The organism is Clostridium acidisoli DSM 12555 (genome assembly GCF_900176305.1).
In the GTDB taxonomy this organism is placed as follows: Bacteria; Bacillota; Clostridia; order Clostridiales; family Clostridiaceae; genus Clostridium_I; species Clostridium_I acidisoli.
This window is the reverse complement of record NZ_FWXH01000009.1, coordinates 57,672-110,044: the sequence shown is the minus strand read 5'-3', so window position 1 is coordinate 110,044 and position 52,373 is coordinate 57,672. Positions and strand designations below refer to the sequence as shown.

The window sequence follows — 52,373 nt, the reverse complement described above, 5'->3', positions numbered from 1 at the left end:
GAAAAATCTTTGAACTTAAATTTATAAATCTAAAGTATTTTGTACTTCATTTTTTTGACCGAAGGTCGTAGTGTTTATAACATATTAACTTAATAATATGAATAAGGCTACGCCTAAAAGCAAAACCTACGGTTAAAACATATTGTAGAGCTATCTTTATATACTAAGATATATAAATTTAAATTCACTATTTTTCTGACGTGGGAAGAAAATTTTCCTTTACTTGTTACGTAAGTAACTTCTCTCACCTTTGACGGCTTTAGCCTCTTCAATTCTTCAATCTAGCCGAAGGATTTCTTTAATCTTTTCATCTAGCTTTAGCTATGAAGAAAATCTTTAACGGCCTTGCTTCGTAATATCTCACTATTATGAATATAGATTACTTATTATTAGTATAACCTTATAATGTGTTTTAAAATGTACTGGAGACAATCCAAGGTATTTTAAAATACATTATTTTTTAGGTATATTATAAATTTAGAAGGTGAATTAAATGAAATATTTAGCTATGGCAGGAATTGACTATGAAAACAGTGCCTTAGAGGTAAGAGAAAAAGTTAGTTTTACTAAGAGTGCCATAAAAAGAGCTTTTGAAAAAATAAAAGTTGAAGGTATTTTAGAAGAAGTTATAATAATTTCAACTTGTAATAGAAGTGAGATTTATTGCATTTCAGAAGAAGCCAGTGAAGAAGAATACCTTAGAAATTTCTACTCTTCTTTTTTTAAAATAGACAAAAAAGAGGCTGAGGATAATATTGTCTGTAGAAAGGGGTTTGATGCCATTTATCACTTGTTTCAAGTAGCGAATGGTTTCAAGTCAATGGTTCTTGGAGAAGACCAGATATTAGGTCAAGTAAAGGATGCTTACAGTGAGGCACTTTTAAACAAGGGTAGTGGAAAGATATTAAATAGGCTTTTTTTAAATGCAATTACAGATGCAAAAAAAGTTAAAACAACAACTTCTTTAACTAATACATCAATATCCGTAAGTGCTATAGGAATAAAACTTATTCATGAATGCATAAAGTCATTTAAAGGAAAAAAGGCTTTAGTAGTAGGTCTAGGGAAAATGAGTAAACTTTCACTTCAGTATCTTTTGTCTGAAGGAATCGAAAAAATATACGTTACAAATAGAACAAAAACAAAGATATTGGATGCTGAGAGTATTGCAGATAATATAGAGGGTATAGATTTTAAAGATAAACATAAGGTATTTAAAGATGTTGATATAATAATAAGTTGTACTAGTGCTCCACATTTTGTAATTCATAAAGGTGAATTTCAGAAGAATTGTAATGAAAAAAAATTATGTATGTTGGATCTAGCATTGCCAAGAGACATAGAACCGGAGATAGGCAAAATTAAAGGTGTTACACTTTATGTAATAGATGATATAAAGAAAATAGCCCAAAAAAATGAGCAGAGACGTCTTGTAGAATATAACAAAGGAATGGAACTTGTTAAAGAAGACGTAATAAAATATATAGACTGGATAAACCATGAGGGTATTGAGCTTAATGGATGTAACAATATAACAAAAGATATATTTAAAGAAGAGGTAAGCATATGAGATCAAAAATTGTAGTCGGAAGTCGCGGAAGTAAATTAGCACTTCTACAAACTAATATGGTAATAGACAAATTAAAAAGTATTTATACTTCTCTAGAATTTGAGATTAGAGTAATTAAGACAAAGGGCGATAAAATATTAGATAAAAGCCTTAGTAAAATTGGTGGTAAGGGACTATTTATAGAAGAAATTGAAAATAAACTAAGAAGTAATGAAATAGATATTGCTGTTCACAGTATGAAAGACGTACAAAATTCTGTTTCAGAAGAGTTCAGTATTTTATCGGCACTTAAAAGAGAGGATCCGCGTGATGCGATTATAAGTAGAGATAATATTAAATTTTCCAATCTTCCTAAAGGATCAGTTATAGGAACAAGTAGTTTAAGAAGAATTGTTCAGCTTAAAAATCTTCGTAAGGATTTAGAATTTAAACCTCTAAGAGGCAATGTGGATACGAGAATAAAAAAGCTAGAAGATAGAGAAGTTGATGCTATAATTCTTGCAGCAGCAGGACTAAACAGAATGGGGCTTCAAAGTAAGATAACCGAATATCTTGACGTTAGTGAGTGTATTCCATCAGTTGGTCAGGGAGCTTTGTGTATTGAGATAAGAAAAAATGATGAAGAGATTTTTAATATGGTAAATAAGCTTACAAACACTAGTGAACTTAGATGTGTATTAGCAGAAAGGGCTTTTTTAAAGGAAATGGATGGTGGTTGCACTATTGCTATTGGAGCTCATGCTGCTGAGGAAGAAGGAAAAATCAAATTAGAAGGTTTTGTATGCAGTGATGATAATAAAGTTATTTTTAGAGATTTTGTATTTGGAGAAGCAGGGAAATATAAAGACATAGGAATAAAGCTTGGAAGAAAACTAAAGAAGCAAAAGGCTGGTGAATAAACTTGAAGGGAAAAGTATACATAGCAGGAGTAGGATCTGGTGATGAAAAGTTAATAACTCTTAGGGCAATGGAGTGTATAAAAGATGTTGATGTCATAGTTTATGATAGGCTCGCTAACGCAAAATTTTTATCCTATGCTAAAGAAAATACGGAAAAAATAGACGTAGGCAAAAGAGCTAATAATCATACAATGCCTCAATGGAAAATAAATGAACTTCTATGTGAGAAAGCAAAGGAAGGCAAAAATGTGCTACGTCTAAAAGGTGGAGATCCTTTCGTTTTTGGAAGGGGCGGTGAAGAAGCACTAGAACTTTTAAAACATGGCATAGATTTTGAAATTATACCAGGAGTTTCAGCTGCTAATGCAGTTACAGCTTTTGCAGGAATCCCGCTTACACATAGAGGTATAAGTAGTTCTTTTCATGTAATAACAGGACATGAAGACCCAACAAAAAATGATAAGGCAATAGATTATTCTGTAATTGCAAAATTAACGGGAACACTAGTATTTTTTATGGGATTAAACAATTTAGATAGTATATGTGAGAATCTAATAAAATACGGTAAAGAAAAAAATACACCTGTGGCAGTGATTTCAAATGGAACTTTAAAAAATCAAAAGACTGTATGCGGAACTTTAGAGAATATTGTTAATTTAAAAGATGAAATGGAAGCACCTGCATTAATTGTTGTTGGAAATGTAGTTTCACTTAAAAACTCTTTAAATTGGTTTGAGGGTAGAAAAGCAAAAAATGTACTTGTAACAAGATCAAAAGGGCAAGCAGAAAAACTGGAACTTGCAATAGAAAAGGTTGGTGCTAAGCCTATTTCTATGGCAATGATAGAAATAAGTGATAATCTCTTAAAAACAGAAATTAAAGATATGTATAAAAATATACATAAATATAATTGGCTTGTATTCACTAGTGAAAATGCAGTAAATATATTTATGAAAGGTTTAATGGACAATCTTTTAGATATAAGAGTTTTAACTGGATTAAAAATAGCTGTAGTGGGAAGTGCCACGAAAGTAGCTCTTAATAAATATTATTTAAAGGCGGACATAACACCTAAAGAATTTGAATCTGAAAAACTTGCTGAAGAACTGAGGAGTAAGGTTAAAGCAGGAGATATGGTTTTGTTCCCAACGTCAAACATTGCTCATAACTCCATTGCAAAAACAATAGAACAAATAGGCGCACATATTGATGTTAAATTGATATATGATGTGACAACTCCAAGGTACCATAAGGGTGAACTTTTAGATGTGTTAGATAATATTGATGTAATTACATTTACAAGTCCTTCTTGCATTAACGGTTTTGTAAACACATTGAAGGCTGAAGGAGAAGATATATCAATATTAGAAGCTAAGGAAATAATATGCATTGGACCAATAACGGGAAACGCTTTAAGAAAGTTAGGAATAAATAACTTTAAACTTGCAAAGGTGCATAATGTAGAGGGGATAGCTACAAGTATAAGTTAGGCTTGAAATTTTTGGTTTGAGAGGACTGTGATAATGGAAAAGGAAAAATTAAAAGAAAACATTATGCATGGTACAGTTAGTTTCCCTTTAGCTAATTATAGATGGGATAAGGATACACAATTTTTTGTTAAATTACATTGGCACAATGAAACGGAATTAGTATTTTTCAAAACAGGATTATTTAGTGTAAACATTAATATGAGAGAATATAAGATAAGTGCTCCTGCTTTTATGTTTATAAATTCTGGAGATATTCATTCAATTGTTAGTGAAGAAGGGTGTAGAGAATCTGCTATTGTATTTGATTTAAAAATGCTTAGCTTTGAATACTTTGATGGTATACAATATAAGATTATTAGGCCACTACTTGAAAGTAAGATGCAATTTCCTCAATTTGTGTTTGAGAAAGATAAGATATGGCAAGATGTTAAAAAGCTATATGAGAGTATAATAGGTGAAGCTAATAACAAAGAATTAGCTTCTTACATGAAAGTAAAGTCATATTTATATCAACTGATTGCGTGCTTATATGAAAACAATAGTTTTATAAATGCAGATAATATTGAGGAAAATGATATTTATAAAATTAAAAATGTGAAGAAGGTTCTTACTTTTATCCATAATAATTATAGTGAGAAAATTTCACTAAATAAAATGTCAGACCTAGTTGGAATGAATACACAATATTTTTGTAGGTATTTTAAAAAGCTTATAGGTAAAACACTTACGGAATATATAAATGAGATTCGTATTGAGAAGGCTGCCGAATGCTTAATTGAAACTGGAGATAAAATTATAGATATTGCAATATCCTGTGGGTATGAAAATATAGGATATTTTATAAAACGCTTTAAAGAACAAAAACATATGTCTCCATCAGAATATCGAAGACAAACAAAGTCAAAATAGTGCAATGTTTTATCAAAATTATAGAAGAAACCTCTATTCAAAGTATATATAATATAATTAAACACACTTTGAATGGAGGTTTCTTATGAAAAAACAGTGGTGGCATAATAAAATAGCTTATCAGATTTATCCTAAAAGTTTTAATGATACAAATGGTGATGGTATTGGAGATATTCGTGGTATCATCGAAAAATTAGACTATTTAAAGGAATTAGGAATTGATATTATATGGATTTCTCCTATTTATAAATCACCTTTCGTGGACCAAGGTTATGATATCTCAGACTATTATAGTATAGCCAAAGCGTTTGGTACAATGGAGGAGTTTGAAGAATTACTTGCAAAAGCGAAAAAAAGAAACATGTATATTGTAATGGATTTAGTAATTAATCATTGCTCTAATGAGCATGAATGGTTTCAAAAAGCATTATCTGAGCCAGATGGTGAATATGCAGGGTATTTCTATTTTGAAAAAGGTAAAAATGGAAATCCACCAAGTAATTATCGTTCATATTTTGGTGGTAGTGTATGGGAACCAATAGAAGGAACGGATAAATATTATTTACATTCATTTGCTAAAGAGCAGCCAGATCTTAACTGGAACAATCCTAAGTTAAAAAAAGAACTATTTAAAATGATAAATTGGTGGCTTGATAAAGGACTTGCAGGCTTTAGAATTGATGCTATTATGAACATTAAAAAGAATTTGGACTTCCCTGACTACCAAGTGGATGGAAATGATGGACTTACAAGTATAACTAAAATGATAGAAGAATCAAGTGGCATTGGAGATATGCTACAAGAAATGAAACATGAAACGTTTGAAAAATATGATGCTTTTACAGTGGCAGAGGTTTTCAATATGAGAGAAGACGAAGTAGAAGATTTTATTGGTGATGATGGGCATTTTTCAACTATGTTTGATTTTTCAGCACATTCACTTACTTTTGGAGAACATGGTTGGTATGATTCCAAACCTATTGAATTTAATTCATGGAGAAGCGCTATATTTGAATCACAAACAAGATGTCAAGGAATAGGATTTCTAGCTAATATTATTGAAAATCATGATGAGCCTCGAGGAATATGTCGTTATCTTCCAGAATACGCATTGAATGATGCTGGTGTAAAGATGCTTGGAACTACAAGTGTTTTGCTTCGTGGTATTCCATTTATCTACCAAGGACAGGAAATTGGTATGAGAAATTGCCACATGCAAAATATAGAAGAATATAATGATATTGATACAAAAAACCAGTATTATAGTGCACTGAAGGCTGGATTAAGTAATGAAGAGGCACTAGATGTCTGTTATGTAAACAGTAGGGACAATGCAAGAACTCCAATGCAATGGAGCATGGAGAAAAATGCTGGATTTTCTGAAGGAAATCCGTGGCTGAAAGTTAATCCTAATTATTTACAAATCAATGTGGAAGCACAAATAAATGATGAGAATTCCATATTGAAATATTATCAAAAATTGATTTCGCTTAGAAAATCTGAAGAATATGGTGAAGTATTTATTTATGGTGATTTTTGTCCTGCCTATTTAGATAAGGATAAAGTATACGCTTTTTACAGAAAGCTAAATGATAAAAAAATATTGGTAGCAGCTAATTTTGGACAGGATGATGTTGCTTTAGAATTAGAAAAAGAGAATAAGGAAGTTTTATTATCTAATATGGGAAGAAAATCATTGCCCTTCGGAACAACACTTACATTGAAATCTTGTGAGGTAGTAGTTGTTTTGTATCTAAAATAATATATCACTTTTATGAAAATGTTTATGAGAAAAAGTATTAATAGTGTAATTCTTAAATTCTTGTGCGGCAGGGGGAAGATATCTATTTTTAACAAAAGCAAGATAAACGTATCGCTTATAGGGCAAAGACGTTAAAGGTAATATCTTTAAATCAAAGTTTCTAATTGTTGGATTGTCGGTTACTACGGCAATTCCCATGTTTGCGGCAACTAAACCAGCAATAGAATTATCTTCCTCTACTTCGCTCGATATTTTTGGATTAGCTCCAATTGAGGTAAACAGATCATCAACAATAGATCTAAGTCCACTTTCTTTTGTATAATAGACAAGATTATAAGGAAGTGTATCTTTTAGACTAATATAATCATTATTAGCTAGCGGATGATTTTTGGGTACAATGACAACTAATTTTTGTTCACAGATTGGTACAAATTCTATATGTGGTTCATTATGTACATGTGAACAAAAAACAAGGTCATATTTTTCTTTTTTTAATCCAGTAATAAGCTTTGTAGTGCTACCTTCATTGCACAAAAAGCGTATATTCTTGTATTGTTTGTTTTTTAAAAATGAAGACATTAAGTTAGGAATAAAATATGCTCCAATAGAAGAAATATATGCTAAATCAATATGTCCCTCAGAAATGCTAGTTAGTTTCTTAATTTGATTTTTACCCAATTTCAATTCATTTAATGCATTTTTTACATATGACAAATAAATCCTTCCATGTTTAGTTAGTCTAACATTCCTACCTTGCTTTTCAAATAAGAATATCCCTAGCTCGTCTTCCAGTGAGGAAATTGCATGACTTAGGGAAGGCTGAGAAATAGATAGCTGTTCTGCTGCCTTTGTATAATGTTCTAATTCAGCAAGTTTTTCAAAATAATAAAGTTGATTTAAATTCATCTAAAGTTCTCCTTAAAGTAATGATAAAAATATTTTATCATAATTTATAGATATAAACTATGAATAATACCAAGAATATTTATTTTTAATAGAAATAATAAGTGATAAAATGTAAGTTGTTATTATTTCTATAAATAAAGTGAAATTTGCACTCAGGTGGGGTTTTGGTTTTGACCACACCTGAGTGTTAGTTGAACTAATACAGCGCGTAGCAGCCGTTAACTCTACACTTGAAAAACTAGAGAACCCAAATCTTGATTTGTTGTGAATCACTTTATCCTTTAGGTCGAAGTGGGAGTCTTACGGATGGTAGCGAATGGATAAAATTGTAGTTAATCGTATTAAGGAGTTGTTTCATTATATGAACACATGTACAGTAGATAAAAATGAATTGAAAGTAAAGTCACTCAACGATATGACTGTGGGTTCACCTTTTAAAATATTATGGAATTTTTCAATACCTATGTTAATTAGCGTGATGTTCCAGCAGCTTTATAGTATTATAGACAGCATTATAGCAGGTAAGTATATAGGAGTAGATGCACTAGCTGCAGTTGGTGCATCATATCCTATAACGGTACTGTTTATTGCGGTTGCAACTGGAGCTAGCATTGGGTGCTCGGTTGTGGTTTCACAAATATTCGGTGCAAAGAAATATACGAAAATGAAATCTGCTATTTCCACAGCAATAATATCTATTATTGTCCTTAGCATAATACTAACAATAATAGGATTTATAATATGCAATCCTATTATGAGCCTTATGAATACGCCTAAAAACATTTTATCCAATTCTGAACTTTTTTTGCGTATATACATTTTAGGAGTATCTTTTCTATTTACTTATAATACTGCCAATGCAATATTTAATGCACTTGGCGACTCAAAAACTCCATTATATTTTTTGATGTTTTCTTCACTGTTTAATATTGTTCTTGATATTGTATTTGTTGTTGTTTTACATATGGGTATAGCAGGAGTTGCATGGCCTACTTTTATAGCACAAGGTATATCTTCAATTTTAGCTATGGGTTGTCTTATATATAGAATTCGCAAAATAGAAGTAATTGGAAAATACAAGCGATTTGATATTGAACTTTTGAAACATATGAGTACAATTGCAATACCAAGTATTATGCAGCAATCTTTTATTTCTGTAGGGCAACTTTGTGTACAAGGGCTAATAAATAGCTATGGTGATATTGTGGTTGCAGGATATTCTGCTGCGTTTAGAATAAATACTTTTATAATTACATCAATTACAACTATGTCTAGTGCATTATCCACATTTACAGCACAAAACATGGGAGCAAAAAAGCTAAAAAGAGTTCGTAAAGGTTATAAATCATTATTAGTGATGATGTTAATTCTTTACTCAATAGTCAGCCTTATTATATTAATTTTTGGAAAAAATTTAATTAGTTTATTTGTAGATGTATCCAAGGGGAAAATGGTAATAAATGTAGGCTTAGCATTTTTGTGTACAGTTACACCTTTCTACGTTGTTGTAGTAATTAAAACTATAACAGATGGGGTTCTGCGTGGTGCAGGAGACATGAAAGAATTTATGACAACTACATTTATGGATTTATTTTTAAGAGTTATATTTTCGTTTGTTTTAGCAAAAATACTAGGTTATGCAGGAATATGGTGGGCATTCCCAGTAGGTTGGACAATCGGATGTATTTTTTCTGTTTACTATTATTTTAAAGGAAAGTGGAAAAGTAGTTTTTTATTATAATAAAAAAGTAAAAGCAGATAGAACTAATTAAAATCTTTTGAAAGTAGAGGAATTAGTTTTGCAGAAATTAATGCTGAAATAGGAACAGTAAGAACTACAGCTAAACTTCCTGTAATACCTTGAATTATTTCAACACTTACCATATCCATGTTCATGATTTGAGTAAAACTAACATTATAAGAGTATATTACAATTAATATATTTAATGAAGATCCAGTAAAGGCAAGGATGAGGGTATTAGTCATAGTTCCCATCATATCTTTGCCTATATTCATGCCAGATTTAAATAATTCATTAAAACTAAGTTTAGAATTTGATGTATATATTTCTTGTATTGAGGAAGTAATGGATACACTTAAATCTAAAACTGCACCTAAAGATGCAATTAAGATTGAGGCAAGGAGTAAACCTTGAACTTGCATACCAGTTTTACTTGAAATTAAACTTAAAAGTTCTGCATTTTCTATATTAAGACCTGTTAAATGAGCCAGATTACCAAAGATTATGGCAATTATAGCGGCAATAAAAACTCCAAGTAAAGTTCCAAGTATTGCTGAAAGTGTTTTAAAGGTAAAACCACACAATAAAATCAAAGTAATACAAGTTGTTAACGTTATTATTAAAAGGCATGAAACAATAGGAGAATAACCATTATAAAGCATGGGTATAAATAAGAATATAATGCATATAAAAGTAAAGGCAAGTCCTAATATAGACTTCAAGCCCTGTTTGCCTCCTATAATGCATAATGCTATAAAAAATATGATTAGAAAAAAATATTGAATAGGTGCTCTATAATAATTATAGACAGTGGCACTATAAGTATTCTTATTTACTGTATCAATTTCAATAATTATTGTCATGTTTTTTTTAATGAATACGTTGTGAATATCAGTTAAATAATTTGGCACTATTTTTATGTCACCTTTATGTTCACCTGTAAGAATCTTAACCGTAACATTTTGACTGCCAAAATATATGTTCTTTAAACTTACACTTTTCTTTAAATTTTCATTTTTTACTTCTAATACATTAGCTTTTTCATATTTCACATTAGCCTTTCCATTATCAGAAGTAAAAATTACCGGATGATTAATATTAAAAAAATATATAAAAATAAAAAATAACACTAAAGCAATTATTGAGAGAATCACTCTCGAAATTTTAAAACCCTTAAACATGTTTTTCCTCCCATATTATACAATCTTATAAAATTATATAATGTTGATGTATATAAATGGTTAAATATATGTAAAATTCAAGTTAAAGTAATATTATTTTAAATTTACATAAATTTACATAAAAAAGCAGGCGAAAATTAAATTTCACTGCTAATATTATGAAGGTAATGAAAATTATTCATATATTTTTGAAAAGGAAGTGTGGTAATCAGTGAAAAACCGTAAAAAACTAATTGCTATAGCTGTAGGGTTATCTGTTATTGTATCAGGAATAACATTTACAAATATCACAGCTGCAACTAACTCTCAAAATAATGTAGGTGTATCATCAACAAGTTCTGCTAAAGATGTTAATTTTGATGATATAGCACTGTCACCTGGTGGAAATCCTAGTGAATTGAATTTTACATGGTATTCAAGCAATAGTAAAGTAACACCTATGGTACAAATTGCATTAAAGTCTGATGCAAACGGTAATGATTTTCCAGTAAGTAAAGCAAGCAGCTTCAAAGGAACAACTTCAGTTGGAAATAATGGCTTTACATCAAACAAAGTATCAGTAAATGGCTTAAATGAGTCAACGCAATATGTTTATCGTCTAGGCGATGGAACTAACTGGAGTCAAACATATAACTATAATACTTATAAGACAAGTCAATATAGCTTTTTGTTTGCAGGTGACCCGCAAATTGGTGCAGGCGGAGACATAAGTAAAGATTCTGCTGGATGGGCAGATACATTGAATAAGGCCACAAAGCAGTTTTCAGACAGTAGCTTTATGATTTCTGTTGGAGATCAAGTAAACAATGGCAGTGAACTTAATGGTGCAAGTAATGAGTTAGAATACAGTGGATATTTTGCACCAGAACAGTTAAAAACACTACCAATTGCAGCTATTGCTGGAAATCATGAAACTTATGGCCCTGGACATAATACTCATTTTAACGCTCCAAACTTATCTGATAAATATGGAGCTTTTAGCGCTGAACCTACAACAGGAACAGATTATTATTTCACATATGGAAATACATTATATTTAATGTTAAACAGTAACGATATGAATGAAGAAGAGCATAAACAATTTATGCAAGATGCCATTGCTAAAAATCCAAATGCAACATGGAAAATAGCAGTATTACACCATTCAGTTTATAGCTCTGCAAATCATGAAACTGATTCAGATATTATTCAGAGAAGAAATGATTTGCCTCCAATTTTTGATTCATTAGGAATAGATGTAGTATTAGATGGTCATGACCACTGCTATACAAGGTCATATCAGATGAAAGGCGGACAAGCAATTAAGGATCAAAATGTTGATACTGAAGGAAGAGTGATTGATCCTAAAGGAACAGTCTATATAACAGCTAACTCGGCTAGTGGAAGTAAATATTATGAAATTAGATATCCTGGTGAAAACAATAATTATGAAGCAAAAAAAGAACAAATTCATGTTCCTACATTTTCACGTGTAAATGTAACAAGTAACAGTTTCCAAATTAATACTTATAGAACAGATACAATGACAGAAACTGACAGTTACACGTTAGTTAAATCCACAGCACCTCAGCAGGCTACTGCAGATGTTATAGATCAAATTAATAAATTACCTAACGTAGATGCAGTTACTACAAATGACGCTGATAATATAAAAAATGCTAGAATTGCTTATAATGCATTAAGCAGCGATCAACAAAAGTTGGTTACGAATATTGATAAATTAATACAAGATGAAAATAAAATTAATGATATTAATAATCAAACTAAACAAGCTACAGATGAAAAAGCAGCTAGTGATGTGATTGGGCAAATAAATACTATTCCTCAAAATGTTTCTTTAACTGATGAAGCAACTGTGGTTAATGCAAGAACGGCTTATAATTCACTATCGGATTCTCAAAAAGCATTAGTTAATAATTATAATAAATTAACTAATGCTGAAAATACTATAGCGAGCCTTAAAGCGCAAGCAGCTAATGCATCATCACAAGCAACAAGCACTTCACAAAAGGCACCACAAAATACAACTAATGTAAGCACAGCATCAGGCACTCTTCCTAAAACTGGTGAATTTTTCGACTTTAATATGTTAATAGCCCTAGGAATGCTTTCAATTGCTGGGGGATCATCAATAATATTAATTAAGAAAAAGGGAATAAGCTTAAAATCTATTTATGATGTTTCAAAAAAGTTTAGGTTATTAAATAAATAATGTTTTAATTCATAAAGACTAAGGAAATTATTGCTACTAAGAATAGATTTATTCTATTCTTAGTAGTAATATTATTAATGTAGGGGTGAGTGTTATTGAGTAAGCTAAAAATATTAGGTGGTGTATTTGTATTAATAGGTATCATAGTAATTGCATACGCTTTTGGAGCAAAATATTGGACTGAATATAAACAAAACAATATGGTAAAAAACTATGAAAAAAAAATAGAAGATGTAAAGCATAAAAAGCAAATTGCTAAGCAAGCAGCACAAAAGGAAACAATAGCCGATGGAACTGTTGGGATTCTTGTTATTCCTAAAATAGATTTAAAAGTTGCAATAGGAGAAGGAACGGACCTTAAAACTTTAAAATACGCAGTAGGACATTTTAAAAATACAGCTATGCCTGGACAAAAAGGGAATTTTTGTTTAGCAGGACATAGAAGTTATACTTTTGGAGAGTATTTTAATAGACTAGGCGAAATAAAAATTGGAGACGAAATAACTGTAAAAACAATAAATGGAGATTTTAAATACAAGGTATATGATACAAAAGTGGTTCTTCCAGAAGAAACAGATGTGTTAAATTCCACTGAAGATGCAACTATGACACTTGTAACTTGCACACCTATTAGAGTTGCTACTCATAGGCTTATAATTAAAGCTAAAATGGAATAAAGTGCTGGTTTAAACCAGAGTTAAAATGTATATAATACACTATTGACAGTATACATTTTATAATATATAGTTGTATGTACAAACAACTGTATTTAGAGAGGAATTTTATAATGTCAAATGTAAATGAGATTTTATGTGATTGTTTGTATTTTTCAAATAATAAATTATCTAGAATAATGGGAAAAATGGCGGATGAGGAATTTAGAATAACAGGACTTTCTCCAGCTTATGCTTTTTTATTAAGTGTTGTTAATGAGAAAAATGGGATTAGTCAAAAGGAACTTGGAGAAGTTCTTCATATAACTGCATCAACAATTACTAGATTCATAGATAAATTAGAAGGTAGATTGTATTTAGAAAGAAAAATTCAAGGGAAAAACTCTTATATCTATTCAACAGAGAAGGGTAGAGAACTTCAAAAAGATATAAATAAAGCTTGGAACAATCTTCATGAAAGATATGAAAAACATATTGGTAAAGACGATTATATTAAACTCACGAAATTAATAAATAATACTTGTTCAAAACTTGAATAATATTATATATGGTATAAAAAATTATTTGGGAGTGATTAGGATGGAAACAATTTTTAACAGGAGAAGTATAAGGAAATATCAAGACAAACCTGTAGAAAAAGAGAAGATAGAAAAGTTATTAAGAGCAGCAATGCAAGCACCATCAGCAGCAAATCAGCAAGCTTGGGAGTTTATAGTTGTTGAGAATAAAGATACACTTAATAAATTATCTGAGATGAGTCCATATTCAAAAATGGTTTCAAATTCTGCAGTTACATTCGTAGTAGCAGCTAATAAGGATAACTTTAAAGTAGCTACAGCATGGCAGCAGGATTTAGGTGCGGCTACAGAAAATTTACTTCTAGAGGCTTCATATTTAGGACTTGGAGCAGTTTGGCTTGGAACAGCTGTATCTGAAGAAAACATGAAATTTGTAACAAATCTTTTTAAATTACCTGACAATATACTGCCTTTTGCAGTAATAGCAGTTGGATACCCAGATCAAAAGAACACATTTATTGATAGATTTGATGAAAAGAAAGTTCATTATGAAAATTGGAAATAATATAATTAAAATGAAAGAGGTTACATTATGATAAAAATTATAGCAAAAAACTTTGTTAAACAAGGAAAAGTTGAACAAGTATTAGTACTTGCAAAAGAATTAGTTCAAGAAACATTAAAAGAAAATGGATGTATAAGCTATGGAATGTATCAATCTGAAAGTGATGAAAATGTACTTACTATGATTGAACAATGGGAAAATAAAGATGTTTTAAAAGCACACATGGCTTCAGAACATTTTAAAAGGATTGTTCCGTTAATGAATGAGTTTATGGATAAAAAAGCAGAAATGGATATATACAAAAAAGTAATATAATAAGTTTTAAATAAGAAGAGTTCGTATAAGATGATTAATTGTCTTATATGGACTTTTTTTATCCATTCACTACCTTTCGTAATTATAAAAAGTGCTGTTGACAATAAGGCTAAAGTATAATAAGCTTTAAAAGAGAACGGAGGTTTTCTAATGCAATATTTAAAGGATGAAGTTAAAAATAGAATAATTGAAGAAACTTTAAAAGAATTTAACCTAATGGGATATAAGGGCTCTTCTGTGAGGAATATAGCCGCAAATTCTTGTACATCTGTGGGAAATTTGTATAAGTATTTTAAAAATAAAGATGATTTGTATGAGAATGTAATTGGTTCAGTGTATAGTAAGCTAATGAATTATATTGTTCAGTTTAAAAATGTTGAGTTTAACAATAAAACACAAATGATATTTTATGAACTTATGGATAAAATTATAGAGATTTTTGAGGAAAATAGCATTGAGCTTTCAGTGCTTTTTAATAAAAGTCAAGGCTCTAGGTATGAAGACTGCAAAAAAGTGTTTATAGATTTTATAACAAGAATAGTAACTGAAAACACAAAGTATGAACTTAGTTTAAAAGGCAAAAAGCTTAAGGATAATTTCCTTATATATCTTCTATCATATAGTCTTGTGGAGAGTATTGGAATTATACTTGAAAAAAAACAAGATGGGGAAGAAGTTAGAAAACTTACTCAGGAGTTGATTGATATTTTTTATAAGGATATTTTAAATAGAGTTAGTGCAGTATAAAAGAAAAAATAAAGGAGAGCTATATTTATGGAAAGTTTCATAGAACTTAAAAATGTTAAAAAAAGTTATAACATGGGTGAAGTAGTTATTAAAGCAGTAGATAATGTATCTTTTTCCATAGAAAAAGGTGAATTTGTAATTGTATTAGGTGCTAGTGGAGCAGGAAAATCAACAATACTAAATCTTTTAGGTGGTATGGATCAAATAACAGATGGTAACATCTATGTAGATGGAAATGAGATAAGTAAATATAACAAAAAAATGCTGACAAAATATAGAAGAGAAGAAATCGGATTTGTATTTCAATTTTACAACCTAGTACAAAACTTAAATGCGTTAGAAAATGTTGAACTTGCAGTTGAAATATGTAAAAATCCCATGAATCCAGTGGAAGTTTTAAAAGATGTTGGACTTGAAGAAAGAATAAGAAATTTTCCATCACAACTTTCAGGGGGAGAACAGCAAAGAGTTTCAATAGCAAGGGCACTTGCCAAAAATCCTAAATTACTTCTTTGTGATGAGCCGACAGGAGCACTAGATTATAATACAGGTAAATCTATATTAAAGCTCTTATCAGACACATCAAAACAATATAATATGACAGTTATTGTAATAACCCATAATTCAGCTATAGCTCCTATTGCTGATAAAATTATAACGGTAAAAAGTGGCAAAGTTGAAAGCATTAAAAAAAATGAAAATCCAATATCAATAGAAAGTATAGAGTGGTAAATATGAGAAAAACGTTTTTCAAAAATTTGTTTAGAGATATAAAAAAGACACTTTCAAGATTTTTATCTATAGTTATAATTATAGCAGTTGGAGTATCGTTTTATGCAGGTGTAAGAGCTACAAGCCCTGATATGAAAAGGTCAGGAGATTATTATTTTTCGAAAAACAATCTAATGGATTTTAAACTCGTGTCAACTCTTGGATTAACAAAAGACGATGTAAATGAGGCAAAGAAAATAAAAGGGGTAAAAGATGTAGAAGGTTCATATTCAGTAGATGCAGTGATGGAAAAAGATAAAGATGCGTTAGTTTTAAATATAAATTCACTTCCAAGTGAAAATGGTATAAACAAAATAAAAATTGTTAATGGAAGAACAGCACATAGCGATAATGAAGCAGTAGTGGAGGATAAATTTTTAAAGGAGAATAAATTAAAAATGGGTGACACTATAATGCTTCAATCTGGAAACGAAAGTGATATAAAAGATAATTTGAAAATTAATGAGTTTAAAATTGTTGGAACTGCAAAGTCACCAATTTATGTGTCGGCGCAAAGACAATTAAGTTCTGTAGGCAACGGTTCTGTAAGAGGTTTTGTATATATACTTCCAGAAGTTTTTAAGAGTGATGTATATACGGAAGTATACGTAAAAACAAATAATAAAAATACGGATGATAGTCTTTTAAATAATGATGCTTACAGAAATGAAACCACTACTATAGAAAAACAATTAAAGGATTTGGGAGCAAAGAGAGGTCAAATAAGATACGAAGATTTGCTAAAAACCGGAAGTGACAAAATTACGGATGCTGAGAACAAATTAAATGAAGCTAAAAAACAAGCAGCAGATAAATTTCAAGATGGATACAAACAGTTAGATGATGGAAGAAATAAAATCTCATCTGGTAAATTGGAAATTGAAAAGAATCAAAAACTTTTAAATGACAAAATTTCTGACGGAGAAAAACAAATAGCTGATGGAAAGAATAAACTACAGGCTGGAGAAAATGAGATAGATGCTAAAGCAGTTGAAATACAAAATGGTAGCAAACAAATTTCAGATGGAGAAAAACAGCTTGATGCTAGCCAAAATCAACTAAATTCAGGAAAAGCATCAGCAGCATTAGGTATAGTAGCATCTATGAATGAAAAAATTCAAGCAGCAAAAAATCAACTTGAGGCTGATCCAAATAATCCAGTATATTTAGCACAATACAATCAATTAAACAACGTTTATGAAAAAGATATAAATGGGAAAGACTTCGATAGTATGTATAATGCTTTAAAGCAAGATAATCTGTCCGGACAATTTGGTGTCGATAGTATAAAAAGTAATTTTGATGCGGCATCACAAAGTATAAATTTAGGAAGGCAAGAGATATCTGAAAAAGAAAAAGAACTTCAAGATGGAAGTGCACAACTTCAAGCAGCTAGAGAAGAAATTGAACTAAATAAGAAAAAAATTCAAGACTCGCAGGCTCAGCTTGATGCTGGAAAAAGGGATGGGCAACTTAAATTAGATGAGGCACAAAAACAGCTTCAAGCCTCACAAAACATCATAGATGAAAATACACAAAAGTTAAAAGATGAAGAGACAAAGGCAAATAAACAATTTAGTGATGGAGAAAAAGAAATACAGAAAAATAAGGATAAAATTAATGATCTTAAGAAACCTGAATTTTATGTTTTAGGTAGATCAACTAATGTAGGATATGAAAGTTACAGACAAGACAGTGATAGAATTGATAACATTGGCAAGGCATTCCCACTTATTTTCTTTTTAGTAGCTGCATTAGTTAGCTTAACTACAATGACAAGAATGGTTCAAGAAAACAGAATAGAGATAGGAACATTTAAGGCACTTGGATATTCAAGATTGGCCATAGTAGCACATTATCTAATATATTCTTTAGCAGCCAGCTTAATTGGCAGTATAATTGGTATTTCATTTGGATTTAAACTTTTTCCGCCACTTATAATGAATGCATATAGCTCACTCTACGCAATACCTGACTCTATAACGCCGTTTAATGGAACCCTTGCATTAGAATCATCAATAATAGCTATGTTATTTACAACCCTAGCTGCAGTTGGTGCAAGTTTAGGAGAGCTTAGGGAAGTACCGGCTTCATTAATGAGGCCCAAACCACCAAAGTCAGGCAAGGTTATACTACTTGAGAGAATAACTTTTGTTTGGAGAAAACTTAGCTTTACTCAAAAAGTTACAGCTAGAAATATATTTAGATACAAGCAGAGATTTTTTATGACAGTAATAGGAATTGCAGCTTGTACTGGACTAATGATAACGGGTTTTGGATTAAAGGGAGGAATAGTAGGAGCTACAGAAAATCAATTTAATAAAATTTATAAATATAACATGAACGCAACACTTACTAAAAATATAGATGATGATAGTAAAAACAGTATAAAAAATGAAGTTATGAAAGATTCAAATATAAAATCTGTACTGTTTTCATATTCAAAAAATGGATCAATTAAGAAGGAAGATTCAAGCAGCGAGGATGTTTACTTAGTCATTCCAGAAAACAAAAATGAAGTTAATAAATATATAAACCTTACTATGAATAATAAAGATTTGAAACTTAATGACGATGGCGTAATTATAACGGAAAAACTGTCTAAACTTATAAACAAAAAAGTTGGAGATAGTATTAAAATTACTATAGATGACAAGATATTAACAGTTAAAATAACTGCAATTACAGAACATTATATAGAACATTATATATATATGAGTCCTAAGTATTATGAAAAAATAACAGGTAAAAAAGTTGAATATAATGGGCTTTATGGAGTGCTAAAAAATGTTTCAACTAATGCTGAAAATAATACGTCAAAAACGCTTATGAAAATCAGTGGAATAGGTTCTGTAAGTTTTAAGAACAATATACGTATGGATTATAATAAGAGTATGAATAGCATAAATTCAGTAGTATTAATATTAATAGCAGCTGCAGGAGTTCTTGCTTTTGTAGTAATATACAATCTTACAAATATTAATATCAATGAACGAAAAAGAGAACTTGCTACGATAAAACTTTTAGGATTCTACAATAATGAGCTTGCATTGTATATATATAGGGAAAATATAATACTTACAGTTGTAGGAGCTCTTACTGGAATCATTCTGGGAATACTTATAGATAATTTCGTTATTAGCACTGCAGAGACGGATGTAATGATGTTTCTAAGAACCATAAATCCAATATATTTTGTTTATTCAGTTTTACTTACAATTACTTTTTCTATATGTGTAAACTTGGCAATGTATAGAAGGTTTGATAAAATAGAAATGATAGAATCACTTAAAAATGCAGAATAAACATTGAATATTTAGAAAGGTGGGAGAAGTTATGGGAATTTTTATTACAGTGCTTATTCTTCTTATGTGCATTGGCGTTTCCAATGTTATTAATAGGTTTATTCCACTGGTGCCAGTTCCATTAATTCAAATTGCAATAGGTATAATATTAGCTATCTCACCTTTTGGAATACATATGCCATTAGATCCAGAATTATTTATGATATTATTTATTGCTCCTCTTTTGTATAATGATGGTAAAAGAATTCCTAGAGATGAACTATGGAATTTAAGAATGCCAATATTGTTATTGGCATTAGGCCTTGTGTTTACTACAGTTGTTGTAGTGGGTTTTGTAATAAACATAATGATACCATCTATATCATTATCTGCAGCATTTGCATTAGCAGCAATTTTATCCCCAACAGATGCTGTTGCTGTAAATTCAATGTCAGAAAAGATACATTTACCCAAAAAGATAACTAGACTTCTTGAAGGTGAAGCCTTAATGAATGATGCATCTGGATTGGTTGCATTTAAATTTGCAGTTGCAGCAACAGTAAGTGGAGTTTTTTCAATAACACAGGCAACAGTAAGCTTTTTTATTATTTCTATTGGTGGTATTTTAAGTGGAGTTATCATATCATTTCTTATAGTGAAAATAACTAAAGCAATAAGACGACTTGGTATGGAAGATGCCACATTTCATGTACTTGTTCAAATATTGACGCCATTTGTTATTTATATGATTTCAGAAGAACTAGGGGTTTCAGGAATCTTAGCAGTTGTTGCTGGAGGAATAGTTCATTCAATGCAATCAGATTTTACAGAAACAGCACTCTCAAAGCTAAAAGTTGTTTCATCTAGTACTTGGTCTGTAATTTTATTTATATTAAATGGATTGGTATTTTTAATTTTAGGACTTCAAATTCCAGATGTTGAGGGTGTAATCATTAACGATGTTTCTATAAGCAATGTTAAGGTATTTACGTATATACTAGTGATTTCGGTTACTTTAATTGTACTTAGATTTATTTGGGTATACTTATTTTGGAGTGATAAATGGAGTATCCATAAAAGAAATGGTGAATATAAAAAACGTAAACAAAGATTAATGTCATCGGTATTAATAGCACTTTCTGGCGTTCGTGGAACTGTAACGCTTGCAGGTGCGTTTTCTATTCCATATGTTCTTGATAATGGAAGGTCATTTCCAGAAAGAGATTTAATTATATTTATTTCTGCTGGGGTTATCCTTTTTACTTTGATTTTAGCAAGTATTATGTTACCTGTGCTATCAAAAGAAAATAAAAGTTCAGAGGAAAATAATGAATTTGAGCAGGATATATTCAGAAGAATAATGAAAATTGGAATTAAAGCTTTAAATGATGAGATGAATGATAAAAATAAAAAAGTAGCATTAGCGCTAATGTCTAATTACAAAAAAGTTATTAAGGATAATTTTGCTAATAGAAATGAATTTAAATTGAGTATGCAGGATAGAAAAATAGAGAAAGATATACTTTTTATAGGTCTTATGGAGGAACACAATGAATTAAACAGGTTATTTGAGCTAGGGGAGATATCAAGTTGTGTTGTTAATAAAGAAGAGCATATATTAAACAATATGGAGAGATATCTAGCTAAAAAACTTAGATTTAAGATAGTAAATAGAATTATTTTATTAAGGAATATTATTGCTAATATGTTTTTTAAATCAGAACAAGAAGTAGCAGGTTTGGAAGAAATTAAACAGACAAAAATACTAACTTCTAAAGCTGCTATACGCAAAATAAAATCCCAAATTAATGAAGAAAATATGAAGGCGTCTTTTGCGGTAATAGAACATTATAATGAGATTATAAGAAAGATGTATAGAGTAAATAAAAATGACAAAGACGATAACTATAACAAGCAGAAAAGGGAATTGCAATTTAGGGCACTTCAAGCCCAAAGAAATGAAGTACAGGAATTATTCGAAAATAATGAGATCACAAGAGAAACGGCAAATAAAATTCGTAAATTTATAAATTATTTAGAGGCAATAGGTATTGAGGAAGAGATAATTTAAGCTTAAAATTTTATAATAATGAGGGGGTATGGAAAATGAGATTAGCGTTTAAAATTGCAGCTAGATTTTTAAAATCAAGTAAAGGACAAACAATACTAATTGTATTAGGAATTGCAATAGGTGTATCAGTCCAAGTATTTATAGGTACATTGATTCAAGGTCTTCAAAAAAGTCTTATTGATAAAACCGTAGGAAGTTCATCTCAAATAACAGTAACCTCAAAAAATGATAATAAAGTTATCAAAGATTGGAAATCAAAGATTAAAGACATTAAAAGCTTAAATGTTGGAATAAATAGTGTATCAGCTGTAGCAGATTCATCTGGATTTATTAAAAAGGGAGATAAGACAGAACCAATTTTATTAAGAGGAGTTACATTTTCAGCTGCAGATAGTATATATAAAATTAGTAGTAACATTGTTGATGGAACAAAACCTAGTAGCGATAATGAAATTTTAGTAGGAAAAGATTTAAAGAAAGATATGGGTTTAAAGCTTGGAGATAAAGTAACTATACTTACACCACAAGGTACAAGACAAGAAGTTAAAATAACAGGTTTTTATGACCTAAAGGTCTCTAGTATAAATAAATCTTGGATAATTACGAATTTAAAAACCGCACAGACAATATTTAATTTTGGAGACAACATTACATCCATTGAAATGCAAGTTGATGATGTGTTTAAGGCAGATATTATAGCTGCAGATATAAAAAGTAAACTGAATGAAAGCAATCTTAACGTTGATAACTGGAAAGTGGAAAATGCAGCAACCTTAAGTGGTTTAAGTGGGCAAAGTGCATCTAGCATAATGATACAAGTGTTTGTACTAATATCGGTAATTTTAGGAATAGCAAGTGTTTTAGCTATTACGGTAATGCAGAAATCAAAACAACTTGGAATACTTAAGGCCATGGGAATAAAAGATAGAGTGGCAAGTCTAATATTTTTATTTGAAGGTTTAATTCTTGGAATCTTTGGTGCAATATTTGGAGTACTAATTGGACTAGGTTTAACATATTCATTTACAAAATTTGCATTGAATCCAGATGGAACACCGCTAGTACCGTTGTATTTTGATTATAAGTTCATTGTATTGTCAGCATTTATAGCGGTTGCATCTTCTACAATTGCTGCATTAATACCAGCAATAAAATCTTCAAAATTAAATCCAATTGAGGTGATAAAGAATGGCTAAAATTATTGAATTAAAAAACATAAGTAAAATATATGGAACAGCAATAAAAACAGAGATTTTACATGGAATAAATCTAAGTTTTGAAGAACATTCATTTAATTCTATTATTGGTGCTTCTGGGAGTGGAAAAAGTACTATATTAAACATAATGGGAACTTTAGACAGGCCAACTAAAGGAGAAGTATATATAGATGGAAAACGGACTGACATCATGAAAAAGAATGAATTAGCAGAACTTAGAAACAAGACCATAGGTTTTATATTTCAATTTCATTATTTATTACCTGAATTTACGGCACTTGAAAATGTTCTTATGCCATATTCCATAGGGAACTCAAAACCTAATAAAGAAACAATAAACAGAGCTGAAGAACTTTTAAATTTAGTTGGACTTTCAGAAGTAAGAAATAATCTAGCAAATAATCTTTCAGGAGGACAGCAGCAGAGGGCAGCTATTGCTAGGGCGCTTATAAACAATCCAAGATTAGTTCTTGCAGATGAGCCTACAGGAAATTTGGATTCAAAATCTAGTGAAAATATATATGAACTTTTAAGAGATATTAATAAAGAATTTAAGACAACCTTTGTAATAATAACTCATGATGAGAGAATTGCAGAAAAAACTGATAGAATCGTTGAAGTAAGAGATGGAAGAATATGCTGAATGATGATTGGAAACCTTCTGAAACATCAGCTATTCCTTTATACAAACAAATAGCCCAATTTATTAAGGAAAAAATATCTAGTGGTGAATGGACAATAGGAACAAAACTTCCTACACAAAGGGAATTTGCAGAAATTTTAGAAGTGAATAGAAGTACTGTAATAACTGCATTAGAAGATTTAAAGGCAGAAGGATTAATAGAAGGTAAAAATAGTGGTGGAACAGTAGTGGTTAACAACACTTGGTCACTTCTAAATAATTCTAGAACTCCGAAATGGGAAGGATATATCGAAAGAGGAATATATAAGCCTAATCTGAGTACAATCCAGATGATTAATAAGTTAGAATTTAAAAATGGCATAATACGATTAGGAACAGGTGAAGTTTCACCAAGTTTATATCCCAAACAAGCTATGAAAAAAATTCTTCATAAAGTATCAAATAATCTTGAATCAATGGGATATGAACAACCTAAGGGATCTATAAAGTTAAGAGGGGCTATAAGTGAGTATGTAAAAAAATTTGGTATAAAAACATCACCAGAAGCAGTACTAATTGTATCGGGTTCATTACAAGCATTACAGCTTTTATCAATGGGCATCCTCCCTAAAGCGTCAACTATTATAACTGAAAAACCGTCATATTTAAAATCACTTCATATATTTCAGTCAGAGGGTATGAAACTTAAGGGAATTGGAATGGATGAGCATGGAATTAATGTTAATGAACTTAGAAATTCAATAAATAAATCTACAAAACTTCTTTATACGATTCCAACCTTTCATAATCCTACAGGAATTTTACAAACTGAAGAAAGGCGTGATGAAGTATTAAATTTATGTAGAGAAAAAAGACTGCCAATTATAGAAGATGATGCATATAGAGAACTTTGGTTAGAGGAAAAGCCACCAATGCCGCTAAAGTCTAAAGATAAGGATGGAATGGTTTTATATATAGGAACAGTATCAAAATGCCTTGCTGCTGGTATGCGAATAGGATGGATTGTTGGACCTGAAGCTGTTATTGATCGTCTAGCGGATATAAAGATGCAAGCTGATTATGGCTCAAGTTCCATATCTCAAGCAGTTTTGTCAGAGTTTATTGAAAGTGGTTTATATGAAAAATACATTGAAAAGCTTAGAAATAATTTAGTTGTAAGAAGAAATATTACAATTGAAATATTAGAAAAATATTTTAAACATATTGCCCAGTGGAATGTTCCAAAAGGCGGATTTTATATATGGTTAAAATTAAAAAAACATATATCTATAGATTTATTATTTAAAATGTGTTGTGAGGAAGGAATACTTATTAATCCTGGAAGTATATATGATTTTGTAAAAAATTCCAATATAAGAATATCTTATTCTTACGCTGATATAAAAGAATTAGAAAGTGCGCTAAAAAGGCTTTCTGAAATAGTTATAGAAATAACTGCTAGAACTTAAATAAGCAGTTATTTTTTTGGTTGGACTTAATAAAATTTGTTTGGTTGGTTACATAATCATATTTATCATATATAATTTCTAAGACGGGAGGGGGATATATGTGATAAAATATTTTTTTCAAGGGCTTATGCTTGGGTTTGCGTACGTTGCTCCAATTGGTATGCAAAATCTTTATGTAATAAATTCAGCTATGGTTAGTAAGAAAATTAAGGCTTACAAGACGGCATTTATCACATCGTTTTTTGATATATCACTTGCATTAGCTTGCTTCTTTGGAGTTGGAAGTATTATGGAGCAATATAGACTTCTAAAATTGACAATTTTATTTATAGGATCAATAGTTGTTATATATTTAGGTTTAAAGATTATAACACAAAAAATAGAAGTTAAAAACAATGAAAAATATGTAGACAAAAGCATTGCTAAAGTTATAACATCATGTTTTATGGTTACATTTGCTAATCCACAAGCTATTATAGATGGATCGCTTTTATTGGGAGGATACAGGCTAGCACTTCCGTATAATACAAAGGGGTTTTTTATCGTTGGTGTTTGCATCGCATCTTTTACTTGGTTTACGGGAATAACAATTTTTACAGTTAAATTTAAAAATATTTTTAGTAATAAAATTATGAATGGAATAAACATAGTTTGTGGAATAATAATAGTTTTTTATGGAATAAAACTTGGGTTTAGTTTTATAAGTTATTTTATTATTAAATAATCTGTATATGATTCATATTGTATCCATACATTTTAAATATTAAAGAGTTTGAGTTAATATTTAATAAAACTTATTAAATAAACGGGGGGCTATTATTATGGAAAATTATGAATTAAACAAAAATCTCGCTCAAATGCTAAAAGGCGGGGTAATAATGGATGTAGTAAATGCAAAAGAAGCTATAATTGCGGAGAAAGCTGGGGCATCAGCAGTTATGGCACTTGAAAGAGTACCATCTGATATAAGGAAGCAAGGTGGTGTTGCTAGAATGTCAGATCCTAAAATGATTAAGGAAATACAGGAAGCAGTTTCAATACCTGTAATGGCTAAGGTTAGAATTGGACATTTTGTAGAAGCACAAATTCTTGAAAATCTAAAAATTGATTTTATAGATGAAAGTGAGGTTCTAACCCCAGCGGATGATAGTTTTCATATAAATAAACATGATTTTAAGGCTCCTTTTGTTTGTGGTGCAAGAAATCTTGGAGAGGCGCTAAGAAGAATTGGAGAGGGGGCCGCAATGATAAGGACAAAAGGAGAAGCAGGTACAGGAAATGTGGTTGAAGCAGTAAGACATATGAGATGCATGATGGATGAAATAAGAAAAGTAAAAAATGCGGATGAGCAGGAACTTATGACTATAGCAAAGGAGTTATCTGCACCGTATGATTTAATTAAATATGTTTGGAAGGAAGGTAAACTTCCGGTTGTAAATTTTGCGGCAGGTGGTATTGCAACGCCAGCAGATGCAGCACTTATGATGCAACTTGGAGCTGAAGGAGTTTTTGTAGGTTCTGGAATATTTAAATCGTCTAATCCTGAAAAAAGAGCAAAGGCCATAGTGCTTGCAACAACTTATTACAATGATCCTAAAGTTCTTACAGAAGTATCAGAAGATTTAGGTGAGCCAATGGCGGGACTTGATATTAGAGATTTAAATGATAAGTATGCAGAAAGAGGCTGGTAAAATGAAAATTGGGGTACTTTCTATTCAAGGTGGGGTGTCAGAACATATACATCATATTGAAGCTTTAGGGCATGAAGCTATTAAAGTAAAAAATGTTTATGACATAAAATGCATAGACGGATTGATATTACCTGGGGGTGAGAGTACTGCTATAAGTAAAATTTTAAGAGATACAGGACTTGAAAATTTAATTAAAGATAGAATAAATGATGGAATGCCGGTGTGGGGAACCTGTGCTGGTATGATACTGTTAGCAAAAGAAATTGAAAATGAAGACAAAGCACATCTTGCAGTTATGGACATAAAGGTCAGAAGAAATGCATATGGAAGTCAAGTTGATAGTTTTAGCAAGGATGAAGTCATAGAGGAAGTATCAGACAAAGCCATTCCACTTGTATTTATAAGGGCTCCATATATAACTGGCATAGGTGAGGGTGTAAGAGTTGTTCACAAAGTAGACGGAAATGTTGTGGCTGTAATACAGAAAAAAATGCTTGCAACATCTTTTCATCCTGAACTCACAAAAAATCTTGAGTTTCATAAATATTTTATTAATATGTGTATGAAGTTATAAGTTAACACAAGAAATCTTAAATTCATAATGTTGAGAAGTATTAGCGAAGAGTATTCAATAATACTTCTTTTCATATTATTATTTATCTACAACTTCCTGCATAAATTTATCAACATAATTTTCATCATTAAGTTTATTTTGTACTTGAGATTTAAAATTGTTTACATTCTGTAACTCTAAAAGATTTTTTCCATACCACTTTTCTAGTGAATTTCTTGATAGTGTGAAGGTTTTATCTGTAAAATTAATTTTAATAGTTTGCAAGTTATTTATCAGTACAAAATTTGATGTTGAATTATAAATAATGCATTGTTTTAATTTTTTATAGTTTATATTTTTTGAAGCTTCTGCATAATTAATCTCTACAGTTAGTGTATCTGGATTAAGGTAAAAAGATTTTTTTATTTCAGATAAGGGCAAATTGTTATTAATGTTTATTATGCTGCTATTGTTACCCATGTATTTGCTCTTATAAGGTAATAAAACACTAAAGTCTTGAGTTGTGGCATCTAGTGTGCTTGTATTAGTAAGTTCAGAGGTTTTAGGACTTGGATATATTTTGAAAATAATTACACCTAAAACGACAATTATAAATAAAAAAATTATTACATAGTTTCTCTTTCTCATAGTATCATTACCTCATAATATTTATAGTTTTAAGACAAGTATATTATAATTTATATTTTAAAGGTATACAAATTATTTAACATTAATTATTTTTATGCTATGATTTATTTAGTATTAGGAGAGGAGGAGTTACGCGTAAGAGAGTTTTATACGTAACGTAAAATACAGTGAAGGATATTATATCAGAGGGATTGTTTGATAGAGCTAAGGATAGTATACCAGGTGGTGTTAATAGTCCAGTAAGAGCTTTTAAGGATGTTGATTTAGTTCCACCTTTTATTACAAAGGCTAACGGAAGCAAAATTTATGATGAAGATGGTAATGAATACATTGATTATGTAGGTTCATACGGACCAATGATTTTAGGTCATAATAGAAAAATTGTAAATGACAAATTAAAAGAACAAGTTGATAAATCATTAAGTTATGGGGCACCTACAAGATTGGAAGTTGAAATTGCAGAATTAATAAAGGAAATTGTACCTTCTGTAGAAATGATAAGGATGGTTAATTCAGGTACGGAGGCTACAATGAGTGCAATAAGACTTGCAAGAGGTTACACTGGCAAAAATAAGATTGTAAAATTTGCAGGTAATTATCATGGACATGGAGATAGCCTTTTAGTCCAGGCTGGTTCTGGAGCACTTACACATGGGGTCCCAAGTAGCAGTGGGGTACCAGAGAATATAACTGAAGAAACTATAGTTGCAGAATATAATAAAATAGAATCTGTACGAGATATATTTGAAAAATATGGTGATGATATTGCAGCAATTATCATGGAACCAGTGTCTGGAAATATGGGAGTTGTTCCGTCAACTAAAGAATTTATGGATTATGTAAGAAAAATAACTAAAGAACACAAAAGTCTACTTATCATTGATGAAGTTATGACAGGTTTTAGATTAGCACTTTCTGGGGCACAGAGTATTTATAATGTTGATCCAGACATCACTTGTTTTGGAAAAATAATAGGAGGAGGATTACCTGTTGGAGCATATGGCGGGAAAAAAGAAATAATGAAGTGTATTGCTCCACTTGGACCTGTGTATCAGGCAGGCACACTTTCTGGGAATCCACTTTCTGTGACAGCTGGAATAGTAACATTAAGATATTTAAAGGATAATCCTAATGTTTATGTTGAACTTGAAAGAAAAGCTGAAAAACTTCAAATTGGAATAGAAGAAGCTATAAAAGAGTTTAATATAGAAGCTACTGTAAACAGAGTTGGCTCTATGATGACGGTTTTTTTCTCTAAAGAAAAGGTCACAAATTATGAGCAGGCTAAAAAATCTAATTTAAAAGATTTTGCTAAATATTTTTCTTTAATGCTTGAAAATGGCATATACTTACCACCATCACAATTTGAAACTTTTTTTATATCAGATGCTCACACTGAAGAAGATATAGAAAAAACAATACAGGTTGTAAGAAAAGCATTTAAAAACATGCAATAGATAAATTAACCTTGGTAAGCATTTGGAGCAAAAAATCTCGCTATAAGTACATAGGATTTTTTGCTCTTAAAATATGGTTTTAAAAATTTACAAATTGGTATATACAACATGTCAACTATATGTTATAGTTATATTAATAAGAAACGTATATGTTTCAATTACATTTTAATAACAAAAAACAGTTAGTGTCTATTTATTATACAAGTAGGAGGTTCTTAACTTGAGGAAAATTTCAAAAGATAATCCAGTACCTATTTATTATCAAATTAAAGAAATACTTTTAGAAATGATTGAAAATGAAGAATTAAAAAATGGAGATATGATACCTACAGAAAGAGAATTATGTGAAATTCAAGGTGTTAGCAGGATGACTGTAAATAAAGCGATTCTTGAGCTTGTTAACCAAGGTGTACTTTATAGGGAACAGGGAAAGGGTACCTTTGTAGCAAGGCCAAAGGAGAAGCATCAATTAAAATATTTGAAAAGTTTCACAGAGGAAATGGATGAAAATGGACTAAATAGTGATGTTAAGATTTTATCCTTTGAAGTTAAACAAGCAACAAGGCAAGTTAAGAATATGCTTAACTTGGTTGGGGAAGATAATAAAATTATAGAAATAAAAAGATTAAGAATAAGTGACAATGAACCAGTTGCTATTGAAACTGCCTTTATTCCCCATAACTTATGCAAAGACTTAACTATGGAAATGATAGAAGGAAAGTCGTTATACAATGTATTTAGAGAAAAATATAATTACTATCCTAGTATGGCTAAGCAGACTATAGAACCTATTATGCTTAACGAATATGAACGGGAACTTTTAAATGAACCCAGTACGCCATTAGCATTATTATTCAAGAGAAACACCTATACGAAAGATGGAATACATATTGAATATACTAATGCAATTTATAGAAGTGATAAGTATAAATATGAAGTTATTTTAGAGTAAATAACTTTCAAATAAATATTGTATATACAACTATACATATTTGCTTAGATTAATTTATAGAAAAGGTGATAAATATGGGCAAAGAAATAGTAAATTTAGACACTTTAAGTACCTTAGAAATTATAAGGAAAATCAACCATGAGGATAAAAAAATAGCATATTTAGTAGAAGAGCAGTTAGGACAAATTTCAAAAGCAGTAGAATTAATTGTAAAAAGTTTTGAAATTGGGGGAAGACTAATATATGTTGGAAGTGGAACTAGCGGAAAGCTTGCAGTTATAGACGCTTCAGAGTGTCCTCCAACTTTTGGAGTTGATGATTCAATGGTACAAGGAATTATTTCTGGTGGTGAAGGTGCGTTAAGTGGATGGCTTGAACATACTGAAGATGATGAAGAGTTAGCAGTGAGAGATCTTCAATCTATAGATGTAAATAAAAATGATATTTTAGTGGGAATAACTGCCAGTGGTAACACTCCATACGTAAGAAGAGCTATGGAATATGGAAAAGAAATTCAATGTAAGACTATAGGGATAATGTGTTCAAGTATTGGTAAAATAAAAGATATTTGTGATCTGACAATATCGGTGGATGTAGGCGAAGAAATTTTAATGGGGTCAACGAGAATGAAGGCAGGAACTGCACAAAAGATGATCTTAAATATGCTTAGCACAACATCTATGATAAAATTTGGAAAGACATATTTGAATTTAATGGTAAATGTGAAGCCAATAAATAAAAAACTTCAAGATAGAGTAAGGGAAATGGTTTGTTTAGCTACAAATGCTAATAAAAATAAAATTGATGAAATTCTTGAGAAATGTGATTATGATCCTAAAGTAGCCATAATTGTTATTGAAACAGGCTTAAGGGTGGAAGAAGCAAAATTAATGTTAGAAGAGCACAATGGAAGAACAGCTGATGTTTTAGATAATTATAAATAATAATTGAGGGGGTGCTTTAAATGAAAGCAATAATAAACGGAAAGATTATAACACCTAATAAAATTCTTACAAATAAAGTTGTGACTTTTGATGATACAATTAAAAGTATCATTGATGAAAATGAATTTAAAGAACAAATAAATTCCACACAAATTTCAAACATAGAAATAATTGATGCAAAAGGAAACTACGTATCTCCAGGATTTATTGATATACATATTCATGGCTCTGGTGGATATGATACTATGGATGATGAAATAGATGCTATAAAGAGTATTAGTAAAGTTATAGCCCAAAATGGAGTAACAGCTTTTCTCCCAACTACTATGACCATGGATAGAGAAAAGATATATAATGCGTTGTCCAATATAAAACATTGCATGAAGTTAAATTTACAAGGTGCTAAAATTTTAGGTGCTCATGTTGAAGGCCCATTTATAAGTGAAAAATATAAAGGCGCACAAAAAGAAGATTATATAATTGAACCGGAATATAAATTTATTGAAAAATTTAAAGATGTCATTAAGATAATCACTCTAGCAACGGAAAAAGATAAAGATTTTAGTTTTATTAAGCAAATAAAACAAGAAACAAATATCAGCTTATCTATTGGGCATTCTAATGCAACATATGAAGAAGCAATGGAAGCTATAAACATGGGTGTAGATAGTGCTACTCATATGTTTAATGCTATGACTCCATTTAATCACAGAAAACCAGGTGTTGTTGGGGCTATTTTTAATAGCGATACTTATTGTGAAATAATAGCTGATACTATTCATGTTCACCCATCGATTTTTCAAACACTTGTTAAGATAAAAGGAATAGACAAATTAATGTTAATAACGGATTCAATGAGAGCAGGTTGTCTAAAAGATGGCATTTCAGAATTAGGAGGACAAAAGGTTATTGTTAAAAACAATTCTGCAAGGCTTGAAGATGGAACTCTTGCTGGAAGTATCTTAAGATTAAATAAAGCAGTAAAAAATTTTATGGACTATACGGATATAAATATATATGATGCAGTTAATATGGCTTCGTTAAACCCAGCAAAAAATCTTAAACTTGATGATAAAATTGGAAGTATTGAAACTGGAAAATATGCTGACATCATCATATTTGATAAAGATTTTTGCATAGAGCAAACTATTGTTAATGGAAAAATAGTATATAAAAAATAAAAGGATGAAGAGGTGTTTTTAATGGAATTAATAGTTGTGAAAGATTATGAAGAAATGAGTAAAAAAGCAGCAGCAATTATGTCGAGTCAGGTACTGCTAAAGAAAGATAGTGTTTTAGGATTAGCTACTGGAGATACCCCTTTAGGCATGTATAAAGAACTAATAAATAAATATAAAAAAAATGAAATTGATTTTTCAAAAGTAAAAACTTTTAATTTAGACGAATATTATGGAGTTGATAGAAATAATAGTCAAAGTTATTATTTCTACATGATGAACAATTTTTTTAAATATATAAACATAGATATGAGTAATATAAATATACCAGATGGTACTGCTCAAAACGTTGAAAAAGAATGTATAAACTATGATAGAAAAATAAAAGAAGCAGATGGAATGGATTTACAAATTCTTGGGATAGGTGTGAATGGACATATAGGCTTTAACGAACCTAATGTCAGTTTTGAGGCACAGACACACCTTGTAAGTCTAGATGATAAAACTATAAAATCAAATGCAAGATTTTTTAATTCCATAGATGAAGTTCCAGTGAAAGCCATAAGTATGGGAATAAAGACTATATTGCAATCAAAAAAGATTATTTTATTAGCTTCTGGTGAGTCAAAGGCTAAAGCTATATATAACACTGTAAAGGGCAAAATTTCACCGGAAACACCTGCATCGATTTTACAATTGCATCAGGATGTAACTATTATTCTAGATGAAAAAGCAGCTAATTTAATTTCTTTTTAGTAAACTTTAGACTGATTATATAAATTATACATACACCTGTTCCTATACCTGAAAATATAAGTATAAGTTTGTCGTATAGTACTAGTGGGTTTTTTGTAAAGGCTGAAGTTAAAATTTCCTTTGAAGCAACAGTATAACATTTTTGTATAGAGGTTTTATCTATGAATGCTGACTTATCTGAAGTAGTATGAATTCTACTTGTGTCATCATCGCAAAAAGTTACAGCGTCAATCCCAAGATTTCTAAAAGGGGTATGGTCACTAGAATTTTGAAAAATATAACTGTAGCTTATGTCACTAGAGGTACATATATTAGATATCTCCTTTACAAGGGGAGTATTCTTATTATCGTTTTTAGAACCCATTATAGATAGTGGAATTGAACTCCTTCCGCCTATCATATCAAAATTAAATACTTTGCTGCCTTTTAATTTTGGACTATAATCTTTAGCAAAGGTGCTTGAACCTTTAAATCCAAATTCTTCTGCGTTAAAACCGGCAAAAATTATATTTCTATCAGGTGTACCAAGAGAATTTATATATTTAGCCATTTCAATAATAAAGCTTGTTCCAGAAGCGTTATCTAAAGCACCAGAATAAATATTTCCAGATAAATCATTCCCCATATGATCAAAATGAGCGGATATAATAACTGGTGGGAGTGTTTGATCTCTTCCTTTTATGTATCCAACTACATTATGTATATTTGCATTACTTTCTTTGTAGGGAATAAAACAATCTATACTATCATCTTTCTCTAAGTACTCCTTTATAGTTTTAAGCACGTCCTTTTTTACAACAACGATTAAAGCCAGCTTACTACTTTCATCGAAGGAACTTCTAAAGGATAGTTTATTATCGGCAGGAGCATAAAGCACACAAATATTATTTCCGGATTTTATTTTTAAAAAATCATTACCAACAGCTGTGGATGATACCTTTGAAAAACTCAGGTGATTTTGTTTAAAGGATAGCGTGTCCTCTTTAAAGTCTTTATTGTATTCAAAATTTTTTATTATTATGCCATTTTTATCTAGTACACTGAGGTGAGGAGAACCTTCAATTTTTTCAGGGTATGTTACGTTGAAATTTTCATAATAAGTTTTAAAAAGAGGTTTTATGTCTGCTTTTTCGAACTGAGACTTTATATATACACTGGCCGCCTCATTGTTAAGTGTACCAGCTAATCTTCCCTTAAAAACGTCAGAAGATAGATAATTTATATTTTTTACAACCTCCGTTGTACTAAATTTGTAGGTTAAAATGAATCGTTGAAGACTGAATCCAAAAAGCAATAGTGATATGGCAAAAAATAGTGTTATTAACTTCTTACTCATTATAACTCCTAACTGTTTATTATTTCTTTAATCATAATATGAATAAAAATGATATAATATACTTATATTTAATTATCAGGAGGAAAAAGATGACGAACATAAATGCTAGATTAGCTGAAGAATTAAAAATAAGCGTAAAGCAAGTGAATAGTGTGGTAGAGATGCTTGATGAAGGAAGCACTGTGCCTTTTATAGCTAGATATAGAAAGGAAAGAACTGGAGGTCTAGATGATACACTCCTTAGAAATTTATATGAAAGACTTACATATCTTAGAAATTTAAATGATAGAAAAGAAGCTGTAATTAAAGCTATCGAAGAACAGGGAAAGCTTACTGAAGAGTTAAAAGACAATATTACTAAAGCTGCTACATTGACAGAAGTTGAGGACTTATATAGACCGTATAAGCAGAAAAAGAGAACAAGGGCAACTATAGCTGTAGAAAAGGGCTTAAAACCATTAGCAGAAATTATTTTTTCAGGAGAGTTAAAAGAAGACGTTTCAGTTATGGCTGAAGCTTACATAAACGAAGAAAAAGGTGTGAACTCAATAAAAGAAGCTATTAGTGGCGCTTTAGACATTATAAGCGAAATGATTTCAGATGAAGCTGAATATAGAAAATGGATAAGAAATTATGTTCAAAAGGAAGGCTTTATTGAAACCAGCGGAAGCAGCAAGGAGCCAACTCCTTATGAAATGTATTATGATTATAAAGAAGCAGTAAATAAAATTCCACCTCATAGAATACTCGCTATTAATAGAGGTGAAAAAGAAAAGGTTTTAACTGCAAAAATAACATGCGAAGATGATAAAATAATTGAATACTTGAACCTAAAGTGTTTAAAAGATAATAAAAATTCTGATTTTTATATACAAGAAAGTGTGAAGGATTCTCTAAAGAGACTTATATATCCTTCTATTGAAAGGGAAATAAGATCAGAACTTTTTGAAATAGGGGAAAATGGGGCCATAGAAATATTTAAGGCAAATTTGAAAGCACTTTTAATGCAAGCTCCAATTAAAGGAAAAGCAGTACTTGGATATGATCCTGGCTTTAGAACCGGATGTAAAATAGCGGTGTTAGATGAAACTGGAAAATTACTTGACACTGCAACAGTATATGCTACAGCCCCTCAAAATGACGTAGATGGCTCAATAAATACGTTAAAAAAACTTGTGTATAAACATAACGTCGGAATGATATCTCTTGGAAATGGAACTGCAAGTAGGGAGTCAGAAGAGGTCGTTGCAAAATTAATTAAAGAAGTCAAAGAAGAAAAAGGAATAGACTTGTATTACGTTATTGTTTCAGAGGCAGGTGCATCTGTTTATTCAGCTTCTGAACTTGCTAGTAGGGAATACCCAGATATAAACGTATCAATAAGAGGAGCTATTTCCATTGGAAGGCGACTTCAAGATCCTTTAGCAGAACTAGTTAAAATTGACCCAAAATCCATAGGAGTAGGTCAATATCAACATGATGTAACTGCTAAAAAGTTAGATGAATCTTTAAGTGGAGTTGTTGAAGATTGCGTTAATAATGTTGGAGTAGATTTAAATACAGCAACACCATCATTGCTTTCATACATTTCAGGTATAAATTCAAATATTGCTAAAAACATTGTTGAATATAGAGAAGAAAAAGGTAAATTTAGCAGTAGAAAAGAACTACTAAAGGTAAAAAGGCTTGGACCAAAGGCATTTGAACAGTGTGCAGGATTTTTAAGGGTTATGGAGAGCAAAGAAGCCCTAGATAATACTTCAGTTCATCCAGAATCCTATAAGGCTACAAAAGGACTTCTAGAAATATTAGGATATACTGAAGCCGACATAAAAAATGGAAACATTATAGATGTTGATAATAAAGTTAAATTTCTAGGTGCAGAAAAGCTTGCTGACAAATTAGGAGTAGGAGTTCCTACACTTTTAGATATAATCAAAGAAATAAAAAAACCTGGAAGAGATCCAAGAGAAGAGATGCCAAAACCAATATTAAAGACAGGGATAGTTGATATTAACCAGCTTAAACCGGGTATGGTTCTCACAGGAACAGTAAGAAATGTAGCTGACTTTGGTGCATTTGTAGATATCGGTGTTCATCAAGATGGATTAGTGCACATAAGTGAACTTTCAGATAAGTTTATAAAGCACCCATTAGATGTGGTTAAGGTTGGAGACATAGTTGAAGTTTCAGTTTTAGAGGTAGATGAAAAGAGAAATAGAATAGCACTTTCTATGAAAAGGTAATTATCGTTATTAATTAATAAAATTTACTATTGATTTTATTAAGAAAGTTGATTATAATTAAATTAATAAAATAAAGACAATCTTCAGGGCAGGGTGAGATTCCCTACCGGCGGTATAGCCCGCGGACCAAGTATTTGGTATGATTCGGTGAAACTCCGAGGCCGACAGTATAGTCTGGATAAAGGAGATAACTACGTGTTTAGTACGTTTTGCCCTGACTTTTTTAGTCAGGGCTTTTTAATGTTTATGCACTAGCTTGAAGATGTCAAAAATGGAGGTAAAAAAATGAAAAAATCAAAACTCAATTTTATGACAAAGACAGCAATGTTAAGTGTAATAGGTTTTCTATTAATGTTTATCGAACTTCCTATACCAATATTTCCTGCATTTTTAAAAATCGACATAAGTGATTTGCCAGCACTTATAGGTGCATTTGCACTTGGACCTATTGCAGGAATAACAATAGAACTTGTGAAGAATATATTACATGGTATATTTGTTGGTGGAACCGCATTTATAGGAGAATTAGCGAATTTCGTTGTAGGCTCATTATTAGTTTGCACCGCAGGAATAATATATAAGAAAAGAAAGACAAAGGGTGGAGCAATTACAGGGCTTTTTGTAGGAACTGTAGTTATGTCAGTAGGAGCAAGTATAATGAATTACTTTGTGGTATTACCTTTATATGAAACAGTATTACATTTTCCAGTAAGTGCAGTAGTGGCTATGGGATCAAAAATAAACTCTCATATAACCAATTTAAACACCTTTGTAATACTTTCAATATTACCATTTAATATTTTGAAAGGTTTCGTTGCATCTGGAATAACTATGGCTGTATACAAAAGTGTAGCACCATTTATTCAAAAGGAAGCTGATGCAGTTGAATTAGCCAATAAAAAGGCTTAATTAGAACGTTGTTTGTTCATAATATAAAGAGATTGGGAAGCATTGGTGAAGGGTTTTAACGATTGCTTCGCACGTTAAAAGGTGAAGTGTTTATGGATGAATCCATAAAGGCTAAGGAAATTTTTCCTCCTACGTCAGAAAAATAATCAATTTAAATTTGTATTTCTGCATATACAAAGATAACTCTGCTATATATTTTAACCGTAGGCTTTGCTCTTTGGCGTAGCCTCTGGTGTTTATACAATAGTTTAATATGCAATAACACTTATGCATGGAACACCACGACCTACGGTGAAAAAAATGAAGGACAAAATACATCAGATTATAACTTATTAATTCAAAGATTTTTCGCACGCATAGCGGAGAAAAATCATCCATAGCTTTTTCCCACGGAAAACCCATCACCTTTGACCAGCAAAGCGCCTGTCAAACCCCTCACCTCGCTTTAGCGACCCTTCGTCTTTTCACCGCGAAGCATAGGTGAAAACCCTTCACTCGTACTTCGCAATTTATAAATATAATGAAACAACACATTGTTTATTGACAATCTATTTTATGTTTCGTTTCCAAAGAATAAGTGCATCTTCATTATTATCTGCATAATAACCCTTTCTAATACCTTCAAGTAAAAAACCGTATTTATAATACAGATTTTGTGCAACGGTATTTGAAGCCCTAACCTCTAATGTTAATGCTGTAATACCTTCAGCCGTGCAAAGTGATATTAGAGCTTGTAAAAGTAAATTTCCAGCTCCAATACCCCTAAATTCAGGATGAATTGCGATATTTGTAATATGACCTTCGTCTAGAATAAGCCACATTCCACCATAACCAATAACCTGACTATTACATTTAACAACTAGGTATCTAGCAAGGCTGTTGAGAAGTTCTTTCTCCATAGACTCTCTGCTCCAAGGATCGGTAAAACTAAGGTTTTCAATACACAAAATTTCATTAATATATTGTTTATCAAAAGGACATATCTCTAAATTAATCATTTATATCTTTGCCAGTCCTTTTTTCATACTCTCTTTCTGCTTGAGATTTTCTAATGTAAATAGGAGCACTGGTATATAAATCATCATATTCACCTTCTAATAATTTTTCAAGACCTAATTCGGCTAAAGCAGAAGCTTTAACAAGATTCAAACTAGTTGGAGCAAATTTTACATTTGGTATGGAAAGTTTAATGGAATCTTTAAATAGAGGAACACCATCACCTATAAAAGTTACAGACGTGTTCTTTTCCTTAAGAAGAGAAAGAAGTTCCTCTAAGGAAATAACCATATAGTCTGTTAGCCTCTCAAGTTTGTTGTTATTAAAGGAATATAGCGCAGTATAAACATTTCCCCTTAGAGCATTCAATATAGGGCATATTATACCATCAGTATATGCAAGATTATAAGCTAAGGCATCTAGTGAAGAAATATTTACAAATGGTTTATTTGTACCTTGACTTAGCCCCTTAATAGTTGCCATACCTATTCTAAGGCCTGTAAAAGAACCTGGTCCTTTCGAAACAACAAAACCATCAATATCATTAATGGTTTTATTAATATTTTTAAGTAAATTATCAATTATAGTCATTAAAATAACTGAGTGTTGCTTTTTGTAATTAAAAGTAATTTCACCTAGTAGTTTATCATCCTCTATAACTGAACAAGTTGCAGCTTCTGTAGCCGAATCTATACTCAATATTCTCATAATGTTATCTCCTTTACATAATTGTATCTATTTCCAAAGTGGTTTATTACTATTTTTCTGAAGTTAACACCTTTATCTGGCATTTTTTCAATGGTAATTGAGATATGCTCATCAGGTATAAGTTCTTCTATGTAATTTGACCACTCAATAATGCTTACAGCATCGCTAAATATATATTCATCAAAGCCAATTGCGTAAATTTCATCAGGATCGTTTACTCTGTAAACATCAAAATGATATAATTTCAATCTGCCTTCATATTCATTTACAATATTAAAAGTAGGACTAGTAATATAATCTTCAATTAAAAGACCTTTAGCAACACCTTTAGTAAAATGAGTTTTGCCAGTACCAAGATCCCCATTAATACATATAATATCACCTTTATTTAACAGAGAACCAAGTTTTTTTCCGATTTCCATAGTCATATGTTCACTATCTACTATAAATTCCATGAAATCACCTCCATGATATTTTATCCCAAAAATTAAAAAAAGAAAAGGCAGTGTAATATGCCTTTTAAAGTTTCATATTTTCTTTTAAGGTTTCCTTTAGTTTATTGAAGGCATCTCCGCAAATTAAGCCATCAAAAACCATTCCGTCTAGTATGGCAAAAGCCTTATCTTGGTTCAAACCATTTCTATAAGGTCTGTCTTCAGTAAGGGCTTGATATATATCACACACACCCATTATTCTACATTCTTCAGAAAGTTTACCTGCATCTAATTTTCTTGGATAACCAGTGCCATCTAGTTTTTCATGGTGGTTTGATGCCCAATCACTTATTTCTCTTATGTCTTCAATTCTATCCAAAATCACTTTTGTGTAATAAACATGTGATTTTATTATAGAAAATTCATCTTCTGTTAAACTACCGTTTTTATCTAGTATGGAATTTGGTATAGCCAGCTTTCCTATATCATGTAGAAGGCCTGCTATTTTCATTTCCAAACATTTTTCTTCTGAATAACCAAGATGCTTAGAAACCATGAACGCAAGTTTTGCAATACCTCTAGAATGCTTAGCGGTAAAGGCACTTTTATTATCGATTATGCTAGCTAAAATGTAGGCTATTTTTTCAAATTGGCACAAATTAAGTGAGATGTTAAGTCTTGGAGATATATTATCTAGAATAAAATCCATAAAGGAAATATTCTCTATATCAAACCAAAAAATATCCGTCTCAGCTATAGAAAGAAATGCATCTACAAGTTTTGGTGAAAAAATTGAATTAACATTTGATTTAACCCACGAAATTATTTTATCTTTTTGTATATGTGAAGGACTATTTTCAGAATATAAAAGCTCCACTAAATCAGAAAGCCTTATAAGTTGGCTTTCAAAAGGAATGTCATCTCCTAATAGTTCCATTGGTCCACTTCCATCATAGTTTTCATGGTGGAAAAGAATCAAAGGACTTATGTTGCTATAAACAGGAAAATCCTCTATTATTTCAGAACCCTTCTTGCAATGTTCCAAAACAAATGTATTTGATATATGGCTTTCTTTTAGAAAATTAGCAGCTCCAATATCATGCAAAAGCGCAGTTATGTATAATTTCTGCATAGTAATTTCGGAGAGATTAAAATATTCGCCTAATTTTAATGCAATATACGTAGTTCGTTTTGAATGATTTAGATAATTATGTTTTGAAAAATTAATATTTGATATATCCTCAATAATTGTTGCGTTTTTTACTGAGCTAATCTCTGCTAAATCTAAAGCTACAGCCATTGCTCTAATAGTTTTATCTAAATTTATTTTCATTATTATATCCCACCTAAAATATTATGCAATTACATTTTAACATATTTATTCATAAAGTAAATTACCCAATTAAGAATAAATAAAAAATGTTTATTCTTAGTGGAAATTGTATACATAATTAAAGTATAATATAATATGAACTTTAAACTTAAATTTTGTGAATACACGAGTACACGAGGCAAAAAAGTCTAAATGACTCTTTTGGACCCCAAAGGAATACACGAGGCAAAAAAGTCTAAATGACTCTTTTGGACCCCAAAGGAATACACGAGGTGAAAAAATGAGAAAATCCTTTTTTATATTAATCATATTAATCATTGTGATTATGGCAGGATGTGATAAAAATCCTGGAACCAATATAAATGTACAAAATACAAATAAAACTAGTAAACCTACAACTGTAGCAGTCGGACTTGACATTATGGCCACAAACAAATCTCTATACTTCATGGTGAAGGATATTGCAGGAAATGATAATAATGTTGATTTTATGTTTAAAAATGAAGACGAAGAAAAAAGTTTTAAATATACTAATGACAGTACTTCTAATATAGGAAAGTTGGATTTATTTATATATACAGGCGTTGGATTTGATTCATGGACAGATGATTTTGTAAGTAAGATTAATAAAAATAAGCTAGTAGCAATAAACGTTTCAAGGGGTGTAAGTACATTATCTTATCAAAATAAAAGTGCAGAAAATTATGGAAGTAAAAACCCATATTATTGGATGGACATTAACAATTATAGAACTATGCTTTTAAATGTAAAAAATGCTGTGGAGGAAAAAGATCCTAAAAATAGTGTTACATATGAGAATAATTTTAAAAATGCAATTAAAGAAGTTGATCAATATAAAAGTAGTATAAACAATTTGTCTGATAAGATGAAAGGATACACATTAATAACTGATATGGATAAATTTGATTATATGATAAATAATATAAATATAGATACAATAAAATTTTATAGGAGCGATCAGGGAGCAATATCTCCTGAAGATGAACAGAAAATAAGTAGTGCTGTTGGTAATAATAAGAAATTGTGTTTTATTTATGATGACGACAATGATTTGAACCAAAATAAGGATATAATAGATAAATATCAAATGAAAACAGTAAAATTAACTGTTTATAATGGCGACATGAGTTATATTAACATGATTAAGCAAAATATTTCAAATATACAAGCTGCTTTAAAATAATGTGCGTTAGGATGTGATTTTAATGTTTTTTATTGGCATACTGGGAGTTGAAAGCAAACAAAAAGAAATAAAAACCATTCCAAATTTGATTTGTAAAGCTTGTGGTAAATTGACTTCTTATTCTCTTGTAAAAACTTATAATTGCTTCCAATTGTTTTTTATTCCTATATTTAATTGGGGACAGAAATACATATTAATATCAAAATGTTGTGGCAGCATATTTGAACTTACAAAAGAGCAAGGTGAAGACATAGAGAAGGGTAATGAATTTATTTTTGATGATTTGAAGATGACAATAGTTGAGGATAATGCATGTAAAACTAATATACTATGTCATAATTGTGGTAAATCTATAGAAGCAAGATTTGAATTTTGCCCTCATTGTGGAGCTAAATTAAAATAAAATAAAAATATGTTTAGAAAACTATTGTAATTTGTTTTCTTTTAATGTATAATATTGAGTGTCTTAGGGGTATGGCTCAATTGGTAGAGTAGTGGTCTCCAAAACCATTGGTTCTAGGTTCGAGTCCTAGTACCCCTGCCAGAGTAAGGTTTTCCGAGTTTCGGAAAGCCTTTTTTACTTTATAATGAACGTGAAAAGAAAAGCTGCCCCTAAGTATTGGAATTTAGGGGCAGCTTTTAAAGTAGTAAAAAAATTTTTACTTGTTAAGCTGAAGGTATCTGTCCTTCCTGCATCAGTTCGAGGTTAATCTCATCTGCGATGTTACAAAGGTCTGGGAACAGGGCAAACCTTGTTATCCCGTAGCGTGTTAATTGATTCTTAATAAAATTGATACTTTCCGCAGCAATGCAAATCTTTAACAAATAATTAGAAGCGTCAGTGAACATATTCAGAGGAGTAACATTTTCAACACGCGGAAATACTGTGAAGGTCCCCCTCTGTGCCACTATCCTAGGGTTGTTCATAGGCCCGATTACAGCAGCCGGTTTTGTAGTATCAAGTATTTGTGCATTAGGACCAAAATATAGGTCCACTACCGGTTCGTCCACATTTGGGATATATCCCGGATTTACAAAGCTGTGAAATGAAAAAGCTTGATTCAATATTACGGGACTGAGTACCCATACTGCAGCATCGTTTCCTACATCAGCGGTTGCTTGGGTAACGGCAAAAAATAAGCCTACAAATGCATCACGGGACCAATCCATAAGCCTAGTTGGGACTCCATAGTGCTGCATCTGGAAGAGCCAATGCCAGTAAGATGCAGGTCCATTGGGAATTGGGAATGACGGTAGATACTGAACATCGGGTATTGCAAGAGATTTAAACTTGGACAGAAATAATATTTCATCCTCAGGGTTTAATGGTGATCTTGCGATTCTTGGTATCAGAATATGTGTTACATATGAATGTTGCTACTGATTTGGCTTGGTGTTAGCATAACATAATACAGAGGAATTCAAAAATATTATAGATATATTTACAAGTAAAAAGACTTTCCCAGTTTTTTAGGAAAGTCTTTTTGTTTTTGAGATATGTTTTTAATGCTGGTTATATTTATCTAATACTCTTTTAAATTCTGCACCCTGTCCTATGGAAAAGTATTCTTTCTGACCGTTTTTTATAGCTGCCTTGTAAGCATAAGCTTCATCTGAATCTCTAGGACCAACAATAACATATTCATCTTCATCAATTCTAATTGTGTCAATTAATTCTAGATCTACTTTTTTACCGTTTTCATTTACTACAGTAATTAATGCATCAGTTTTCATACACATGCCGCCTTTCAATTAATATATTGCGTCTAAGTAGAGATTTTATTCAGAGATTTTTTAAAAATGAATTGTTTTAATAGTTGCAATATACAACAGTTTAGTGTTACAATTAATTTGAGGTGAGTACATGGATGAAAAAGGAAGCAATTATTTACGTGAGCTAATTAGAGTGTTAGTAAGAAATTTAGGTGTTTTAGAAAAATCAGATGCAAGCTGTTGTAAAGTTACGATTTCACAGTGTCATGCCATTGTAGAAATTGGTAGAGTAGAAGAAATTTCGTTAAATGAGCTTGCAGAGTTATTAACGCTAGATAAAAGCACGATGAGCAGAACTATAAACAAACTTGTGGAGGATAGTTTAGTAATTAGAGAATTGCATCCAGAAGATAGAAGATATGTAACTATAAAACTTACTGATAACGGTAAGAAGATATTTAAAAATATTGAAGGTACCATGGGAAAGTACTACAAGGATATTTTTATGTCCATTCCAGAAAATAAAAGAGAACAGATACTTGACAGTTTAAGGTTACTAACTGAGGCAGTAAATGAAAATAAATGTTGTTAGGAGATGTTTTTATGAAAAGTAACATTAAAGGAGAAGTAAAAGAATATTACGGGAAAATAGCAAAGAAGGTAAGTGATGAACCTAAGGAGTCTTGTGGATGTGGTGTGTCTTGCTGCACATCTAAAACAGATAACTTAAATCTTTATACAAAAGATTTTATTGAAGGTTTGCCAGAGGAAGTTGTAAATGCATCACTTGGTTGTGCAAATCCTGTTGTACTTGCAAATCCACAAAAAGGTGAAGTTGTATTGGATTTAGGAAGTGGTGGTGGAATAGATGTATTTATATCGTCTAAATATGTAGGCGAAAGTGGAAAAGTATATGGTCTTGATATGACTGATGAAATGCTTGAATTAGCAAATAAAAATAAGAAAAAAATGGATGTTAAAAACGTAAAATTTCTAAAGGGATATATTGAAGATATCCCTTTAGAAGATGGGAAAATAGATGTCGTTACATCAAATTGTGTAATAAATCTATGTGAAAGTAAGGAAAATGCATTAGCTGAAGCATATAGGGTGTTAAAAAAAGGAGGGAGGCTTGCAATAGCTGATATTGTAATACTAAAGGATATACCAGATTCGATAAAACAGAGTGTAGAGATGTGGGTAGGCTGTATAGCTGGTGCACTACCAGTTAAAGAATATGCAGAGATACTCAAAAAAGTTGGATTTAGTAAGATTGAAATTACACCAGTAAATATATATACAAAGGAAGTTATAGAAGATATAGCAAAGCAAAAAAATCTTGGAGATGTATATAGTAAGATAGATTCAGAACTTGTTAATGGAGCCTTTGCAGGAGCTCATGTAAAAGCTTATAAGCTTTAAAGGATTAAAAGGGGATGGATAAAAATGGACTATAAGATTGAAGAAATGACAGAGGAAAATTGGGAAGGCGTAGCAAAGATATATTTAGAGGGCATTAACACGGGTAAGGCTACATTTCAATCAGAAATTCCAAGTTTTCAGGATTGGGATAAAAATCATATTAAAATTTGCAGATTAGTAGCTTGCAAAAAAAATAAGGTATTAGGTTGGGCAGCTTTAAGTCCCACTTCAAGTAGATGTGTTTATGCAGGGGTTGCAGAAGTTAGTATATATATAGGAGAAGAGTATAGGGGACAAGGTATAGGGAAAAATATATTGAAAAGTTTAGTAAAACTATCAGAAGAAAATGGGATTTGGACTTTACAATCTGGAATTGTAAGAGAAAACAATGCAAGTATAGCCTTGCATAAAAGCTGCGGATTTAGAGAGCTAGGTATAAGAGAACAAGTTGCAAAAATGCCTAATGGTATATGGCATGATGTAGTTCTAATGGAACGTAGAAGCAGTATAGTGGGAATAGATTAAATATCAACTATAGAAGATGTAAGCATTTAGCTATGCATCTTTTTTTATTGAAATATTAAATTTAAGGGTTGCAAAAATGAAATAATTATCATATGATTATAATTGAATATATGAATATTAAAGAAAATAAATTATATACAATGAGGAGGTAACGGTAAACTTATGAGCTTAATACAAGTGATGAAAGCATTATCTGATGAAACACGTATAAGAATATTAAATATATTAAGAGATGGTGAACTATGCGTTTGTGAGCTAGAGGAGATACTTGATATTACACAGTCAAATGTGTCAAGACATTTAACAAAGCTAACAAATGCTAAAATAGTTGATTACAATAAAATAGCAAAATACGTATATTATAAAATAAATGAAAGCACCATAATGGAATATCCATTTATAAATGAGATTATAGAAAAAGAAACTATGAAGCTTAAGCAATGTCAAATTGATTATGGGAAGTTGAAAACATATAAAAATAGTGGATTAAATTGTGATGATTTAAAAAATGGAAAATGTTGCTTTAGTGATAAGGAACATTCAAAATAGAAAGGACGTAATCAAAGTGAATAATAAAGCATCAAAACTTTCGTGGTTAGATCGTTATTTAACTTTATGGATTTTTATAGCAATGGCAGTTGGAATTTTATTAGGCTGGGGCATTCCTGGACTATCAGAGGAATTGTCAAAATTATCAATTGGAACCACATCAATTCCAATTGCAATAGGTCTTATAGTGATGATGTATCCACCACTTGCTAAAGTTAACTACAAGGAAATTGGAAAGGTATTTAGAAATCCAAAAGTTTTAGGTTTATCCCTTATTCAAAACTGGATTATTGGACCAGTTTTAATGTTTATTCTAGCAGTTATATTTTTACATTCATATCCAGCCTTTATGACAGGACTTATATTGATTGGGCTTGCTAGATGTATAGCTATGGTTATTGTTTGGAACAGTTTAGCAGATGGCGACACAGAATATGCAGCAGCACTAGTTGCCTTTAATTCAATATTCCAAGTTATATTTTATTCCGTATACTCTTATTTATTTATAACTGTGCTGCCAACTTTAATTGGACTTAAAGGCTATAAAGTAAATATTTCAATGGGAGCAGTAGCTTCTTCTGTAGCAATTTATCTTGGAATTCCATTTGCACTTGGAATGTTAACAAGACTTCTTTTAGAACCTAAAATGGGAAAAGAATGGTATACAAAAAAATTTGTGCCTAAAATAAGCCCATTAGCATTAATTGCATTACTTTTTACAATTGTTGTTATGTTCACTTATAAGGGTAAATACATTATTGAACTTCCTATGGATGTAGTACGAATTGCAATACCACTTATAATTTATTTTGCAATAATGTTTACAGTTTCATTTTTTATAAGTTTTAAATCTGGTATAGATTATAAAAAAACAACAACACTTGCTTTCACTGCAGCAAGTAATAATTTTGAACTTGCTATTGCGGTGGCTGTAGCTGTATTTGGAATAGAATCAAAGGAAGCTTTTACAGCTGTAATAGGACCACTTGTAGAAGTTCCTGTTATGATTGGTCTTGTTAATGTAGCACTTTTGTGGAGAAAAAGATATTTTAATAAATAAGATACATGGGAGGAAAAGCTTATGAAGGTTGTTATAATAGGAGCCGTGGCAGGAGGAACTTCTGCTGGTGCAAAAATCAGAAGAAATGATGAAAATTCCGAAATAAAAATATATGATATGGATTATGATATATCTTATTCCGGATGTGGTTTACCTTATTATATAGGTGAAGAAATAGAGGATAGAGATGAATTAACTCCAAGAAATGCGGAGTTTTTTAAGAAAAAATATAATATAGATGTACTGAGAAGACATGAAGTGTTAAAAATAGATGCTGAAAATAAAGTTTTGACTATAAAAAATTTAGAAACTGAAGATATATTTTATGAAAATTATGATAAATTGATTATTGCAACTGGAGCTAAACCTATAGTGCCTGATATAAAAGGATCGGAAAAGAGCAATGTATTTTATTTAAGAAACGTTAGACAGGCGGACGATATAAAGGCATATATTTTAAAAAATAAACCTAAAAATGCAGTTATAGTTGGAACAGGTTTTATAGGCCTTGAGATGGCTGAAAATTTAAAAAAACTTGGAATTCACGTTACACTTATAGAAAAGCTAAACCAAGTTACACCAGGACTTGATAGTGACATGTCTGTATATGTTGAGAAGTATTTAAGAAGCAAAGATATTGATATTATTCTAGGTGATTCAGTATATAAGCTAAATGGAGATTCTTTAGTAAATGAAGTGGCTTTAGAAAGCGGTAAAGTTTTAAATGCAGATTTTATTATAATGTCCATTGGAGTAAAACCTAATACAGAACTTGCAAGGGAAGCTTTTATAGAACTTGGAACTAATGGATCCATAAAGGTAGATACAAAAATGATGACAAATATAAAAGATATATATGCTTGTGGTGATTGTGTAGAGAGCTTTTCACTTATAACTAAAAAGCCTTTATACAGACCATTAGGTTCAACTGCAAATAAGATGGGTAGGATTGCAGGAGATAGTATTACAGGTGGAAATCTTGAATTCAGGGGCATTCTTGGTACAGGAATATTTAAAATTTTTGATATGGCTGTGGCACAAACTGGACTTACAGAAAAAGAAGCAAGAAATCAGGGTTTTAATGTGGCAGTTTGTCACAACATAAAACCAGATAAACCAAAATATTATCATGGAAAAGAGATGGTTATTAAAGCTATTGCTGATAAGAATACAGGAAAACTGCTCGGAGTTCAAATTGTTGGATATACAGGAGTAGACAAAAGAATTGATGTGTTTGTAACTGCAATCACTTTTGGAGCAAAAGCAGAAGATTTGTTTCACTTAGATTTAGCTTATGCACCACCATTTTCAACAACAAAAGACCCTGTAATGTATACAGGGATGATTTTGGATAATGAAATAAATAAAGGTAGAGAATTGATAACACCTAAAATACTTAATGAATTTGTGAAAAAGGGAAAAGACGTAATAATAATAGATGGTAGAGTTAGTAGACAATATGAAGAAGCTCATATAGAAGGTGCTATAAATATACCTCAAGCAGAATTTAGAAACAAAGCTAGAAAATTCGATAAAAATAAGATTTTTGTTACCTATTGCAACAAGGGTGTAACGGGGAATGCACTGCAAAACATATTAATAAACAATGGCTTTAAAAAAGTTTATAATCTTTCTGGTGGACATAAAAATTACAAAGCACAAATCATAAAGATAGATAAATAAATTGTAAGAATAAAGGAGATATAATTTATGAAAAAAATGATTATTTTTGAACCAGCTATGTGTTGTTCCACAGGTTTATGCGGTCCAGGGGTGGATCCTGAATTACTAAGAGTATCTACAGTATTAAATACTTTAAATAAAAAGGGCATTGTAATTCAAAGACATAATTTATCAAATAATCCGCAGGCTTTCGTTGATAACAAGTTAATAAATGAATTACTAAATAATTCTGGAGTAGAAGTGCTTCCAGTGACTATAGTTGACGATAACGTATTGAAAACAAAAGCATATCCAACCAATGATGAGTTTTGTAAGTTCCTTGATATTACAGAAGATTATTTAAAAACTGGTGTTAAATTTAAAACTAAAGACTGTGATTGTAAAGGTGGATGTTGTTAAATAAAGAAAAGAGGAATAATTATGATAGATGCTTTTAATCTTAATAATATAAAACTAACTAAATATCTGTTTTTTACTGGCAAAGGTGGAGTAGGAAAAACATCCACAGCTTGTGCCGTTGCAGTAAATTTAGCAGATCAAGGAAAGAAGATTATGCTTGTTAGCACAGATCCTGCTTCAAACTTGCAGGATGTGTTTAATACAAAGTTAGATAATAAAGGGGTTATAATTAAGGAGGTTCCAAATTTAATTGTAGCAAATTTCAATCCAGAAGAAGCAGCTAAAGAGTATAAAGAGAGTGTTGTGTCACCATATAGAGGCAAACTTCCAGATGCTGTAATAAAAAATATGGAAGAACAACTTTCAGGTTCTTGTACAGTAGAGATTTCAGCTTTTAATGAATTCTCTAATTTTATAACGGATAAAAAGACAGAGAAAGAATTTGATTATATTATATTTGATACTGCACCTACAGGACATACATTAAGAATGTTGCAGCTACCATCAGCATGGAGTGGGTTTATAGATGAAAGCACGCACGGAGCATCTTGCTTAGGGCAATTAGCAGGTCTTGAAAGTAAAAAAGAGACTTACAAAAAAGCAGTGGAAACCTTAGCCGATGGACATAAAACTATGCTTATACTTGTGTCTCGTCCAGAAAAAGTGCCTTTGAAGGAGGCAGAGAGAGCATCTAAGGAACTCAAGGATATAGGCATAAATAATCAGATGTTAGTTATAAATGGGGTTCTGAAAAGTCATGATGATAATGTTTCAAATGAACTTTATGTAAAGCAACAAAAGGCATTAAAAGAAATGCCTGAACATTTGAAGTCTTTAGAAAAATATGAGATTCCATTAAGAGCATATAATGTAACAGGGATTGAAAATATAAGAACTTTTTTAAAAGAAGACAAAATTAAATATGTTAATGAAAGTATGAACATTAATAAAGTTTTAAAACTAAATACGGTTATTGAAGATTTATACAACACCAATAAAAAAGTGATTTTCACTATGGGAAAAGGTGGAGTTGGTAAAACTACTATAGCAGCAGCTATTGCTATGGGTATTGCAAAAAAAGGAAGAAAAGTACACTTAGCGACTACTGATCCAGCTGCACATCTAAAATTTGTTTTGGATGATTCCTTTGGCGTTACTTTAAGTCATATTGATGAAAAAAAAGAATTAGAAAATTATAAAGGGGAAGTTTTAAAAAAAGCAAGAGAATCAATGACTGAAGAAGATATAGCGTATATAGAAGAAGATTTAAGATCACCTTGTACACAGGAAATTGCTGTGTTTAGAGCTTTTGCAGAAATAGTTGAGAACTCAAATAATGATGTGGTGGTTATTGATACAGCACCAACAGGACACACTTTATTACTCCTAGATTCTACAGAAAGCTATAATAAAGAAATACAACGTTCACAAGGTGATATACCAGAAGCAGTTAAAAAACTGTTACCAAGACTTAAAAATCACAATGAGACAGAAGTTGTTATTATAGCTTTAGCTGAAGCTACGCCTGTATATGAAGCTGCTAGGTTAGAGGCAGATTTAAAGAGAGCAGAAATTAATAGCAAATGGTGGGTTATAAATTCAAGTTTTTGGGCAGCAGACACTAGAAATGAAATTCTTAAAGCTAAAGCAAGTAATGAAATAACTTGGATAAATCGAGTAAATGAAATTTCAAAGGGCAATTTTGCTATAATTTCATGGAAATCAGAAGATTTAAAATGTGAAAAGTTAATGGACTTATAATGGTAGATCGGAGGCGTACTTATGGAAATGTGGGACATATATGATAGTAGAGGGTTCAAAACGGGAAAAATAAAGAAACGGACTGATATTTTAAATAGTGGAGAACATCACTTAGCTACTGAAGTATGGATAATCAATGACAAGTCTGAAATATTAATACAGAGAAGGTCTAGTAACAGAGAAGTACTCCCTAACATATGGGCACTAACTACAGGTTGTATGATTAGTGGAGAGGATACATTAAATGGATCTATTAGAGAAGTAAAAGAAGAAATAGGCATATCCATTAAAAGAGATGATTTAAAATTTGTTAGAAGAATAATTCGTACAGATACCATTTGGGATATATATTTTGTATACAAAAATGTTGATTTATCAAAATTGATCCTGCAGGCAGAAGAAGTTAGTGATGTGAAATTGGTATCTATTGAAGAATTTAAGGACATGCTTTTATTGAAAAAAATATTTGAATATCCAGAAATCTATGATGTTTTATCGCTCATCAAATAATAATATATAATAAAATAACTGTAAATGTAGAAAATTATTGAAATTTATTTAATTAAATATAAAATTGTGCGAAAATAATTGTCGAAATATATTGTATATTGTCATTGAATATGATAATATACAATATATTAATTGAATATTATGAATTTTATATTAAGGAAATAGCGGAAAATTTTTATGAACTAGACATTTGAAAAAGTTAGAATTAGTATTGCAACCAGCCAACTGTTGATATTTTTAAAAAATATATCTATGGTTGGCTTTAGTTTTATCATGGAAATACAATTATGGGAGAGGGTGTTAATCAAATGAAATTTAAAATAATAAAAAATCATCTTTTAATTATTGGTACTGTATTAATGACTATTATTTATTTAATTTGGAGAACATTATATACAATCCCGTTTGGAGACAACATCATATCTATAGTTTGTGCAATTATATTACTAGCTGTTGAAATTTTAGGTATGTTTGAAGCTGCAA

General features: G+C 30.7%; 50 protein-coding genes, 1 tRNA gene and 1 riboswitch (1 of these 52 only partly in view). Of the genes, 41 read left to right on the top strand and 10 right to left on the bottom strand.

All coding sequences use genetic code 11. The features are described from left to right. Positions 1–493 precede the first annotated feature (493 nt). From hemA to B8978_RS12260, 5 genes are all read left to right on the top strand, one after another. Positions 494–1,570, top strand: a complete 1,077-nt coding sequence (hemA, locus tag B8978_RS12280) for a glutamyl-tRNA reductase (RefSeq protein ID WP_084116331.1) — start codon at positions 494–496, stop codon at positions 1,568–1,570. Beyond that, positions 1,567–2,469 carry a hydroxymethylbilane synthase gene (gene hemC / locus B8978_RS12275; protein WP_084116330.1) on the top strand — a complete coding sequence of 301 codons (903 nt, stop codon included), beginning with the start codon at positions 1,567–1,569 and terminating at the stop codon, positions 2,467–2,469. Before hemA ends, hemC begins: the two co-directional genes overlap by 4 nt. 2 nt (positions 2,470–2,471) lie before the next feature. After that, on the top strand, positions 2,472–3,959 hold the full coding sequence (gene cobA / locus B8978_RS12270) for a uroporphyrinogen-III C-methyltransferase (protein ID WP_084116329.1): 1,488 nt from the start codon (positions 2,472–2,474) through the stop codon (positions 3,957–3,959). A 33-nt stretch (positions 3,960–3,992) separates the two neighbouring features. Continuing rightward, complete coding sequence (locus B8978_RS12265) at positions 3,993–4,868, top strand: AraC family transcriptional regulator (RefSeq protein WP_084116328.1); 876 nt, start codon at positions 3,993–3,995, stop codon at positions 4,866–4,868. Positions 4,869–4,953: 85 nt separating this feature from the next. Continuing rightward, positions 4,954–6,630 carry a glycoside hydrolase family 13 protein gene (locus tag B8978_RS12260; RefSeq protein WP_084116327.1) on the top strand — a complete coding sequence of 559 codons (1,677 nt, stop codon included), beginning with the start codon at positions 4,954–4,956 and terminating at the stop codon, positions 6,628–6,630. Here the strand turns inward: B8978_RS12260 and B8978_RS12255 are convergent. Then, positions 6,622–7,536: a LysR family transcriptional regulator gene (locus B8978_RS12255; protein WP_084116326.1), complete on the bottom strand. Its 915-nt coding sequence runs from the start codon at positions 7,534–7,536 to the stop codon at positions 6,622–6,624. The genes B8978_RS12260 and B8978_RS12255 overlap by 9 nt on opposite strands. A 316-nt stretch (positions 7,537–7,852) precedes the next feature. On the opposite strand from B8978_RS12255, the gene B8978_RS12250 reads away from it, so the two are divergent. Continuing rightward, positions 7,853–9,277 carry an MATE family efflux transporter gene (locus B8978_RS12250; RefSeq protein ID WP_242950551.1) on the top strand — a complete coding sequence of 475 codons (1,425 nt, stop codon included), beginning with the start codon at positions 7,853–7,855 and terminating at the stop codon, positions 9,275–9,277. A gap of 23 nt (positions 9,278–9,300) precedes the next feature. Here B8978_RS12250 and B8978_RS12245 read toward each other — a convergent pair whose 3' ends face one another. Next, positions 9,301–10,458: a YibE/F family protein gene (locus B8978_RS12245; protein WP_084116324.1), complete on the bottom strand. Its 1,158-nt coding sequence runs from the start codon at positions 10,456–10,458 to the stop codon at positions 9,301–9,303. Between the two features lie 211 nt (positions 10,459–10,669). Here B8978_RS12245 and B8978_RS12240 point away from each other — a divergent pair, with 211 nt between their 5' ends. The 15 genes from B8978_RS12240 (at position 10,670) to pdxT (ending at position 27,188) form a co-directional block, all read left to right on the top strand. Then, complete coding sequence (locus B8978_RS12240) at positions 10,670–12,670, top strand: metallophosphoesterase (RefSeq protein WP_084116323.1); 2,001 nt, start codon at positions 10,670–10,672, stop codon at positions 12,668–12,670. An 89-nt stretch (positions 12,671–12,759) separates the two neighbouring features. Further along, positions 12,760–13,347 (top strand): class D sortase, encoded by a 588-nt coding sequence (locus B8978_RS12235; protein ID WP_242950550.1) that lies wholly within the window; start codon positions 12,760–12,762, stop codon positions 13,345–13,347. A gap of 110 nt (positions 13,348–13,457) precedes the next feature. Further along, entirely contained in the window at positions 13,458–13,883 is a 426-nt protein-coding gene (locus tag B8978_RS12230) for a MarR family winged helix-turn-helix transcriptional regulator (RefSeq protein ID WP_084116321.1), read from the top strand. Between the two features lie 40 nt (positions 13,884–13,923). After that, on the top strand, positions 13,924–14,427 hold the full coding sequence (locus B8978_RS12225; RefSeq protein WP_084116320.1) for a nitroreductase family protein: 504 nt from the start codon (positions 13,924–13,926) through the stop codon (positions 14,425–14,427). Positions 14,428–14,454: 27 nt separating this feature from the next. After that, on the top strand, positions 14,455–14,742 hold the full coding sequence (locus B8978_RS12220) for a putative quinol monooxygenase (RefSeq protein ID WP_084116319.1): 288 nt from the start codon (positions 14,455–14,457) through the stop codon (positions 14,740–14,742). A 150-nt stretch (positions 14,743–14,892) separates the two neighbouring features. Continuing rightward, positions 14,893–15,489 (top strand): TetR/AcrR family transcriptional regulator, encoded by a 597-nt coding sequence (locus tag B8978_RS12215; protein ID WP_084116318.1) that lies wholly within the window; start codon positions 14,893–14,895, stop codon positions 15,487–15,489. A 27-nt stretch (positions 15,490–15,516) separates the two neighbouring features. After that, a complete protein-coding gene (locus B8978_RS12210; protein ID WP_084116317.1) occupies positions 15,517–16,221 on the top strand; it encodes an ABC transporter ATP-binding protein in 705 nt (234 codons plus the stop codon). A gap of 2 nt (positions 16,222–16,223) precedes the next feature. Beyond that, on the top strand, positions 16,224–19,565 hold the full coding sequence (locus B8978_RS12205; RefSeq protein ID WP_084116316.1) for an FtsX-like permease family protein: 3,342 nt from the start codon (positions 16,224–16,226) through the stop codon (positions 19,563–19,565). A 31-nt stretch (positions 19,566–19,596) separates the two neighbouring features. Then, positions 19,597–21,615, top strand: a complete 2,019-nt coding sequence (locus tag B8978_RS12200) for a Na+/H+ antiporter (RefSeq protein ID WP_084116315.1) — start codon at positions 19,597–19,599, stop codon at positions 21,613–21,615. Between the two features lie 35 nt (positions 21,616–21,650). Next, positions 21,651–22,811 (top strand): ABC transporter permease, encoded by a 1,161-nt coding sequence (locus B8978_RS12195; protein WP_084116314.1) that lies wholly within the window; start codon positions 21,651–21,653, stop codon positions 22,809–22,811. Next, positions 22,804–23,475, top strand: a complete 672-nt coding sequence (locus tag B8978_RS12190; protein WP_084116313.1) for an ABC transporter ATP-binding protein — start codon at positions 22,804–22,806, stop codon at positions 23,473–23,475. The genes B8978_RS12195 and B8978_RS12190 overlap by 8 nt, the downstream gene beginning before the upstream one ends. Continuing rightward, positions 23,469–24,923, top strand: coding sequence for a MocR-like pyridoxine biosynthesis transcription factor PdxR (pdxR, locus tag B8978_RS12185; protein WP_084116312.1), 1,455 nt, complete (start codon positions 23,469–23,471; stop codon positions 24,921–24,923). The genes B8978_RS12190 and pdxR overlap by 7 nt, the downstream gene beginning before the upstream one ends. A 100-nt stretch (positions 24,924–25,023) precedes the next feature. Continuing rightward, positions 25,024–25,647: a LysE/ArgO family amino acid transporter gene (locus tag B8978_RS12180; RefSeq protein ID WP_084116311.1), complete on the top strand. Its 624-nt coding sequence runs from the start codon at positions 25,024–25,026 to the stop codon at positions 25,645–25,647. A 97-nt stretch (positions 25,648–25,744) separates the two neighbouring features. Beyond that, the gene (gene pdxS, locus B8978_RS12175) at positions 25,745–26,614 is read left to right on the top strand and encodes a pyridoxal 5'-phosphate synthase lyase subunit PdxS (RefSeq protein WP_084116310.1); all 870 of its coding nucleotides are present in this window, start codon (positions 25,745–25,747) and stop codon (positions 26,612–26,614) included. Between the two features lies 1 nt (position 26,615). Further along, positions 26,616–27,188, top strand: coding sequence for a pyridoxal 5'-phosphate synthase glutaminase subunit PdxT (gene pdxT, locus B8978_RS12170; protein WP_084116309.1), 573 nt, complete (start codon positions 26,616–26,618; stop codon positions 27,186–27,188). Positions 27,189–27,266: 78 nt separating this feature from the next. Here pdxT and B8978_RS12165 read toward each other — a convergent pair whose 3' ends face one another. Next, entirely contained in the window at positions 27,267–27,815 is a 549-nt protein-coding gene (locus B8978_RS12165; protein ID WP_084116308.1) for a DUF4825 domain-containing protein, read from the bottom strand. 167 nt (positions 27,816–27,982) lie between these two features. Between B8978_RS12165 and hemL the strand changes: the two genes are divergently transcribed. From hemL to nagB, 5 genes are all read left to right on the top strand, one after another. Beyond that, positions 27,983–29,272, top strand: coding sequence for a glutamate-1-semialdehyde 2,1-aminomutase (gene hemL / locus B8978_RS12160; RefSeq protein ID WP_084116307.1), 1,290 nt, complete (start codon positions 27,983–27,985; stop codon positions 29,270–29,272). 220 nt (positions 29,273–29,492) lie between these two features. Further along, on the top strand, positions 29,493–30,224 hold the full coding sequence (locus tag B8978_RS12155; RefSeq protein WP_084116306.1) for a GntR family transcriptional regulator: 732 nt from the start codon (positions 29,493–29,495) through the stop codon (positions 30,222–30,224). Positions 30,225–30,298: 74 nt separating this feature from the next. After that, on the top strand, positions 30,299–31,168 hold the full coding sequence (gene murQ / locus B8978_RS12150) for an N-acetylmuramic acid 6-phosphate etherase (protein ID WP_084116305.1): 870 nt from the start codon (positions 30,299–30,301) through the stop codon (positions 31,166–31,168). 20 nt (positions 31,169–31,188) lie between these two features. Beyond that, complete coding sequence (gene nagA / locus B8978_RS12145) at positions 31,189–32,349, top strand: N-acetylglucosamine-6-phosphate deacetylase (protein WP_084116304.1); 1,161 nt, start codon at positions 31,189–31,191, stop codon at positions 32,347–32,349. A 21-nt stretch (positions 32,350–32,370) separates the two neighbouring features. Then, entirely contained in the window at positions 32,371–33,102 is a 732-nt protein-coding gene (gene nagB / locus B8978_RS12140) for a glucosamine-6-phosphate deaminase (protein ID WP_084116303.1), read from the top strand. Here nagB and B8978_RS12135 read toward each other — a convergent pair. Continuing rightward, positions 33,083–34,438, bottom strand: a complete 1,356-nt coding sequence (locus tag B8978_RS12135; protein WP_084116302.1) for a M28 family metallopeptidase — start codon at positions 34,436–34,438, stop codon at positions 33,083–33,085. The two genes, nagB and B8978_RS12135, sit on opposite strands and share 20 nt — an antisense overlap. An 89-nt stretch (positions 34,439–34,527) precedes the next feature. Here B8978_RS12135 and B8978_RS12130 point away from each other — a divergent pair, with 89 nt between their 5' ends. Together B8978_RS12130 and B8978_RS12125 are read left to right on the top strand one after the other, a co-directional pair. Beyond that, a complete protein-coding gene (locus tag B8978_RS12130) occupies positions 34,528–36,684 on the top strand; it encodes a Tex family protein (protein WP_084116301.1) in 2,157 nt (718 codons plus the stop codon). Between the two features lie 75 nt (positions 36,685–36,759). After that, a riboswitch (FMN riboswitch) is annotated at positions 36,760–36,877 on the top strand. A gap of 92 nt (positions 36,878–36,969) precedes the next feature. After that, the gene (locus B8978_RS12125; RefSeq protein ID WP_084116300.1) at positions 36,970–37,593 is read left to right on the top strand and encodes an ECF transporter S component; all 624 of its coding nucleotides are present in this window, start codon (positions 36,970–36,972) and stop codon (positions 37,591–37,593) included. Positions 37,594–38,141: 548 nt separating this feature from the next. Here B8978_RS12125 and rimI read toward each other — a convergent pair. The 4 genes from rimI to B8978_RS12105 all read right to left on the bottom strand — a co-directional run bounded on the left by rimI (position 38,142) and on the right by B8978_RS12105 (position 41,064). Continuing rightward, the gene (rimI, locus tag B8978_RS12120) at positions 38,142–38,591 is read right to left on the bottom strand and encodes a ribosomal protein S18-alanine N-acetyltransferase (protein WP_084116299.1); all 450 of its coding nucleotides are present in this window, start codon (positions 38,589–38,591) and stop codon (positions 38,142–38,144) included. Continuing rightward, the gene (gene tsaB / locus B8978_RS12115) at positions 38,584–39,297 is read right to left on the bottom strand and encodes a tRNA (adenosine(37)-N6)-threonylcarbamoyltransferase complex dimerization subunit type 1 TsaB (RefSeq protein WP_084116298.1); all 714 of its coding nucleotides are present in this window, start codon (positions 39,295–39,297) and stop codon (positions 38,584–38,586) included. The genes rimI and tsaB overlap by 8 nt, the downstream gene beginning before the upstream one ends. Next, positions 39,294–39,752, bottom strand: coding sequence for a tRNA (adenosine(37)-N6)-threonylcarbamoyltransferase complex ATPase subunit type 1 TsaE (tsaE, locus tag B8978_RS12110; RefSeq protein WP_084116297.1), 459 nt, complete (start codon positions 39,750–39,752; stop codon positions 39,294–39,296). Before tsaE ends, tsaB begins: the two co-directional genes overlap by 4 nt. Positions 39,753–39,816: 64 nt before the next feature. Then, positions 39,817–41,064: an HD-GYP domain-containing protein gene (locus B8978_RS12105; RefSeq protein WP_084116296.1), complete on the bottom strand. Its 1,248-nt coding sequence runs from the start codon at positions 41,062–41,064 to the stop codon at positions 39,817–39,819. A 280-nt stretch (positions 41,065–41,344) separates the two neighbouring features. On the opposite strand from B8978_RS12105, the gene B8978_RS12100 reads away from it, so the two are divergent. From B8978_RS12100 to B8978_RS12090, 3 genes are all read left to right on the top strand, one after another. Then, positions 41,345–42,268, top strand: a complete 924-nt coding sequence (locus B8978_RS12100) for a metal ABC transporter substrate-binding protein (protein ID WP_084116295.1) — start codon at positions 41,345–41,347, stop codon at positions 42,266–42,268. A gap of 22 nt (positions 42,269–42,290) precedes the next feature. Beyond that, positions 42,291–42,671 (top strand): zinc ribbon domain-containing protein, encoded by a 381-nt coding sequence (locus tag B8978_RS12095; RefSeq protein ID WP_084116294.1) that lies wholly within the window; start codon positions 42,291–42,293, stop codon positions 42,669–42,671. A 65-nt stretch (positions 42,672–42,736) separates the two neighbouring features. Further along, a tRNA-Trp gene (locus B8978_RS12090) sits at positions 42,737–42,812 on the top strand. 122 nt (positions 42,813–42,934) lie between these two features. Here B8978_RS12090 and B8978_RS12085 read toward each other — a convergent pair. Continuing rightward, a complete protein-coding gene (locus B8978_RS12085) occupies positions 42,935–43,609 on the bottom strand; it encodes an FRG domain-containing protein (protein WP_278326943.1) in 675 nt (224 codons plus the stop codon). 162 nt (positions 43,610–43,771) lie between these two features. After that, positions 43,772–44,002: a DUF1292 domain-containing protein gene (locus B8978_RS12080; RefSeq protein WP_084116292.1), complete on the bottom strand. Its 231-nt coding sequence runs from the start codon at positions 44,000–44,002 to the stop codon at positions 43,772–43,774. Between the two features lie 130 nt (positions 44,003–44,132). On the opposite strand from B8978_RS12080, the gene B8978_RS12075 reads away from it, so the two are divergent. From B8978_RS12075 to B8978_RS12030, 10 genes are all read left to right on the top strand, one after another. Further along, positions 44,133–44,573 carry a MarR family winged helix-turn-helix transcriptional regulator gene (locus B8978_RS12075; RefSeq protein WP_084116291.1) on the top strand — a complete coding sequence of 147 codons (441 nt, stop codon included), beginning with the start codon at positions 44,133–44,135 and terminating at the stop codon, positions 44,571–44,573. A gap of 11 nt (positions 44,574–44,584) precedes the next feature. Beyond that, entirely contained in the window at positions 44,585–45,403 is an 819-nt protein-coding gene (gene arsM, locus B8978_RS12070) for an arsenite methyltransferase (protein WP_084116290.1), read from the top strand. 24 nt (positions 45,404–45,427) lie between these two features. After that, positions 45,428–45,928 (top strand): GNAT family N-acetyltransferase, encoded by a 501-nt coding sequence (locus tag B8978_RS12065; RefSeq protein WP_084116289.1) that lies wholly within the window; start codon positions 45,428–45,430, stop codon positions 45,926–45,928. Between the two features lie 162 nt (positions 45,929–46,090). Beyond that, positions 46,091–46,477, top strand: a complete 387-nt coding sequence (locus tag B8978_RS12060) for an ArsR/SmtB family transcription factor (RefSeq protein WP_084116288.1) — start codon at positions 46,091–46,093, stop codon at positions 46,475–46,477. A gap of 16 nt (positions 46,478–46,493) precedes the next feature. After that, positions 46,494–47,537, top strand: coding sequence for an ACR3 family arsenite efflux transporter (arsB, locus tag B8978_RS12055; protein ID WP_278326942.1), 1,044 nt, complete (start codon positions 46,494–46,496; stop codon positions 47,535–47,537). A gap of 21 nt (positions 47,538–47,558) precedes the next feature. Then, on the top strand, positions 47,559–49,220 hold the full coding sequence (locus B8978_RS12050) for an FAD-dependent oxidoreductase (protein WP_084116286.1): 1,662 nt from the start codon (positions 47,559–47,561) through the stop codon (positions 49,218–49,220). A gap of 27 nt (positions 49,221–49,247) precedes the next feature. Beyond that, complete coding sequence (gene arsD, locus B8978_RS12045) at positions 49,248–49,619, top strand: arsenite efflux transporter metallochaperone ArsD (RefSeq protein ID WP_084116285.1); 372 nt, start codon at positions 49,248–49,250, stop codon at positions 49,617–49,619. 21 nt (positions 49,620–49,640) lie between these two features. Beyond that, a complete protein-coding gene (gene arsA / locus B8978_RS12040) occupies positions 49,641–51,380 on the top strand; it encodes an arsenical pump-driving ATPase (protein WP_084116284.1) in 1,740 nt (579 codons plus the stop codon). 21 nt (positions 51,381–51,401) lie between these two features. Beyond that, positions 51,402–51,890, top strand: a complete 489-nt coding sequence (locus tag B8978_RS12035) for an NUDIX hydrolase (protein ID WP_084116283.1) — start codon at positions 51,402–51,404, stop codon at positions 51,888–51,890. A 308-nt stretch (positions 51,891–52,198) separates the two neighbouring features. After that, positions 52,199–52,373 carry the 5' end (the start) of a glycosyltransferase gene (locus B8978_RS12030; protein WP_084116336.1) on the top strand. Its footprint extends 2,105 nt past the window's final position, so only the first 175 of its 2,280 coding nucleotides appear in the window; its start codon is at positions 52,199–52,201; its stop codon lies beyond the right edge, outside the window.

What these genes read in the sequence shown, in the direction of transcription:
- B8978_RS12095 (WP_084116294.1), top strand. Translation starts at nt 42,291, where the DNA reads ATGTTTTTTATTGGCATACTGGGAGTTGAAAGCAAACAAAAAGAAATA.
- B8978_RS12225 (WP_084116320.1), top strand. Translation starts at nt 13,924, where the DNA reads ATGGAAACAATTTTTAACAGGAGAAGTATAAGGAAATATCAAGACAAA.
- B8978_RS12200 (WP_084116315.1), top strand. Translation starts at nt 19,597, where the DNA reads ATGGGAATTTTTATTACAGTGCTTATTCTTCTTATGTGCATTGGCGTT.
- B8978_RS12210 (WP_084116317.1), top strand. Translation starts at nt 15,517, where the DNA reads ATGGAAAGTTTCATAGAACTTAAAAATGTTAAAAAAAGTTATAACATG.
- pdxS (WP_084116310.1), top strand. Translation starts at nt 25,745, where the DNA reads ATGGAAAATTATGAATTAAACAAAAATCTCGCTCAAATGCTAAAAGGC.
- B8978_RS12130 (WP_084116301.1), top strand. Translation starts at nt 34,528, where the DNA reads ATGACGAACATAAATGCTAGATTAGCTGAAGAATTAAAAATAAGCGTA.
- B8978_RS12100 (WP_084116295.1), top strand. Translation starts at nt 41,345, where the DNA reads ATGAGAAAATCCTTTTTTATATTAATCATATTAATCATTGTGATTATG.
- B8978_RS12050 (WP_084116286.1), top strand. Translation starts at nt 47,559, where the DNA reads ATGAAGGTTGTTATAATAGGAGCCGTGGCAGGAGGAACTTCTGCTGGT.
- B8978_RS12035 (WP_084116283.1), top strand. Translation starts at nt 51,402, where the DNA reads ATGGAAATGTGGGACATATATGATAGTAGAGGGTTCAAAACGGGAAAA.
- B8978_RS12190 (WP_084116313.1), top strand. Translation starts at nt 22,804, where the DNA reads ATGGCTAAAATTATTGAATTAAAAAACATAAGTAAAATATATGGAACA.
- B8978_RS12245 (WP_084116324.1), bottom strand. Translation starts at nt 10,458, where the DNA reads ATGTTTAAGGGTTTTAAAATTTCGAGAGTGATTCTCTCAATAATTGCT.
- murQ (WP_084116305.1), top strand. Translation starts at nt 30,299, where the DNA reads ATGGGCAAAGAAATAGTAAATTTAGACACTTTAAGTACCTTAGAAATT.
- B8978_RS12135 (WP_084116302.1), bottom strand. Translation starts at nt 34,438, where the DNA reads ATGAGTAAGAAGTTAATAACACTATTTTTTGCCATATCACTATTGCTT.
- B8978_RS12075 (WP_084116291.1), top strand. Translation starts at nt 44,133, where the DNA reads ATGGATGAAAAAGGAAGCAATTATTTACGTGAGCTAATTAGAGTGTTA.
- B8978_RS12255 (WP_084116326.1), bottom strand. Translation starts at nt 7,536, where the DNA reads ATGAATTTAAATCAACTTTATTATTTTGAAAAACTTGCTGAATTAGAA.
- arsD (WP_084116285.1), top strand. Translation starts at nt 49,248, where the DNA reads ATGAAAAAAATGATTATTTTTGAACCAGCTATGTGTTGTTCCACAGGT.
- B8978_RS12060 (WP_084116288.1), top strand. Translation starts at nt 46,091, where the DNA reads ATGAGCTTAATACAAGTGATGAAAGCATTATCTGATGAAACACGTATA.
- nagB (WP_084116303.1), top strand. Translation starts at nt 32,371, where the DNA reads ATGGAATTAATAGTTGTGAAAGATTATGAAGAAATGAGTAAAAAAGCA.
- hemC (WP_084116330.1), top strand. Translation starts at nt 1,567, where the DNA reads ATGAGATCAAAAATTGTAGTCGGAAGTCGCGGAAGTAAATTAGCACTT.
- tsaB (WP_084116298.1), bottom strand. Translation starts at nt 39,297, where the DNA reads ATGAGAATATTGAGTATAGATTCGGCTACAGAAGCTGCAACTTGTTCA.
- B8978_RS12080 (WP_084116292.1), bottom strand. Translation starts at nt 44,002, where the DNA reads ATGAAAACTGATGCATTAATTACTGTAGTAAATGAAAACGGTAAAAAA.
- B8978_RS12125 (WP_084116300.1), top strand. Translation starts at nt 36,970, where the DNA reads ATGAAAAAATCAAAACTCAATTTTATGACAAAGACAGCAATGTTAAGT.
- tsaE (WP_084116297.1), bottom strand. Translation starts at nt 39,752, where the DNA reads ATGGAATTTATAGTAGATAGTGAACATATGACTATGGAAATCGGAAAA.
- hemA (WP_084116331.1), top strand. Translation starts at nt 494, where the DNA reads ATGAAATATTTAGCTATGGCAGGAATTGACTATGAAAACAGTGCCTTA.
- pdxR (WP_084116312.1), top strand. Translation starts at nt 23,469, where the DNA reads ATGCTGAATGATGATTGGAAACCTTCTGAAACATCAGCTATTCCTTTA.
- arsM (WP_084116290.1), top strand. Translation starts at nt 44,585, where the DNA reads ATGAAAAGTAACATTAAAGGAGAAGTAAAAGAATATTACGGGAAAATA.
- B8978_RS12165 (WP_084116308.1), bottom strand. Translation starts at nt 27,815, where the DNA reads ATGAGAAAGAGAAACTATGTAATAATTTTTTTATTTATAATTGTCGTT.
- rimI (WP_084116299.1), bottom strand. Translation starts at nt 38,591, where the DNA reads ATGATTAATTTAGAGATATGTCCTTTTGATAAACAATATATTAATGAA.
- B8978_RS12215 (WP_084116318.1), top strand. Translation starts at nt 14,893, where the DNA reads ATGCAATATTTAAAGGATGAAGTTAAAAATAGAATAATTGAAGAAACT.
- nagA (WP_084116304.1), top strand. Translation starts at nt 31,189, where the DNA reads ATGAAAGCAATAATAAACGGAAAGATTATAACACCTAATAAAATTCTT.
- B8978_RS12265 (WP_084116328.1), top strand. Translation starts at nt 3,993, where the DNA reads ATGGAAAAGGAAAAATTAAAAGAAAACATTATGCATGGTACAGTTAGT.
- B8978_RS12250 (WP_242950551.1), top strand. Translation starts at nt 7,853, where the DNA reads ATGGATAAAATTGTAGTTAATCGTATTAAGGAGTTGTTTCATTATATG.
- B8978_RS12220 (WP_084116319.1), top strand. Translation starts at nt 14,455, where the DNA reads ATGATAAAAATTATAGCAAAAAACTTTGTTAAACAAGGAAAAGTTGAA.
- B8978_RS12205 (WP_084116316.1), top strand. Translation starts at nt 16,224, where the DNA reads ATGAGAAAAACGTTTTTCAAAAATTTGTTTAGAGATATAAAAAAGACA.
- B8978_RS12230 (WP_084116321.1), top strand. Translation starts at nt 13,458, where the DNA reads ATGTCAAATGTAAATGAGATTTTATGTGATTGTTTGTATTTTTCAAAT.
- B8978_RS12105 (WP_084116296.1), bottom strand. Translation starts at nt 41,064, where the DNA reads ATGAAAATAAATTTAGATAAAACTATTAGAGCAATGGCTGTAGCTTTA.
- arsA (WP_084116284.1), top strand. Translation starts at nt 49,641, where the DNA reads ATGATAGATGCTTTTAATCTTAATAATATAAAACTAACTAAATATCTG.
- B8978_RS12260 (WP_084116327.1), top strand. Translation starts at nt 4,954, where the DNA reads ATGAAAAAACAGTGGTGGCATAATAAAATAGCTTATCAGATTTATCCT.
- B8978_RS12065 (WP_084116289.1), top strand. Translation starts at nt 45,428, where the DNA reads ATGGACTATAAGATTGAAGAAATGACAGAGGAAAATTGGGAAGGCGTA.
- pdxT (WP_084116309.1), top strand. Translation starts at nt 26,616, where the DNA reads ATGAAAATTGGGGTACTTTCTATTCAAGGTGGGGTGTCAGAACATATA.
- B8978_RS12195 (WP_084116314.1), top strand. Translation starts at nt 21,651, where the DNA reads ATGAGATTAGCGTTTAAAATTGCAGCTAGATTTTTAAAATCAAGTAAA.